The organism is Peribacillus aracenensis, assembly GCF_025175645.1.
Lineage (GTDB): Bacteria > Bacillota > Bacilli > Bacillales > DSM-1321 > Peribacillus > Peribacillus aracenensis.
The window spans coordinates 230,687-288,357 of record NZ_JANZMJ010000003.1 but is presented as its reverse complement, the minus strand read 5'-3'; the positions used below and the strand labels follow the sequence as shown (position 1 = coordinate 288,357).

53 protein-coding genes and 1 riboswitch (2 of these 54 running past the window's edge) are annotated in these 57,671 nt (G+C 36.9%); of the genes, 48 read left to right on the top strand and 5 right to left on the bottom strand.

The window, feature by feature from the left end:
* Positions 1–1,636, top strand: partial view of a BppU family phage baseplate upper protein gene (locus tag N0M92_RS05660; RefSeq protein WP_260284817.1) — the 3' portion only. It extends 431 nt beyond the left edge of the window; 1,636 of the gene's 2,067 nt are visible here — the last part of the coding sequence; the start codon falls outside the window, past its left edge; it ends in the stop codon at positions 1,634–1,636.
* Positions 1,637–2,360: 724 nt separating this feature from the next.
* On the opposite strand, the gene N0M92_RS05655 is transcribed toward N0M92_RS05660, so the two are convergent.
* Positions 2,361–2,660, bottom strand: coding sequence for a helix-turn-helix domain-containing protein (locus N0M92_RS05655; protein ID WP_260284816.1), 300 nt, complete (start codon positions 2,658–2,660; stop codon positions 2,361–2,363).
* A gap of 475 nt (positions 2,661–3,135) precedes the next feature.
* Here N0M92_RS05655 and N0M92_RS05650 point away from each other — a divergent pair, with 475 nt between their 5' ends.
* The 18 genes from N0M92_RS05650 (at position 3,136) to N0M92_RS05565 (ending at position 23,433) form a co-directional block, all read left to right on the top strand.
* Positions 3,136–3,825 (top strand): YveK family protein, encoded by a 690-nt coding sequence (locus tag N0M92_RS05650; RefSeq protein WP_260284815.1) that lies wholly within the window; start codon positions 3,136–3,138, stop codon positions 3,823–3,825.
* A 35-nt stretch (positions 3,826–3,860) separates the two neighbouring features.
* A complete protein-coding gene (locus tag N0M92_RS05645) occupies positions 3,861–4,538 on the top strand; it encodes a CpsD/CapB family tyrosine-protein kinase (RefSeq protein WP_260284814.1) in 678 nt (225 codons plus the stop codon).
* Positions 4,539–4,676: 138 nt separating this feature from the next.
* Positions 4,677–5,441 carry a tyrosine-protein phosphatase gene (locus tag N0M92_RS05640; RefSeq protein WP_260284813.1) on the top strand — a complete coding sequence of 255 codons (765 nt, stop codon included), beginning with the start codon at positions 4,677–4,679 and terminating at the stop codon, positions 5,439–5,441.
* Positions 5,442–5,737: 296 nt separating this feature from the next.
* The gene (locus tag N0M92_RS05635) at positions 5,738–7,558 is read left to right on the top strand and encodes a polysaccharide biosynthesis protein (protein ID WP_260284812.1); all 1,821 of its coding nucleotides are present in this window, start codon (positions 5,738–5,740) and stop codon (positions 7,556–7,558) included.
* Between the two features lie 19 nt (positions 7,559–7,577).
* Positions 7,578–8,471, top strand: a complete 894-nt coding sequence (galU, locus tag N0M92_RS05630; protein ID WP_260284811.1) for a UTP--glucose-1-phosphate uridylyltransferase GalU — start codon at positions 7,578–7,580, stop codon at positions 8,469–8,471.
* A gap of 207 nt (positions 8,472–8,678) precedes the next feature.
* Positions 8,679–9,794: a DegT/DnrJ/EryC1/StrS family aminotransferase gene (locus tag N0M92_RS05625; RefSeq protein WP_260284810.1), complete on the top strand. Its 1,116-nt coding sequence runs from the start codon at positions 8,679–8,681 to the stop codon at positions 9,792–9,794.
* Positions 9,794–10,441 carry a sugar transferase gene (locus tag N0M92_RS05620; protein WP_311202515.1) on the top strand — a complete coding sequence of 216 codons (648 nt, stop codon included), beginning with the start codon at positions 9,794–9,796 and terminating at the stop codon, positions 10,439–10,441. Before N0M92_RS05625 ends, N0M92_RS05620 begins: the two co-directional genes overlap by 1 nt.
* Positions 10,438–11,055, top strand: a complete 618-nt coding sequence (locus tag N0M92_RS05615; protein WP_260284809.1) for an acetyltransferase — start codon at positions 10,438–10,440, stop codon at positions 11,053–11,055. Before N0M92_RS05620 ends, N0M92_RS05615 begins: the two co-directional genes overlap by 4 nt.
* A gap of 3 nt (positions 11,056–11,058) precedes the next feature.
* Positions 11,059–12,270, top strand: a complete 1,212-nt coding sequence (locus N0M92_RS05610) for a glycosyltransferase family 4 protein (protein ID WP_260284807.1) — start codon at positions 11,059–11,061, stop codon at positions 12,268–12,270.
* A gap of 19 nt (positions 12,271–12,289) precedes the next feature.
* Positions 12,290–13,321 carry a polysaccharide biosynthesis protein gene (locus N0M92_RS05605; protein ID WP_260284806.1) on the top strand — a complete coding sequence of 344 codons (1,032 nt, stop codon included), beginning with the start codon at positions 12,290–12,292 and terminating at the stop codon, positions 13,319–13,321.
* Positions 13,322–13,418: 97 nt separating this feature from the next.
* The gene (locus N0M92_RS05600; RefSeq protein WP_260284805.1) at positions 13,419–14,528 is read left to right on the top strand and encodes a capsular polysaccharide biosynthesis protein CapF; all 1,110 of its coding nucleotides are present in this window, start codon (positions 13,419–13,421) and stop codon (positions 14,526–14,528) included.
* A 3-nt stretch (positions 14,529–14,531) separates the two neighbouring features.
* Positions 14,532–15,659: a non-hydrolyzing UDP-N-acetylglucosamine 2-epimerase gene (gene wecB, locus N0M92_RS05595; RefSeq protein ID WP_260284804.1), complete on the top strand. Its 1,128-nt coding sequence runs from the start codon at positions 14,532–14,534 to the stop codon at positions 15,657–15,659.
* Positions 15,660–15,665: 6 nt separating this feature from the next.
* Entirely contained in the window at positions 15,666–16,742 is a 1,077-nt protein-coding gene (locus N0M92_RS05590) for a glycosyltransferase (RefSeq protein ID WP_260284802.1), read from the top strand.
* An 82-nt stretch (positions 16,743–16,824) separates the two neighbouring features.
* Positions 16,825–18,051 carry a glycosyltransferase gene (locus N0M92_RS05585; RefSeq protein WP_260284801.1) on the top strand — a complete coding sequence of 409 codons (1,227 nt, stop codon included), beginning with the start codon at positions 16,825–16,827 and terminating at the stop codon, positions 18,049–18,051.
* A gap of 189 nt (positions 18,052–18,240) precedes the next feature.
* A complete protein-coding gene (locus tag N0M92_RS05580; RefSeq protein WP_260284800.1) occupies positions 18,241–19,458 on the top strand; it encodes a hypothetical protein in 1,218 nt (405 codons plus the stop codon).
* A 1-nt stretch (position 19,459) separates the two neighbouring features.
* Positions 19,460–20,623, top strand: coding sequence for a glycosyltransferase (locus tag N0M92_RS05575; RefSeq protein WP_260284799.1), 1,164 nt, complete (start codon positions 19,460–19,462; stop codon positions 20,621–20,623).
* A gap of 99 nt (positions 20,624–20,722) precedes the next feature.
* Positions 20,723–22,060, top strand: coding sequence for a flippase (locus tag N0M92_RS05570; protein WP_260284798.1), 1,338 nt, complete (start codon positions 20,723–20,725; stop codon positions 22,058–22,060).
* A gap of 53 nt (positions 22,061–22,113) precedes the next feature.
* Positions 22,114–23,433, top strand: coding sequence for a UDP-glucose dehydrogenase family protein (locus tag N0M92_RS05565; protein ID WP_260284797.1), 1,320 nt, complete (start codon positions 22,114–22,116; stop codon positions 23,431–23,433).
* Positions 23,434–24,078: 645 nt separating this feature from the next.
* On the opposite strand, the gene N0M92_RS05560 is transcribed toward N0M92_RS05565, so the two are convergent.
* A complete protein-coding gene (locus tag N0M92_RS05560) occupies positions 24,079–25,839 on the bottom strand; it encodes a right-handed parallel beta-helix repeat-containing protein (RefSeq protein ID WP_260284796.1) in 1,761 nt (586 codons plus the stop codon).
* Between the two features lie 380 nt (positions 25,840–26,219).
* On the opposite strand from N0M92_RS05560, the gene N0M92_RS05555 reads away from it, so the two are divergent.
* The 12 genes from N0M92_RS05555 to N0M92_RS05500 all read left to right on the top strand — a co-directional run bounded on the left by N0M92_RS05555 (position 26,220) and on the right by N0M92_RS05500 (position 37,756).
* The gene (locus tag N0M92_RS05555) at positions 26,220–27,368 is read left to right on the top strand and encodes a nucleotidyltransferase domain-containing protein (RefSeq protein ID WP_260284795.1); all 1,149 of its coding nucleotides are present in this window, start codon (positions 26,220–26,222) and stop codon (positions 27,366–27,368) included.
* Positions 27,369–29,107: 1,739 nt separating this feature from the next.
* Positions 29,108–31,048 (top strand): lasso peptide isopeptide bond-forming cyclase, encoded by a 1,941-nt coding sequence (locus N0M92_RS05550; RefSeq protein ID WP_260284794.1) that lies wholly within the window; start codon positions 29,108–29,110, stop codon positions 31,046–31,048.
* Positions 31,049–31,062: 14 nt separating this feature from the next.
* A complete protein-coding gene (locus N0M92_RS05545) occupies positions 31,063–31,194 on the top strand; it encodes a paeninodin family lasso peptide (protein WP_260284792.1) in 132 nt (43 codons plus the stop codon).
* A 196-nt stretch (positions 31,195–31,390) separates the two neighbouring features.
* Positions 31,391–32,332, top strand: coding sequence for an HPr kinase/phosphorylase (locus tag N0M92_RS05540; protein ID WP_260284791.1), 942 nt, complete (start codon positions 31,391–31,393; stop codon positions 32,330–32,332).
* Positions 32,316–32,612, top strand: a complete 297-nt coding sequence (locus N0M92_RS05535; protein ID WP_397443807.1) for a lasso peptide biosynthesis PqqD family chaperone — start codon at positions 32,316–32,318, stop codon at positions 32,610–32,612. Before N0M92_RS05540 ends, N0M92_RS05535 begins: the two co-directional genes overlap by 17 nt.
* Before the next feature lie 33 nt (positions 32,613–32,645).
* Entirely contained in the window at positions 32,646–33,128 is a 483-nt protein-coding gene (locus N0M92_RS05530) for a lasso peptide biosynthesis B2 protein (protein WP_260284787.1), read from the top strand.
* Between the two features lie 197 nt (positions 33,129–33,325).
* On the top strand, positions 33,326–35,125 hold the full coding sequence (locus tag N0M92_RS05525) for an ABC transporter ATP-binding protein (protein WP_260284786.1): 1,800 nt from the start codon (positions 33,326–33,328) through the stop codon (positions 35,123–35,125).
* Between the two features lie 421 nt (positions 35,126–35,546).
* A riboswitch (cyclic di-GMP riboswitch) is annotated at positions 35,547–35,628 on the top strand.
* An 18-nt stretch (positions 35,629–35,646) separates the two neighbouring features.
* Positions 35,647–35,781 (top strand): anti-repressor SinI family protein, encoded by a 135-nt coding sequence (locus N0M92_RS05520; protein ID WP_260284785.1) that lies wholly within the window; start codon positions 35,647–35,649, stop codon positions 35,779–35,781.
* A gap of 422 nt (positions 35,782–36,203) precedes the next feature.
* Positions 36,204–36,341, top strand: a complete 138-nt coding sequence (locus N0M92_RS05515) for a hypothetical protein (RefSeq protein ID WP_260284783.1) — start codon at positions 36,204–36,206, stop codon at positions 36,339–36,341.
* Positions 36,342–36,570: 229 nt separating this feature from the next.
* Positions 36,571–36,702 carry a hypothetical protein gene (locus N0M92_RS05510; RefSeq protein WP_260284782.1) on the top strand — a complete coding sequence of 44 codons (132 nt, stop codon included), beginning with the start codon at positions 36,571–36,573 and terminating at the stop codon, positions 36,700–36,702.
* The gene (locus tag N0M92_RS05505) at positions 36,699–37,187 is read left to right on the top strand and encodes a VanZ family protein (protein ID WP_260284781.1); all 489 of its coding nucleotides are present in this window, start codon (positions 36,699–36,701) and stop codon (positions 37,185–37,187) included. Before N0M92_RS05510 ends, N0M92_RS05505 begins: the two co-directional genes overlap by 4 nt.
* Positions 37,188–37,300: 113 nt before the next feature.
* Positions 37,301–37,756, top strand: a complete 456-nt coding sequence (locus N0M92_RS05500; protein WP_260284780.1) for a hypothetical protein — start codon at positions 37,301–37,303, stop codon at positions 37,754–37,756.
* 461 nt (positions 37,757–38,217) lie between these two features.
* Here the strand turns inward: N0M92_RS05500 and tagU are convergent, their stop codons facing one another.
* On the bottom strand, positions 38,218–39,147 hold the full coding sequence (gene tagU / locus N0M92_RS05495) for a polyisoprenyl-teichoic acid--peptidoglycan teichoic acid transferase TagU (protein ID WP_260284779.1): 930 nt from the start codon (positions 39,145–39,147) through the stop codon (positions 38,218–38,220).
* A 999-nt stretch (positions 39,148–40,146) separates the two neighbouring features.
* Here tagU and N0M92_RS05490 point away from each other — a divergent pair.
* Both N0M92_RS05490 and N0M92_RS05485 read left to right on the top strand, forming a co-directional pair.
* Complete coding sequence (locus N0M92_RS05490) at positions 40,147–40,350, top strand: hypothetical protein (protein ID WP_260284778.1); 204 nt, start codon at positions 40,147–40,149, stop codon at positions 40,348–40,350.
* A 120-nt stretch (positions 40,351–40,470) separates the two neighbouring features.
* Positions 40,471–40,812: a hypothetical protein gene (locus N0M92_RS05485; protein ID WP_260284777.1), complete on the top strand. Its 342-nt coding sequence runs from the start codon at positions 40,471–40,473 to the stop codon at positions 40,810–40,812.
* A gap of 526 nt (positions 40,813–41,338) precedes the next feature.
* On the opposite strand, the gene N0M92_RS05480 is transcribed toward N0M92_RS05485, so the two are convergent.
* Entirely contained in the window at positions 41,339–42,610 is a 1,272-nt protein-coding gene (locus tag N0M92_RS05480) for a replication-associated recombination protein A (protein WP_260284776.1), read from the bottom strand.
* Between the two features lie 558 nt (positions 42,611–43,168).
* On the opposite strand from N0M92_RS05480, the gene cymR reads away from it, so the two are divergent.
* The 14 genes from cymR (at position 43,169) to N0M92_RS05410 (ending at position 56,945) form a co-directional block, all read left to right on the top strand.
* A complete protein-coding gene (cymR, locus tag N0M92_RS05475; protein WP_034308657.1) occupies positions 43,169–43,588 on the top strand; it encodes a cysteine metabolism transcriptional regulator CymR in 420 nt (139 codons plus the stop codon).
* 60 nt (positions 43,589–43,648) lie between these two features.
* Positions 43,649–44,794 carry a cysteine desulfurase family protein gene (locus tag N0M92_RS05470; protein WP_260284775.1) on the top strand — a complete coding sequence of 382 codons (1,146 nt, stop codon included), beginning with the start codon at positions 43,649–43,651 and terminating at the stop codon, positions 44,792–44,794.
* A gap of 29 nt (positions 44,795–44,823) precedes the next feature.
* Positions 44,824–45,939 carry a tRNA 2-thiouridine(34) synthase MnmA gene (gene mnmA / locus N0M92_RS05465; protein WP_260284774.1) on the top strand — a complete coding sequence of 372 codons (1,116 nt, stop codon included), beginning with the start codon at positions 44,824–44,826 and terminating at the stop codon, positions 45,937–45,939.
* A gap of 122 nt (positions 45,940–46,061) precedes the next feature.
* Positions 46,062–46,727, top strand: a complete 666-nt coding sequence (locus N0M92_RS05460; RefSeq protein ID WP_260284772.1) for a tetratricopeptide repeat protein — start codon at positions 46,062–46,064, stop codon at positions 46,725–46,727.
* A 36-nt stretch (positions 46,728–46,763) separates the two neighbouring features.
* A complete protein-coding gene (gene recD2 / locus N0M92_RS05455) occupies positions 46,764–49,169 on the top strand; it encodes an SF1B family DNA helicase RecD2 (protein ID WP_260284770.1) in 2,406 nt (801 codons plus the stop codon).
* Positions 49,170–49,259: 90 nt separating this feature from the next.
* Positions 49,260–49,826: a LemA family protein gene (locus tag N0M92_RS05450; protein ID WP_141992124.1), complete on the top strand. Its 567-nt coding sequence runs from the start codon at positions 49,260–49,262 to the stop codon at positions 49,824–49,826.
* Positions 49,826–50,596 (top strand): TPM domain-containing protein, encoded by a 771-nt coding sequence (locus N0M92_RS05445; protein WP_260284769.1) that lies wholly within the window; start codon positions 49,826–49,828, stop codon positions 50,594–50,596. Before N0M92_RS05450 ends, N0M92_RS05445 begins: the two co-directional genes overlap by 1 nt.
* Before the next feature lie 373 nt (positions 50,597–50,969).
* A complete protein-coding gene (locus N0M92_RS05440; protein WP_397443806.1) occupies positions 50,970–51,428 on the top strand; it encodes a PRC-barrel domain-containing protein in 459 nt (152 codons plus the stop codon).
* The gene (locus N0M92_RS05435; protein ID WP_063233024.1) at positions 51,418–51,633 is read left to right on the top strand and encodes a hypothetical protein; all 216 of its coding nucleotides are present in this window, start codon (positions 51,418–51,420) and stop codon (positions 51,631–51,633) included. The genes N0M92_RS05440 and N0M92_RS05435 overlap by 11 nt, the downstream gene beginning before the upstream one ends.
* Before the next feature lie 228 nt (positions 51,634–51,861).
* Positions 51,862–52,938 carry an AI-2E family transporter gene (locus tag N0M92_RS05430; protein ID WP_260284768.1) on the top strand — a complete coding sequence of 359 codons (1,077 nt, stop codon included), beginning with the start codon at positions 51,862–51,864 and terminating at the stop codon, positions 52,936–52,938.
* Between the two features lie 307 nt (positions 52,939–53,245).
* Positions 53,246–55,882, top strand: coding sequence for an alanine--tRNA ligase (alaS, locus tag N0M92_RS05425; protein WP_260284767.1), 2,637 nt, complete (start codon positions 53,246–53,248; stop codon positions 55,880–55,882).
* A 66-nt stretch (positions 55,883–55,948) separates the two neighbouring features.
* Positions 55,949–56,218, top strand: coding sequence for an IreB family regulatory phosphoprotein (locus tag N0M92_RS05420; protein WP_034311358.1), 270 nt, complete (start codon positions 55,949–55,951; stop codon positions 56,216–56,218).
* Positions 56,218–56,643, top strand: a complete 426-nt coding sequence (ruvX, locus tag N0M92_RS05415) for a Holliday junction resolvase RuvX (RefSeq protein WP_034308633.1) — start codon at positions 56,218–56,220, stop codon at positions 56,641–56,643. Before N0M92_RS05420 ends, ruvX begins: the two co-directional genes overlap by 1 nt.
* Positions 56,644–56,654: 11 nt before the next feature.
* On the top strand, positions 56,655–56,945 hold the full coding sequence (locus N0M92_RS05410) for a DUF1292 domain-containing protein (protein WP_063232962.1): 291 nt from the start codon (positions 56,655–56,657) through the stop codon (positions 56,943–56,945).
* A 205-nt stretch (positions 56,946–57,150) separates the two neighbouring features.
* Here N0M92_RS05410 and N0M92_RS05405 read toward each other — a convergent pair whose 3' ends face one another.
* The gene (locus N0M92_RS05405) at positions 57,151–57,345 is read right to left on the bottom strand and encodes a hypothetical protein (RefSeq protein ID WP_260284847.1); all 195 of its coding nucleotides are present in this window, start codon (positions 57,343–57,345) and stop codon (positions 57,151–57,153) included.
* Positions 57,346–57,636: 291 nt separating this feature from the next.
* Between N0M92_RS05405 and mltG the strand changes: the two genes are divergently transcribed.
* Positions 57,637–57,671: the 5' end (the start) of an endolytic transglycosylase MltG gene (mltG, locus tag N0M92_RS05400; protein WP_260284766.1), read on the top strand. It continues 1,102 nt past the right edge of the window; the window shows 35 of its 1,137 coding nt (coding positions 1–35); it begins with the start codon at positions 57,637–57,639; its stop codon lies beyond the right edge, outside the window.

Genomic DNA, 57,671 nt, shown 5'->3' with positions numbered 1-57,671 from the left:
TGCTGATTTAAGGTATAAGGGAACAGGAATTGACGATCAAGCACAATCCGAATTGGAAGCCAAAGCTGTACAGTCAGCTTATATTGCTAATAAGAATGAGGTAAGCATAACTGATTTTGAAAGTGAAAAAGTTGGTGATGATTGGTATCCAGCATTTCAAGCAGCATTGACTTCTATAGGTAATACAGGGAGCATAAAATTTCCTGGAAAGGTAACGTACAGCGTGTATTCTCCTTTGGTTCTTCCATTAACAGGGCATAGAATAAGGATATTTTCAAACGATGGAGCTACCATTTTGGTAAAACATAACGGAGACGGCATTGTGCTAAATGCCCAAAACGAGAATTACTCGTCCCATATTATTGAGGGTCTTGGTATTCAAGGAACCAACACATCTTATCCATCAGATGGGTATATACCACCAAGTACAGGAGCAGGTATTCGCATGAATTCAGCATATTATTGCACATTGCGTGATGTTCGTGTTTCAGGGTTTCAATATGGAATTCACCTTAAACTCGCAATAAAAAATAATTTTGAAGGAAACACTTACATTCGACATAATCAATATGGAATTTATTTTGATGGGGGTGCAACAAATGTAAACAACTTTGATGGTATTGGTATACGTGAGAATAGAAAAGCTGGAGTTTATTTCAACGTTGGTCATTCTCCTTTTCCTACACATAATACATTCACTGATTGTTTAATCGAGTCAAACATTCCTTTCCCTTATATTACAGGAGGAAACGCTCCAAATGATAGTATAGGTGTTTATTTAGGCGGGGCATATTATAACATTTTTGACAATTGTTACTTTGAAAATCAACAGTATGCAGTTTATTTAACTGGTAGTTCAGACGGGAACAAATTTAGTAAATGTAGATTTTCACCAAGTGCGGATTTGACAAGACTGGACAAAGTTATGTTTGATGGTGCTGGTGTAAGTAATAACACATTTACCGAATGCTTCTCATTATCACAAGATAATACCTCTGCTAATGTTGAATCAAATAATGCTACCCAATTCTATAATCAGTTTGTTAATTGTGAAGGATTTACCTTTATACCTGCTAGTATTTTAGCTCCTATAGATGTGATTAATCTTCGTCCAAATCAAGCAGGTTGGGGAACTCCATTCGGGGCGTTAATTATTCCTTCTCATGGTTATTATAATAATCCCGGAGAGGGAGCAACTAGGGGAAGAATAACTGGAATAGGTACTGCAAACGCAACTCTAAATGCCGATGGTTATGGTGAACTTATGCTTGGTTCATTAATAACCGCAGCCACAACGATCACGAATATTACTAATTTGAAAAAAGGTCAATATTTCACTTTAAGCAACTATCAGATTAGATTTCCTGTTACTTTAAAATCTTCAACGGATGGGATTAACGGCTTGGTTTTGAAAAATTTACGAGACGCAGTTCTCATAAGACGTTCTGACACAATATTATTCTACGTGACACAATTAGGAAAAATTGTTGAGGTTGGGCGTAATTTTAATGAAGGAGTAATAAATCTTGTTTCATCTTCACCTTCGTATATAGGTCAATTGGCTATTGTAGGTGGAGTTGGCTATATTGCAGTTGGGACTTCTTCGGTATCTGATTGGAAACAAATAACAAATTGATAGACGATTGGAGAAACCTTGCTATAGCGGTCATGAAAAAAGTCATCTCTTTTATAGTTGGTAATAGTTCTTTTAATGGAATAAAATTCTACAGAAATTTGGACTTTTTTCAAGTTTTTTAATCTGAAATTCAGTATATATTCTTTGCTCATAGAAATCATTGGGCCATACTCATACATCTATTGAAACATAAAAAACTTAATTGACACACAATTAATGTGTATCCCTTATTCGGAGGATAGTTCAGATAATCCCTATCTTATTACTTATGAATATTTACTGATTAATAATTATTATCAATCACTATGTCTGGAACAGACGAATAAAAATTTGGGGAAAATCATGACTTAGTTACAAAATAAATTGCCAAATAAAAAGATTCAAATCATTTTCACCAAATCCATTCGCAAATTGTAAACGGAGAATAGTTTATGTTTTGTTTGAATTATTTTGATTATATTCAAGCTTCAGAGAATATCATCAAAACGAATAATTGGACTTATATGAATAGTAATGAAGAAATAGAGAAAAAGCTAAGTACAAGAATATGAGATGGGGATAATGATAACCTTCATCCCAACGACGAAGGTTTTTATATATGGTTGGAGGTTTTACAGGAATATTTTAAGTTGAAGAAGTAGTAAAAGGGGGAAAAAGGCTATAACCACTTTTTCCCCTTTTTGGCGTTTCTAAATGAGTTAAAATAAAGCGATTTCATCGATTCTCACTTTCTATCTTGAATAAATTCGCGCATTTCCTCTTTCGATATTCCTGATCCCATAACATCCTGCATGATTTCCATCCACTCTTCATCAATGCTATTGTCTGCTTGTTCATTCAACAGAGCATCGACCTTAATACAAAGGATTCTAGCGATCTTTTCCAAAACTAATATAGTAGGGTTTGTTTGAAGGTTTCTTTCCAGTGAGCTTATATAGGATTTGGCAACGCCGGATCTTGCGGAGAGTTCACTAATTGACATTTTCCTTTCTTCCCTAAGCGACTTAACACGGTAACCTATCATTCTGACCACACCTAACCCTTAATATGAAAATTATATACTGATTTAAACTATCACTTTCAGTTTACACATTTTCCTTTCATTTTTAATGATAACTAGGCACTAAAATACTTGACACAATTATATATATAAACGAATTTTCCTTTGTGGGTAGGCATTTAGTTAGGTTATTTTAAAGAAAATATTTTAAAGAATATAATTCTTATAAGAAAGATTGGGATTTGGTGTATAATTAAGTTTATTGAAATTTAAGTCCCGAATATTCTGGAAAATGGGTTAAATATATATGTTCAATGCTATGTTTCAAATTTTGTAATTATTTCCTTTGTATTGCCATTCTCTTTTTTGTAAAATTACTTTGCATTTGAAAAGTATTCTTTCATTGTAAGTTTCATGTAAATTTCCTTGAAAATACATATAAATAGGTAATATTATGGTATAATGCAATAGGTCATTTTTAACATATCAGGAGGATGAAATGGAAGAAACTATTAGTATTGCAGATATTTTTAAAACATTAAAGAAACGTTGGAAGCTAATCATGCTACTGACATTAATTGCCGCTTTGATTAGTGGAACGATTTCTTATTTCTTTTTAACACCCGTTTACCAATCTTCAACACAAATCTTGGTTAATCAGAAGCAATCGGAGAACCAATTGGACTCGAATCAAATACGATCTAATATCGACATGATCAATACATACAGCGTAATCATAAAAAGCCCTGCCATTTTGGAGAAAGTCATTGATGAGCTAGAACTAGATCAAAGCGTAGAACAATTAAGTGAAAAAATCACGATCAACAGCCAAGAAAATTCACAAGTCTTTTCATTAACGGTTCAAGATAGTAATCCGTCACAGGCTGTAGAAATAGCAAACACGGTTTCTGGAACTTTCCAAAAAGAAATCAAGGATATAATGAACGTCGACAATGTCAGCGTATTAGCCAAAGCTGAAATTAAGGTGAATCCTATAGCTGTAAAACCTAATCCACTATTGAATATAGCAATTGCAATCGTAGTTGGATTGATGGCTGGTATAGGCTTGGCGTTCCTATTGGAGTTTATGGACAATACGATCAAGGACGAGGATGATATTGAAAGAATCTTAGAATTACCTATACTTGGATCGATTCAAAAGATTAAACAGGTAAATAATAAAGGATAATCCGATAAGAAGCAGGATGAAAGGAAGCGGGATTTTTGAGAAGTAAAGATAAAAAACAGGTGAACTTGATTGCACAAACTAACCCTAAATCACCTATCACTGAACAATATCGATTAATAAGAACTAACATTCAATTTTCCTCAGTGGATAAAGACATACAAACCATCGTGGTAACTTCTTCGGAGCCTAATGATGGGAAATCGACAACAGCTGCCAATCTCGCTATTGTGCTGGCACAGGAGGAAAAAAAAGTTGTGCTTGTAGATGCAGACTTAAGGAAACCATCGGTTCATTATGCTTTTAGTCTTAGTAATATAGAGGGACTTACAAGTGTGCTTACGAAGAAAATGAGTATAGAAAAAGCACTCATGAAAACGAATGTGCCTAATCTGGAAATTCTGACAAGTGGACCAATACCACCTAACCCTTCGGAATTATTGAATTCCAAAGCGATAGAAACAGCGATTGAAGAATTAAAAGTAATGTATGATTATATCATTTTTGACACACCACCTGTTTTGGTAGTGCCGGATTCCCAGATTGTAGCTAATAAATGTGATGGCGTAATCATGGTAGTATCTAGCGGCAAGACAAACAAACAGAGTGCAGTAAAAGCAAAGGAGCTTTTAGTGAAAGCTAATACATCCCTGCTTGGAGTCGTATTGAATGGCGTTGAAACGGATAACAGCAATTATTATTACTATCAATCTTAATGAAATAAAACATTTTTCGACAAATTAACACCCTGTTTGATAGCAGTTTTATATGCTACTATTAAACAGGGTAATAATTCCTATTTCTAAAGATTAGGACTTTTATCCTACTTGTTTTATAAAGGAAGTGTATGAAATTTGATCGATATACATTGTCACATTCTCCCAGGAATGGATGATGGATCTGCGGACATGAAGGAAAGCTTGAATATGGCAAGAAAAGCGGTAGAAGCAGGAATCACCCATTTATTTGCCACGCCCCATCACTTAAACGAGAAATATGTAAATGTTAAAAGTAACATCATTGACCGTGCAGTGAGATTAAATGAAAGTTTACAAGAAGCAAATATTCCTCTTACCATTCATCTCGGACAAGAAGTAAGAATACACCGAGACATATTTACATCACTTGAAAAGGAAGAAATTCTAACACTGGACGATAACGGTACGTATATACTGTTAGAGCTCCCGTCGGGAAAGGTTCCTACATATACACTAGAAGTGATATATGAGCTGCTGCTTAAAGGAATAACACCAATTATCGTACATCCGGAGAGAAATAAGGAATTGATAGCGAATCATAAACTATTATTTGAATTGGTTCAGGAGGGCGCGTTAACTCAAATTACCTCTGGCAGTATCATCGGGAACTTCGGTAAAAGTATTCAATCATTTTCAAAAAAGATAATCAAACATAATCTAGCTCATTTCATTGCAACAGATGCACACAATATAGGATCTAGAGGGTTCACGTTACAGCAAGCCTATGAAACCATCACAAAGACTTACGGAATTCAGCGTACTTATTACTTTAAAGAAAATGCTGAACAGTTATTAAATGACCAAAGTCCTACTATTGAAAAACCATTGCCATTCAAAAAGAAAATTTTAGGGATTTTTTAGAAAGATAGATAATTGGTAAATGATTACATATTATAAAAATTGCCTTCATATATATTTCCTGCTTTTTATATTACTGGATGGAGATTGCAGATTGGTAAATTACCTTTAATAAGATTATTGGCCTGTTCAACGACAAATAGTCCTTAGGTAATAAGAACATTTTAAATAGTTTCAAAGCAAATACACAGCATAAATCATACTAATATTAAAAATAAATACATGTGAAATAGAATACAATTCATTAAAACTGTTTTTAATAGAGAGTAAATCAAACAATATTTAAGGGGGAAATGTGGTTGGCCTACCGAAAACGATTAACACTTCTGGCCCTATTAGATTCATTAATAGTATTATCGGCCATTTATGTAAGTTATTTATTCTTGTATCCCTATTTGGAAATATTTAAATTACCAACACTCTTAGTCACATCAGTCTCCCTATTAATCAGCCATCATTTTTTTGCTTCTATTTATAAACTGTATAAGAAGGCATGGGAGTATGCAAGTATAAGAGAGTTACTGTCCATTATTAAAGCCGTAAGCTTATCGGTTATCACAGTTATCGCCATCCAGTTAATGGTTTTTCAAGATGTTTATGTAAGAGCCATGGCATTGACCTGGATGATGCATGTCATCCTTATTGGCGGTTCGCGATTTTCTTGGAGAATGCTACGTGACCGTTTGATAAATAATCAAAAGGAAACCAGAAACACATTGGTGATCGGTGCGGGATCTGCTGGGACCATGGTTGTACGTCAACTTCTTAATAATCATGATACAGAACTTAAGCCAGTAGCATTCATTGATGATGATCCGAAAAAAGATAAGCTAGACATATTAGGAATACCCGTTGTCGGTAACTCAAAAAATATCCCTGAAATGGTGAGGAAATATAATATAGATAATATTGTCATTGCGATACCTTCATTAAGTAAAAAAGAATTGAAGGTCATATTTGATGAATGTGTGAAAACTAATGCTAAAACACAAATCATGCCGATGATTGAAGATATTATATTAGGTAAAGTAGCTGTTAATCAGTTTAAAGAAGTGGAAGTGGAAGATCTTTTAGGAAGAGAACCCGTTGAATTGGATATAACAAGTATATCGGAATATGTAACAGGCAAGACCATCCTAGTTACAGGGTCTGGTGGCTCAATTGGTTCCGAGATTTGCCGCCAAATATGCAGATTCTCACCTAGGAAACTTATCCTCCTAGGGCATGGAGAAAATAGCATTTATCAGATTGAGATGGAACTGAAAAAGCTATATGCCGATCAAATTGAGCTCATACCTATCATCGCAGATATTCAAGATCGTGATAGAATTTTTGAAGTAATGGAAACCTACCGACCTGATGTTGTATACCATGCGGCTGCACACAAACATGTTCCACTAATGGAATACAATCCACGTGAAGCTGTTAAGAATAACGTTTTTGGTACAAAGAATGTTGCAGAAGCATCAGATACCTTTGGTGTAGGTGCGTTTGTGATGATTTCGTCTGATAAAGCCGTTAACCCAACAAACGTTATGGGATCGACGAAGCGAATTGCTGAAATGATTATCCAGCAGTTAGCGAAAAATAGCACAACAAAATTTGTTGCGGTTCGTTTTGGAAATGTTTTAGGCAGCAGAGGAAGTGTCATTCCTTTATTTAAGAAACAAATTCAAGCCGGTGGACCAGTAACGGTCACACATCCAGATATGACAAGGTATTTTATGACTATACCAGAAGCATCCAGATTAGTCATTCAGGCAAGTTCTTTGGCAAGAGGTGGAGAAATTTTCGTTCTTGATATGGGTGAACCTGTTAAGATTGTTGAATTAGCGACAAACCTTATCCAGTTATCAGGTTATTCCATAGACGAAATTGGAATCGAATATTCAGGAATCCGTCCTGGTGAGAAAATGTATGAAGAATTATTAGGGGAGAAAGAGGTACATAGTGAAGCAGTGTTCCCTAAAATCTTTATCGGAAAAGCGGTACTGGAACAGGAAGAGGAAATACAGTATCTTTTAAACTCTTATGATGATTTTTCCATATCAGAACTTAAAGAATTTGTAATAAATTTAGCAAATCGAAGAAAGAACAAAGCTTTCTCAGCAGTGAAATAGCCATAAGGAGGACTAATAAGTGAAAAAAATCACAAAAGCAATCATTCCTGCAGCAGGATTGGGCACTCGTTTTTTGCCTGCCACAAAAGCTATGCCAAAGGAGATGCTGCCAATCGTTGATAAACCAACGATTCAGTACATAGTGGAGGAAGCCGTTGCATCAGGAATAAAAGACATAATAATCGTAACTGGAAAAGGCAAACGTGCGATTGAGGACCATTTTGATTACGCTCCGGAGCTCGAACAAAATCTATTGGAAAAAGGAAAAGTAGAGTTGCTCAAAAAGGTACAATACTCCTCTAAACTTGCTAATATCCATTACATTAGACAGAAGGAGCCAAAAGGATTGGGTCACGCTGTATGGTGTGCACGTAAATTTATTGGGGACGAGCCATTTGCCGTTCTTTTAGGGGATGATATTGTCCAGAGTGAAACGCCTTGCTTAAAGCAGTTGATTAATCAGTTTGAGGAAAAAAACAATTCAATTATCGGAGTTCAAACCGTACCTAATGAAGAAACCAATCGCTATGGGATAATTGACCCTGCTTTTCAAAATGGACGACTATTTCAAGTTAATAACTTTGTAGAAAAACCAGCATTAGGAACAGCGCCTTCCAATTTGGCCATAATGGGAAGATATATCCTAACTCCTGAAATCTTCAGTATGCTTGAACAGCAGGAAGCTGGTGCAGGCGGGGAAATTCAGTTAACCGATGCGATTCAACAGTTAAACCAAGTACAACAAGTTTTTGCCTATGATTTTGAAGGAAAACGATATGATGTTGGGGAGAAATTGGGGTTTGTAAAAACGACATTAAAGTTTGCCCTTCAGAATGAAGATATTAAAGATGAGTTAGTAGAGTTTTTAGAACAAATGGTTAAGGATATTTCCGCAGAAAAGATTAATGCATAGGAATATTAATGTTTTTCTGAAATATGCTTTATATAGTTTTACCAGGAAGATATAACAGGTGAAACATCAAGGGTATCTCTACACCCATCTTCCTTGGATGCTCTTTACCCTATTTAACCCTATAAGAATAGTGGCTAGATGGAAAAAGTACTTGTTGAAAAATATCTACATTTAAAGTGATATATTGTAGAAAGGAAGTTTTAGAGAATGAAGGATCGATTATTTCTATCATCACCACATATGAGTGATGAAGGTTATGAAATGGATTATATAAAGGAAGCTTTTGATACGAATTGGATTGCGCCTCTTGGGGAAAACGTGAATCAATTTGAAATAGAATTAGCAAATAAGGTAGGAAGTAAAGCTGCTGCAGCACTATCTTCAGGCACAGGCGCAATCCATTTAGCTCTTAAAGCAGCAGGAGTTAAAGAAGGGGATATTGTGTTTTGTCCTACATTAACATTCTCAGCAACTGTCAACCCGGTAATTTATCAAAATGCTATTCCTGTTTTTATAGATAGTGATTATGAGACTTGGAATATGTGTCCTAAAGCTTTGGAAGAAGCTTTTGAGAAATATCCTGAAGTGAAGGCCGTAATTATAGTGCATCTTTATGGACTTTCTGCAGATATGGATAAGATCATGGAGATTTGCAATAAGCATAAGGTAGCAGTAATAGAAGATGCTGCTGAAAGCTTAGGTACTTATTATAAAGAAAAACATACTGGAACCATTGGTGATTATGGTATTTTCTCTTTTAATGGGAATAAGATTATCACTACTTCTGGCGGTGGGATGCTAGTTTCAAATAATGAAGAGCGTATTGCTAAGACAAGATTTTGGGCGACTCAGAGTAGAGACCAAGCGAGGCACTATCAGCATAGCGAATTAGGATTTAATTACCGGATGAGCAATGTAGTTGCTGGGATTGGTAGAGGGCAGCTTAAGGTATTAGATCAAAGAGTTGAGAAGAAAAATTATATCTTTGATTTTTATAAAAGAGAACTTAGTTCACTTGACGGTGTAGAGTTCATGCCTAGTAATGAGTGGAATAAACCAAATTACTGGTTAAGTTCTATGACTTTGAATGGTATGGTTAGACCGATAGATATAATGGAAGCTCTTGAAAAAGAGAACATAGAGTCAAGACCAATTTGGAAGCCGATGCATATGCAGCCGTTTTTTGAGAAGTATGACTTTGTCGGAACGGGTGTTTCGGAAAAGCTGTTTGAGAATGGTGTTTGTTTACCCTCTGATACAAAGTTAACGGATAAGGATTTGGAAAGAGTTGTTGAAATTATTAAAGGGTTGTGGGAAAGGTAATGAAACCTTCTAAGGGTGGTATTTATAGAAGATTTGGAAAGAGAGCGATGGATTTCATACTATCTTTGCTAGCAATTATAACTTTTAGTCCGATCATCTTGGGTGTTGCTTTGCTTGTAAGAATAAAGCTTGGTAGTCCAGTGTTGTTTAAACAAAAAAGGCCAGGACTTAATGAGAATGTTTTTATGATGTATAAGTTTAGAACAATGACTGATGAGAGAGATGAAAACGGAGAGTTACTTTCTGATAATATTAGGTTGACGAAGTTTGGGAGATTCTTACGTTCTACATCGCTTGATGAACTTCCAGAACTTTTTAATATTATCAAAGGGGATATGTCCATTGTAGGACCTAGACCATTGTTGGTGCAATATCTGCCTCTTTATAATAAGCATCAAAAACGGCGTCATGAAGTAAGACCAGGATTGTCTGGTTTGGCGCAGGTTAATGGTAGAAATTCTATTAATTGGGAAAGTAAATTTAATCTTGATGTGGAATATGTGGAAAATGTAAGCTTCAGTGGAGACTGGAAGATTATTTTTCAAACTATTAAAAAGGTCTTTGTCAGGGAAGGCATAAATTCAGAAGCTGCTGCAACGATGGAGCCATTTAATGGGTCCAATAAAAAGGAAAGAATAGAATTATGAAAAATAAACTCCTTATAATCGGTGCCAGTGGGCACGGGAAAGTTGTTGCTGATATTGCGTTGAAGATGAATAAATGGTCGAACATTGCTTTTTTAGATGACAACGAAAATATTAAGTCATCAATGGGGATAAAAGTGATTGGTAAATCAACTGATGTATTTAAGCACATACAAGATTACGATATCTTTGTAGGTATTGGTAATAATTCCACACGAGAAAAGGTGTATGGGAAACTTGAAGCAAAGAGAGTAAACATCCCCACATTGATTCATCCAACTGCTGTTATCGGGGAAAAAGTTGAGTTGGCACCCGGTACAGTCGTGATGGCTGGAGTAGTGGTTAATTGCTGCACAAGAATCGGAAAGGGATGCATTATCAATACAGGGGCTTCGATAGATCATGACAATATAATTGAAGATTTTGTTCATATATCACCAGGTTCTCACTTAGCTGGTACGGTTAAAGTTGAGCATGGTTCTTGGTTAGGTATTGGCAGCATAGTAAGTAATAATGTAAACATTACTAGTGGGTGTGAATTTGGAGCTGGTGCAGTAGTTATTAATGATATAACTGAACCCGGTACTTATGTAGGGGTACCGGTGAGGAGAGTTTAGATTGTGAATGTATTATTTTTAACACTTTTAGATTTTTCAACAATTGAAGAAAGTGGTATTTACACTGATTTATTACGAGAATTTGTTAAAGATCAGCATAATGTTTTTATTATTTCTCCCACAGAAAAGAGGAAGCAAAAAACAACTAGGTTGATTGATAAGGGAAATTATAAAATACTTAAATTGCAGATTGGTAACATTCAAAAAACAAATATGATTGAAAAAGGCATATCAACTCTTACTTTGGAATCAAATTTTTTAAGGGGTATTAAAAATTATTTTTCAAATGTTAAATTTGATTTAGTAATTTATTCAACCCCGCCAATAACACTCCAAAAAGCTGTTGAATATGTAAAAATGAGAGATAATGCAAAAGCATATCTATTGTTAAAAGACATTTTCCCACAGAATGCCGTAGATCTTGGCATGATAAAGAAAACAGGGATTATAGGTTTTTTATACAGTTATTTCCGATATAAAGAAAAGAGATTATATAAAATATCGGATTATATTGGTTGCATGTCTCAAGCAAATGTTGATTTTTTATTGAAACACAATCCTGAAATACCCCCAAATATTGTTGAAATATGTCCTAATAGCATAGAGCCAATGAATAACAAAAAAGATGAGGAATTAATAGTTGAGATAAAAAAGAAATATAGCATACCTCTGGGTAAGACCACTTTTATTTATGGTGGAAATATTGGGAGACCACAGGGGATTGACTTTTTGATTGAGTGTTTGGCGGCTAACAAAGCTAATGACAAGGTTTATTTTGTTATAGTTGGATCGGGTACAGAGTATAATAAGCTTAAAACTTTTTTTGACAATGAAAAACCGAGTAATGCCCTTTTATTTTCTCAGTTACCAAAAGTGGAATATGAAGTTCTAGCTAATTCGTGCGATGTTGGATTAATTTTTCTTGATAATCGATTTACAATACCAAATTTCCCATCTAGACTTCTTTCCTATATGCAGGCTTCAATGCCTGTCCTAGCAGCTACTGATGTAAACACTGATATCGGAGAAATTGTTGAACATGGTGAATTTGGATTTTGGTGTGAAAGTAGTAATGTTGAGCAATTCAATAAAAAAGTACACCAGTTATGTGATAATGAATTAAGAATACAGATGGGATTAAACGCTAGAAGGTACTTAGAAGATAATTATACAGCCAAGCACTCTTACGAAATAATTATGAATCATATTAAATAACATGAAAAGAGGTAAAGGTATGTTTAAGAATAAAACTTTATTAATAACAGGTGGTACTGGTTCATTTGGAAATGCAGTTATGGAGAGGTTCTTGGATAGTGATATTAAAGAAATTCGAATCTTTTCACGTGACGAAAAAAAGCAAGATGATATGCGGAAGTTATATAGAAATGAAAAATTGAAGTTTTATATTGGTGACGTTAGAGATCTTGCAAGTGTTAAAAATGCAATGCACGGAGTAGATTATGTTTTTCATGCGGCTGCTCTTAAACAAGTTCCTTCTTGCGAATTCTTCCCACTAGAAGCTGTAAAAACTAATATTTTAGGGACAGATAATGTGTTAACAGCAGCTATAGATTATGAAGTCAAAAAGGTCATTTGTCTTTCGACTGATAAAGCAGCCTATCCAATTAATGCAATGGGGATTTCAAAAGCCATGATGGAAAAAGTTTTTGTTGCTAAAGCAAAAACTGTCGATCCAGAAAGAACACTTATTTGTGGAACTAGGTATGGTAATGTAATGGCATCTCGTGGATCTGTCATACCATTATTTATTGAACAAATCAAAAGTGGTAAGCCACTAACCATTACCGATCCTAATATGACTAGGTATCTCATGAGTCTTGAAGAAGCAGTCGAGCTAGTTATATTTGCCTTCCAAAATGCAGTCGCTGGTGACATTATGGTACAAAAAGCACCTGCAAGTTATATTGGAGATTTAGCACAAGCTATTAAAGAATTATTTAAGGCAGATAATGAGATTAAGGTTATCGGTACAAGACATGGAGAAAAATTATATGAAACCCTTCTTACGAGAGAAGAATATGTAGTTGCAGAGGATTTAGGTGGTTTCTTCCGGGTTTCAGCAGATAAAAGAGATTTAAATTATGATAAATATTTTGCTGAAGGAGATAAAAAGTTATCTACTGAAGAAGAATATAACTCTCACAATACGCAAATCTTAAGTATAGAACAGATTAAAGAAAAACTACTAGAATTAGAGTATGTTCAAAATGAACTCAAGTATATGAAGGTACTTTCTTCAAAATAATAATACATGAACCAATTATTTCGCCTTATTCTAATACAGGCATTAGTTTCAACTATTATATTTTCTTTTTAGGTACTTAGAAAGGTTGGTTTATATAGTGAAAATACTCGTTACAGGTGCAAATGGATTTGTTGGAAAAAATTTAATTGCAGAATTACAAAATAAAGGATATGAAGATATTCTTAAGGTTACTAGAGAAACGGAACCATCTTTATTAGATACTTATACAAAAGAATGTGATTTTGTTTTTCATTTGGCGGGAGTAAACCGTCCTGATGATGAAAAGGAATTTATGCAAGGTAATTTCCACTTCACTCTTGGATTACTAGAGCTATTAAAAAAACATAATAATAAATCACCTGTACTTATTACTTCGTCTATACAGGCAGATAAAGATAATCCATATGGCAAAAGTAAAAAAGCAGGTGAGGACGTTCTGTTTGAATATAGTCATCAAACAGGAGCAGAGGCATATGTATACAGACTCCCTAATTTATTTGGAAAGTGGAGTAAACCTAACTACAATACGGTTGTAGCAACGTTTTGTTATAATATTGCTAGAAGTTCAGAAATCCAAATTAATAATCAAGATGCCGAATTAACACTCTGTTATATTGATGATGTTCTAGAAGAGTTTATAAAAGCTTTAGAGGGAAATCCGACTAAAAAGAATCAATATTGCTTTGTGAAAACAACACATACTATTAAATTAGGGGATTTAGCTGAACGTATAAAAAGCTTTAAAGAAAGTAGATTAGAATTAAGCATTCCTAATATGGAAGACGCCTTAACGAAAAAGCTTTACAGTACATATTTAAGCTTTTTACCAGAAGACAACTTTTCTTATGATTTAAAAATGAATTGTGATCATAGAGGTTCTTTTACAGAGTTTATAAGAACTCCTGAAAGAGGACAAGTGTCAGTAAATGTATCAAAACCTGGCATTACCAAAGGAAATCACTGGCATCATACTAAAAATGAAAAGTTTTTAGTAGTAAGTGGTGAAGGACTTATTAGATTTAGAAAGATAGATTCAGATGAAATTATTGAATATAGAGTTAGCGGCGAAAAGTTACAAGTTGTAGATATACCTACTGGATATACACATTCCATTGTAAATGTAGGAGAATGTGATCTTGTAACAGTTATGTGGGTTAATGAATGTTTTGATCCAGAAAAACCTGATACTTACTTCTTGGAGGTATAATTAATGAAAAAATTAAAAGTAATGACAGTCGTTGGCACTAGGCCTGAGATTATAAGATTATCTGCTGTTATTAATAAATTAGAAGAGTCAGATGCGGTAGAGCATATACTTGTTCATACGGGTCAAAATTATGATTATGAATTAAATGAAGTGTTTTTTAATGATTTTAAACTTAAAAAACCTAATTATTTCCTTGATGCTGCAAACGGAACAGCAGTAGAAACTATCGGGAATATTTTGATTAGAATTGATCCTATTATGGAAGAAGTAAAACCAGATGCTCTTTTGGTATTAGGTGATACTAATAGCTGCTTATGTGCTATTGCAGCTAAGAGAAGACATATTCCTATTTTCCATATGGAAGCAGGCAACAGATGCTTTGATCAAAGAGTACCAGAAGAAACTAATAGAAAAATTGTCGATCATACAGCTGATATTAATTTAACCTATAGTGACATTGCAAGAGAATATTTATTAAGAGAGGGACTACCTGCCGATAGAATAATAAAAACTGGAAGTCCAATGTTTGAAGTCCTCAATTCAAGAAAAGGTGACATTGAAGAATCAGATGTATTAGAGAGGCTAAATCTTACTGAGGGAAATTATTTTGTAGTGTCAGCTCATAGGGAAGAAAATATTAATTCAGAAACTAATTTCATGAATTTAGTAGATAGTTTAAATGCCGTTGCAGAAAAATATAATATGCCTGTAATTGTAAGTACCCATCCTAGGACAAGAAATATGATCAATGCTAAAGGAATAGAGTTTAATCCTCTAGTAAAAACGATGAAACCTTTAGGGTTTAATGATTATGTGAAGCTTCAAACTAAAGCTAAAGCGGTTCTTAGTGATAGCGGAACAATTAGCGAAGAATCTTCTATTCTTGGATTTAAAGCACTCAATATTAGACAAGCTCATGAGAGACCTGAAGCAATGGAAGAAGCATCGGTAATGATGGTTGGTTTAAAAAAGGAAAGAATATTACAGGGGCTAGAGATATTGAAGACACAAGAAAAAGATACACTGAGACTTGTTGGTGATTATAGTATGCCGAATGTATCTGATAAGGTTTTAAGGATTATACTGTCCTATATGGATTATGTGAATAGGGTTGTTTGGGGGAAGGGCTAATCTACTATGAATATTATGGTTTTTGATGTTCCAGCTGAAAAAGGTGGTGCGCTCTCTGTTTTAAATGATTTTTACGATGAAGTTGTTGAGAGTGAGCATTCAAACATTAATTGGATATTTGTATTAAGTAACCCAATATTGAATGAGACGGAAAATATTAGAGTTCTAAGGTTTCCATGGATAAAGAAAAGTTGGGGGCATCGACTTTATTTTGATCAAGTCGTTGCACCTAATTTGGTGAAAAAATATAAAGTGGATAAGGTATTTTCCCTTCAAAATATTACAATTCCTCGTGTGAATTGTGAACAAATCCTATATGTACATCAACCTTTACCTTTTGTCGATTATAAATTTTCTTTCAAAGATAATAGACTTTTTTGGGTATATCAAAATATTATAGGTAAAAATATAATAAATTCAATAAACAAATCACAGAGGGTTATAGTTCAAACGGAATGGATGCGACAAGCTGTAATAGAAAAATCCAAAGTAGATAGCCGCAAGGTTGAAATTATTCCGCCTATAATTAATTTAGAAGTTAAAAAGTACTTTGGACCAAATAATAAGTCATTATCAACTTTCTTTTATCCTGCGAGTGGCGCCGAGTATAAAAACCACCAAGTAATCGTAGATGCAAGTAAAAAATTGAAAAAGTTAGGCAAGATAAATCATGAAGTAATATTCACACTTAACGGAGATGAAAATAATCACATAAAAAATTTATATAGACTAGTGCATAAAGAACAGCTACCCATTCGTTTTGAAGGAAATAAAACAAGAAATGAAGTTTTTGACTTATACACTAAATCTATATTAATTTTTCCATCTTATATAGAAACCTTTGGATTACCGATGCTTGAAGCAAGAATTCATAAAGGAATCATTCTTGCTGCAGAAACACCTTTTGCTCGAGAAATATTAAGAGGATATGAAAACGCAAAATATTTTGAAGCATCTAATTCAGAGGAACTATGCGTATTAATGCAACAATATATAAATAAAAAGGTACTCTATAAACCTCTACTTGAAGTACAACAAAATGAAATTAAGCATGAGAGAAAATTAATAACGCTTCTAACTTAATAAATGAATATCTAGAATAATTAGGTAAAAGAATTACTTCAAATGCTAAACCATTTGAAAATCTAGATCTTGAAGGTGTGCTATGAAAATTTTATACTTTGGGAGTGTTTGTGATGAAGAATGGTTTGATACAGTTTCTAGTAAAAAAAGCATGCCATCACAGGTTGCCCAATATATGTTTGAAAAAGCTCTAGTAAGTGGCTTTTCGAATATTGAAAATATCGATATGAATATCTATTATTTGTACCAAGAGCCATATTACCCAAAAGGAACATATTTAAGATTTAAGAAAAGAATAAAGAAATTAAACAACAAATATATAGTGAGCTATTTATCTAATATAAATTTGCCGTTTATTAAAGAAATTTTTTCTTTTTTTCAAGGATTAACATTGACAATGATTTGGGGATTAAAAAATCGAAATAATGATCAAAAAGTAATTTTAACTCCATTTAACTATACACCTTTATCCTTAGGTATATACCTAGCTTCAAAAGTTTTTCGAATAAAACGTGTTAATATTTTCACTGATCTATCAAGTGATATATTGAGCTTAAAAAGACAAAAGGACATGCCGAGGTTTAAAAAATTTCTATTACCTTATTATATAAAGTTAGTTGATTTTATAGAGCATAACTATGATGGCTATGTTTTATTCACTGAACCAATGAATAGCAGGGTGAACCCGTTAGGTAAACCCTATATAGTTATGGAAGGAATTTTCAATAATGATTTAGTTTTATCCAATGTAGCCAAGAGAAGGTCGATTATGTATGCTGGAACTTTGGCTTTTGAATATGGAGTAAAAAATATTATAGATGCTTTTGAAGAGATTAAAGATGATGAATTAGAACTCTGGCTTTTTGGGGATGGAGATATGAAAGAATATATAAACGAGCTGTGCAAAAGGGACAAAAGAGTTCACTTCTTTGGATTTCTACCTCGAGAACAAGTATTTGAGTATGAAAAGAAGGCAACTTTACTTGTAAATATTAGAGATCCTAAAGATAAATATACCATGTACTCTTTTCCTTCTAAGACTTTTGAATATATGGTATCGGGTACTCCATTTCTTACGACTAAATTAATGGGTATCCCTGAAGAATATTATAAATTCATGTATACAATTGATAGTATAGATATAAATACTTTGAAAAGTAAGATAGAGGAAATTCTGTCTACACCACAAAGTACATTGAATGAATTAGGTTTGGAAGCAAGGCAATTTGTTATTAAAAATAAAAATAGTAACACCCAAACCTTAAAAATTAATACATTAATGGAAAAAATATCGAGTGAAAGCATCTAAATCCTTATTTAGTGAAAGATGGGTTGTACAGAAGTGATAAATTAGAAGTTATTTAATTTATGCTAAGAATATTACAATGGATCATTTATTTTGTATAGATATTTATGTAACTCTCTGTAAAAGTCGAGCTTTTATATAAGTAAAGGTATTGTAGTATTAATGTTAATAAAACAATTGAAGGGATAATTAATGAGTAATTCAAAGCTACTAAATAAATTCTTAGTAATTTTTATATTTATAGATATATTATTACTGCCTAACTTTAAATATTTTGTTATGCCAATATCTTTGCCTTTAGTTTTGTGGGTAATTTTCACAAAAAGAGTAACCATTCAAAAGGATAGAGAGTTTTTATTATTTTTAATACTATCTATTTTGGTATTAGTGAGTGTATGCCTATCTTTTTTACAAGTACCTAATTACCTTGCAAACGGGTTGAATGTATGGTTAGAAAATATAAAAAGAGCATTTCAATTGATTACATCGTTTGCATACTATTTTCTAATTCGAGATTACTTAAATAAATATCCTGTTAAAATTAAAAATATTTTACTTTTGTTTGTTTTTTTCTATGTTATCTTAGGAATAATTTCAATGTTAAATATTGGGGTTTATTTTGGGATAAAAGAATTTTTAGGTATAAGGGATCCTTTTATGAATCCGTTTTTTGTTAATAATAATGATTATTTATTTAGATATAGTTACTTATTTATTGATCCTAATAATTCTGCATATTTATTTCAGATGGTTACTTTTTATTTACTTCTTAATGAAAAACTTAATATAACAGAGAAACTTTTAATTTTCCTAAGTATAATTTTCTCTCTTATATTAAGTATGAGTACTGGTGCCGTGCTATCATTAATAGTCTTTGTTTTTCTTTCTATAATCTTAAGAATCCGAGAATTACCTAAGATTAGAATTACGTATAAAAAATTAATAACAACAATAATAACCCCTTTTATACTGATAATAATATTTTATTTTGCGAAATTTCTTTTAGAAAATTACTTGAATCATATAGCGAATTATAGTATGGATAGAATGTTAGGAAATACAGACGGTGGTAGGTTAAATAAATATGGATATATGTTTGGGAATAGTATTCCAAATTTAATTGGGGAAGGTTATACATTAATTAGAGATAGTGTTATTTTTAGACCTCATAGTGACCAGTTAAGGTTTTTATACTCATATGGTATCGTTGCATATTTAATTGCAATCTGGTTCTTTTTTCGAGGATTGTTATTTAATGCAAAATATTTATTTTTAATACCTGCTTTTTTTGCGTTTTCTATTAATTCACTAATTGATGAACAAAAATTATTGATATCCTTATTAATATTATTAGCTTATTTAAAGACTATTCATTTAATAAAAAGGCAAAACAAGCAAGAAGGAGTGTAAAATGAATATTCCTATTATAGTAGTTGCATACAATAGAGATCTTTCTCTTAAAAGACTTTTAAATTCTCTGGCAAGGGCCGAGTATGGGAACCAAAAAGTTGATTTGATAATTAGTATTGATAAAAGTCAGAATGAAAAAGTCTCAGAAGTAGCTCGAGATTTCATTTGGAAATACGGAGAAAAAACAGTTATAGAGCATAAAGAGAATTTAGGCTTAAAAAAGCATGTTTTAAAATGTGGAGACTTTGCGATTGATAGGGACGCAATAATCATGCTTGAGGATGACTTGTATGTTTCAGAATCGTTTTATAAATTTGCTACTCAAGCTGTGAATTTTTATGAAGAAGATAATGATATTGCTGGAATTTCATTATATACATACAGAGTCACAGATTTTGCTGATCAAAGAACCTTTACTCCACTACAAGATCAAAATGATGTCTTTTTTATGAATGTCCCATCATCCTGGGGACAAATATGGACCAAAAACCAATGGAAATCTTTTAAAAAATGGTATGAGGAAAATAAATACGAATTAATAGATTATAGGAATCTGCTTCCTGAACAAGTGCTTAATTGGGGCGATTCTTCATGGAAAAAATTCTTCTATATGTATATTACTAGTGAAAAAAAATATATTGTTTATCCTAGAATTGCTTTAAGTACTAATATGGGTGAGAGTGGAACTCATAATGTTGTTAATTCAACCACTTATCAATCTTTATTAATGGGTGGCTTTACAAGAGACTATATTTTTGTAGATGTAAATGAATCGAAAACTAAGTATGATTCTTTTTTTGAAAGCGAGAATATAGTTTCTTTGTTAAACGATCAAGTTACTATAGATTATTACGGACTAAAACAAAAATTCATAAAAACAGGCTATTTACTTACTACTGCAAAACTTAATTATAAAATTGTTAGAAAATGGAGTTTGTCATTAGTGCCGTATGAATTAAATATAATTAATAATATCGAAGGAAATGATATATTTCTTTACGATCTTTCAAAAAAAACAGAGGGGAATAAAAAGGTTAAGAAAATCAGTACACAAACAATTAAGTATGAACTACCGGGAATTACGAAGAAGAAAGCTTTAAATATAACATACACAGAGTATTATGCCGCCTTTATAAGAAGAATGAACAAAATGTTAAAAAAATAAAATGTGTACTACCTAGTATTTAATTAGTATGTTCTAAAAATCTAATATGTAAACTAAATAAAGTTTAAAATAATTTATTATGAGGATTCAATCATAAATATGAAAAATGTGTATGCTTTTCTAAAGAGAAAAATATTTAGTAATGAGGTAGCATCTAAGACAATTAAAAATTCTAGTTGGTTAGTTAGTGATAAAATATTTACGATGTTAATTGGGTTATTTATTACCGCAATAATTGCCAGGTATTTTGGACCTGAAGATTTTGGACAGTTCAATTACGCTCTAGCATTTGTCTCATTATTTACAGCGCTATCTACATTAGGATTAGAGACATTAACTGTAAAAAAAATAATAGATAAAGATATTGATGAAGGCACCATTCTTTGCACGAGTCTTATTCTAAGAGTTACAGGTGGGCTAACATTAACAACTCTAGCTACAATGGTAATTATGCTTATTGAACCAAACAGCAAAAATCTTCACATGGTAGTCATAATTATGTCTTTAACCATGGTATTCAAATCTTGTGAAGTAATTGAGTATTGGTTACAAACGTATCAAAAAGCAAAAGTTTCTTCTATTATTCGAATGTCAGTATATATTATTATAGCGGCTTTAAAGATCGCGTTAGTTTTTTTCTCAGGGAATTTAATTCACTATGCTTTAATCTATTTATTAGATTCTATCCTAATCGGTTTTTCTCTAATAATAGCGTATTTTAGAATTAGAAAAAATAAATTTCCATGGCGATTTAGCTTAAAGTATACTAAAAGCATTTTATCCCAAAGTTGGTATTTAATACTATCAGGATTAATGATAACACTATATATGAGAATCGATCAGGTTATGTTAGGTTTTATGCTACCAAATAAAAGCGAAGCGGGTATTTATTCTGCAGCTGTTAGAGTAGCTGAAATGTGGTACTTTGTTCCTATGGCTATTATAACTTCGTTTAACCCTATAATTATGAGTAAGAAGAGAAATAATGAAAATAGTTTTCTTCATTCAATTCAACTTTTATTTACATTAGTAGCATGGGTATGTATAGGGTTTGGTTTATTAATTTTAATATTTTCTGAGATTATTATAAGTCTCTTATATGGACATGAATTTATTAAAGCATCAGGTATTTTAACTATCAGTGTTTGGGCTGGTACGTTTGCGTTGTTAGGTTCAGCGAGATCAACTTGGTTAATTAGTGAGGGCTTACAGAAATATACATTAGTCTTTACTTTTGCAGGTTGTATTACTAATATTACTTTAAATTATTGGTTAATACCCACTCATGGTGGTTTTGGAGCTGCTTGTGCAACTCTTATATCTCAAATCGTTGGAGTATTTATTATTCCTGTATTTTTTAATAAAACTAGAATGTCTACTATTATGATGATAAAAGCATTTAATATAAGGCGAGTATTCAATTATATTAAGCAATAATTGATTAAAGTAGCCAATTTTAATTAGAAATATGTGTGAGGGTGTGAAAGTAAATGAAAGTTTCTGTTGCTGGTACTGGTTATGTTGGTCTGGTTACTGCTGTATGTCTTGCTGAAAAGGGTAATAAAGTAACTTGTGTCGATATAGATGAACAAAAAATAAAATTATTAAATAGCGGTATATCTCCTATTTTTGAACCAGAACTTGAAGAATTAATGAGGAATAATAGGGATAGGATTAACTATGTAATTGATTATAAAGAAGCGTATAGTGATGCTGATGTAATAATTATTGCTGTAGGAACACCAGAAAAAAAAGATGGTTCTGCCAATCTTCAATATATCTATGAAGTTGCTAAAGAGGTGGCGAATACATTAATAAAAGATTGTGTTGTGGTAATTAAATCAACTGTACCTATAGGAACTAATGATAAGATTGAAAAATTAATAAAAGAAAATCTAAAATATGATGTTAATGTGGATGTAGTTTCAAATCCTGAATTTCTAGCACAAGGTACTGCTGTTAAGGATACCTTGCATGCGACAAGAATTGTTCTAGGAGTAGAGTCTGAAAATGCAGAGAAAATAATGAGGGAAGTTTATAGTGAATTTAATATTCCTTTTGTGATAGCTGATCGAAAAAGTGCAGAAATGATAAAATATGCAGCCAATGATTTTTTAGCATTAAAGATTTCATATATCAATGAAATTGCGAACTTATGTGAGATTGTCGGGGCCAATATCGAAGATGTTACTAAAGGAATGGGATTGGATCCGAGAATAGGGGAACAATTTTTAAATGCAGGTATTGGTTATGGGGGTTCTTGCTTTCCTAAAGATACAAAAGCGTTACATTGGCTAGCAAGGTATAATGATTATGAGATTAAAACAATCAAAGCAACAATAGAGGTAAATGAAAATCAAAAAATTAAATTGGTTAAGAAAGCTAGAAAGTATTTTAATAGTTTTAATGGACTTAATGTTGCAGTCCTTGGACTTACTTTTAAACCAGGAACAGATGATTTAAGAGAGGCACCATCTCTTGATAATATCCCTATACTCCTAAATGATGGGGCGAAAGTTAATGTCTGGGATCCAGTAGGGATGGAGAATTTCAAAAAAGTTTTCTCAAATAATGTTGCATATAGTGAGTCAATAGAAGAGGCTATAACTAATGCTGATTTATGTTTGATTTTTACTGAATGGCCGGAAATTAAAGATTTCGATATAGACAAATATAAAAAATTAATGAAAAGACCTTTGGTTATTGATGGAAGGAATTGTTATAGTATTAGAGACGCACAAAAATCGGGGATAATATATGATTCAATAGGTAGGAAAACAACAGAAAAAGAAATATTAATGAAAGTATAATTTTTTTTCACTGTATTAAAAAAAAGGTGATACAAAATTGCGCTAGCCCCATTTTTGGGACAATATAAAAAAATGCCTATGCTGTTAATAGGTGGTCCCGGCATCATTGTACCGGGGCCATTTTCTTTAGTCCACTTTGATAACGACATCCATTGTATTCTTCAATAACTTAATCAACTTCTTCCTCCATATCCGTTAAATTAGTACATAGTGTTTTATATTCTCCAAATCTTTAAAAGACAGGTAGGTAAAGTCTGTAAGCAGAGTATTCCCTACTCCTTCTGTATGAATTCACGATTAAGAAGGTTTGGACAATTAAGGTACTTTTGTTGCTTTAGTCAATTTCCGATACGGTTTTGGCCCTTCTGATTTTCCGTAGAGATTATATTTTGTCAACCGTCTAATTTTCTTATGATTCATTACTCCCGAGTAATCATTTTCCATAAACATGTTGATTTTGAGAGCCCTTATTTTTTCCTTTTACTGAGGAAGGTATTTTTGATTAATCAGATAGAACTTCTCAGATGCAGTTAGAATTATTTCTTATTCTACGCTTGCCTTTCTAACTCTTCCAGCTTTTTTAGGAAGTCACTTTCTGCTTCAAAGATTTTCGCTTCGGCCTTGGAAGAAGGGTGTCTTGTAGATTTAGTTTGTTATTTTTTTCCAGTGTAACTTCGACTCGTTACCAATAGCAATATAAGCTGCTCCTTTTTCCACTGCTACCTGACCCACAAAAGATGGTGATGAAGAAATACCTAACATGACTTCTTCATTGAAATTACGCCCTACTTCTACAATTTTTCCTAACTGAGTTACATAGAACAAAATAGTGTCAGAGAATTTGGAAAGAGTTGCATCTCGTCTATTTTTTAAAACAATACCATTAATTCCATCTTTCGAAGATTTTATATTTAATGCATGATTAGTTTGATAATTACTTAGCGTAAAATACTGCCCTTTACGTAAATTAGTGATATTTGTAATCGTTGTCGTTGCTGTTAAAAGCTCTCCAATCATTATTTCTCCATAACCTTGAGCATTCAACACCGCAGTATCTGTACCTATTCCAGTTATTCTTCCTCTAGTTGTTCCTTCTCTAGGATTGTTGTAGAAACCGTGTGAAGGAATTGATAATGCCCCAAAGGGCGTTCCAAAACCAGTTTGGTTAGGTCGATTATTTATAATATCTACACTAGAAACTAGACTAGAAGATATAAAATTAAAACCTTCACAATTAATAAATTGATTATAAAGCTGACCAGAGACGTTTGACTCAACGTTTGGTGTCGTATTGTCAAAAGACAATGATATACATTCACTAAACGTATTATTGTTTACACCCATTCCATCAAATATTACCTTATCTAGTCTAGTTTTATCTTCACTCGGAGAAAGTCTACATTTATTAAACTTGTTACCGTCCGCATTATCTGTTAAATAAATAGCATATTGATGATTTTCAAAGTAGCAGTTATCAAATATATTGTAATATGCTCCACCTAGATAAACACCTATACTATCATCAGGAGCATTACCTCCCACTTTATAAGGGAATGGTATATTTGATTCTATAATACAGTCGGAAAATGTATTATGCGTTGGATAGGAATCAGAACTAGTATGATTGACATAAACTCCGGCTTTTCTGTTTTCACGTATTCCTATTCCTTTGAAATTATTTACATTAGAAGCACCTCCATCTAAGTAAATTCCGTATTGATTAAATCTAATATAGGTACTTCCTTCAAAATTATTCTTAACTCCTTTTCTAATGTGAATGCCATATTTAAACCCCTGTATACGAACGTCACGTAATGTACAGTAGTATGAAGTATTCATCCGAACACCCGCTCCAATACTTGGAGGGATATAACCATCTTTTGGATATTCCTTATTTGGTCCTTGAATAACTAGACCTTCGATAATGTGAGCTGAATAGTTCTCATTATGGGAATTTAAAATGATACAATCTCGGTTATGTTTTGCGGAAATTATAGCTCCATCGTTTGAAAACAATCTTATTCTACTCCCTGTTAACGGGAGAATCAAAGGAGAATACATGTTGTATGTTGTATTTCCTGGAAATTTTATACTACCAGTGCTACCAATAGATTTTAATGCTGCTTGGAATGCAGGAAACCAATCATCCTCAACCTTTTTATTCTCGTAATCCGTAATACTTACTTCATTTTTCTTTGATAAACTTGTGATATTCTTAGAATTATCCGCCAATTGTTCATTTAACGCTTTGATTTTTTCACCAATCAACTTTCCATCCTTACTGCTTACTATGGTAGGATCAACTTTTTCTAATAACATATTTTCACCTTCCTTTTTTATTGTATAGCCAAAAAGGAAAGCAAAAATAAATATTACAAAATTCCGTAACAGGTTTCTACGATTCAACGAATACCCCTCCTAATACATTCACTTCTATACATCTTTTATTCATTATCCATTATTCATTATATATCATGAATTGAATGTATTTGCGTAGGATTTTAAAGTATACTATATAAATTAACATTATTATAAAGGGTGGGAACAATTTTTTAGACTAAACCAGTAAATTTTGATAATGTCCCTCTTGAAAAAACAAGTATATATTTTGGGAAATGGTTTCTGTTAATTATTGAGTATATATATTTAATTAATTTTTTTAAAGAGGAATGTGCATTTAAAGTAAATCGGTATGTTTAACTTTGATTCCTGCTCATATATATTTAGAAGGAATCATAGGGTAGTTTTAAAAAAAATAAGTGAAAGAAATATAGAAGGAGAAGATAATGTATAATAATTACATTCTTGATTTGTCAAGTCTACCCAAGGAATTAAGGTTATTACTGGAGATTATGAAGACGGATGAACATAATATTATAGGCTCAGTAAAAAAAGAACTATATGTAGACATCGACTGGGAAGTATTTCTACAATTAGCTAGGCATCATCGCGTTTACCCATTAGTTTATTCTAAACTGAAAAATACTCATGATAATCAAATACCTCCGCATGTTATTCAAACCTTATACAAAGAATACAAAAAAAATACATTCCAAATGCTTCACTTAAGCGGAGAAATGGAACAAGTGAGTGAAATTTTTAATAAAAATAGTATTCGTATTCTTTTTTTAAAGGGCCCAATTATTGCTCAGGAACTCTATGGAGATATTTCCCTTCGGACATCAAAGGATATAGATATATTAATCTCAATGACTGATATTAAAAAAGCTGAGAAAATTCTTTTAAATTGTGGGTATGAGAAAGAGGAAAGTCCCAATATTCTTAACGAGTGGAAATGGAGAACTCACCATATTTCATATTATCATTCACAAAAGCAAATTCAAATTGAAATTCATTGGAGACTAAATCCTTTTCCATCAAAGGAACCAAGCTTTGAAAAGTTATGGGAAAGGAAAAGGACTAGTAACCTTACAACATATCCAGTTTATCTTTTGGGAGAAGAGGATTTATTTTTATATCTTATTACTCATGGTGCCCGGCACGGTTGGTTTCGTCTTCGTTGGTTGATAGATATAGATCAAATGGTTTTAAAAGGTCTAAGGGAGAAACAAATAATCTCATCGTTGAAAAAATATAAATATCACCGTATAGTAGGACAAGCGCTTATTTTAACTTCTCAACTATTAAATACTCCCGTAAACTCAGAGCTGAAAAAATTAACAATAGACAACTATTCGGAAAAATTGGCACAAAAATCAATATTGTTCATAAGTGAAAAAAGTCAATTTGAATATCCGAAAGATTATATGGATTTATTAAAAACTAATTGGCAAAAATTCATTTCTTTGATTATGAGAATTTACCCCAGATATATAGATGCTAATACTTTAAAATTGCCTTTGCCCTTACATTTTTTATATTTCCCATTACGTCCTTTTTTATGGGTCTGGAGAAAGACGAGGAAATCTACTTGAGGGTGTAAATAAATAAAGAAAAATGTAATTTTTTTAAAAAAATTACATAATCCTCATAAAAATTAACACTTAGCATTGCAGCCATTTAGAATATTAGAATTAAACAGCTTTATTGCTGTTGACTCCTATTTGTTTTTAAGACTTTCTACAGCTAACTATATGTGTTATATACTATATGTAATAATTAATTAAAAGAAAACGATATTGTAATTTCTCTGTGGGGAAATCAACTTTATCAATTCCTTCAAGGCCTTGACCATTAAGGGAAGGAGATTAATGAACCTCATTTAATTAAATGAAGTGAGAGTAAATTTATGTAAGATAATTTAACTACAGGAATACCAAGATCCCCCTATAGTAGACAGAAAAAAGTAATACAATTAATCTTCTACTATAGGGGGATTTTTCTTATAGGTAAACTAAGAAAGACATATGATAAAACTTCAAAGGAATACCTAATGAAACCGGTTCTAACCTGAAATTCAATGGTAAAAATATAACTATTCTCCATTAAATACTTCTATGAAATTGGTGCCTATTAGATTAGTAAGCAAGATGATTTGAACTAATGCTTGATCCGGTCAATTGAGCAAGAAGAAAAACATGAGTTCTCCTTCATAGCGATCAGGAATTCTAGTATACATCCGGTCAGTATAATTTGTTGCTTAAGTTTCACGGAAAGAAAGCTAGTACGTCCAGTAAGGCAAATTGTTTTGACAACGTCTGTATGGAGAGCTGTTTCAGTCATTTTAAGACAACTGCTACTGACAGAAATAATTCAAGCTGTTTGGAATTATCCATTTTAATAACGATGAACGGTTCCAAGAAAACCGAAATAACCTGTGTCCCGATAAATATAGGACCCAGGTTGCCTAGTTGCTTTTTAATTTCGTACTACTTGACAGGGGTACATCAAAAAAAGTTGGATGTTTGTTTATTTATATAATTTAAATGGGGGGGGCATTCAAGGCGTTCCTAACTTCTCATTAAAAACCATAATGTGATGGATATACATTTCCTATGTCTATACGAAAAGGAATCTTTATGACCTTGAATCTGTTTGGACTTAGATTCTACCCAACGCTATGAAGTTGGTCTATCAGCGAATTGATCTTGACAAATTTTTCAGGAAGTGAACAATAATCAACTTAAAAACATTCAAGCGATGTATTTATTTCGGAATAAGATATGACAAAAATCGATAGTAATAATAGATATATATAGTTCAAAATTATAAAATATTGAACCCGTATTTAAATTATAAGTGAAAAAATATTTATTGACATTGGCATAAATAGATGGTAATTTTAGCATGAGTAATTCGTTATAAAGAACAGAAAATTCGCATTAAAAAACAATTAGGAAGTTTATTAATAGGTAGCCAATAGTAGACATATGAAAACAAAAAATAATAAGTAAGAAACAACGCTTAATAAGTACTGAATTTTCATATTTTAAATTTAATGAATTAACTAAACATTTGGGTTTATTTACAATAATGATATTTCTACTAAAAGAGAGAAGTTATAAGTCAAATCAAGTTGCTATTTTTACTGGTATTTAGAAAGGATGAAATTAAATGCCTCTATTACTAATGAAAGAAATATGGACACCTTTAAAATTAATTGGCGTTAAATTTTTTAAGTCAGATGATAGTAGTATTTTCATTAAAGTTTTTAATCAACATCGAAGGAAGATAATGTGATTATCTACCTTAACAAAACAATCAGGGGGAAAATATGAGTGCTATAGCCGGTATTTATCATTTTAATGAAGAGCCTATGAATCTTCAACATTGCCATAATTTGATGACGGCTTTACAAAAGTACCCTGCTGATTCTATTCAAATGTGGCATTCAGAAAAGGTTTTTCTCGGTTGTCATGCTCAATGGATCACGCCTGAATCTATTGGAGAGCAGCTCCCGTTTTATGATTTTGAAAGGCAATGTACCATTACTGCTGATGCCATTATTGATAATCGTGAAGAGTTATTCCAGAGGTTACAAGTTAGGCCTTCCAACCAAAAGGGCATGACGGATAGTGAACTGATTCTACTATCCTACTATAAGTGGGGTGAAGAGGTCCCCAAGTTCTTAATAGGAGATTTTGCTTTTATCATTTGGGACGAAAAGAAACAGAAGTTGTTTGGGGCAAGGGATTTTTCGGGAAGCAGAACGCTTTATTATCACCAAAACGATCAGAAATTTGCATTTTGCACGACTATGGAACCGCTTTTGTCATTACCTTTTGTTGAAAAAAAGTTGAACGAGCAGTGGCTTGCTGAGTATTTGGCGGTATCGGGAATGATTGATGCAGTAGATTCTTCATTAACGCCGTATACAACCATAAATCAGATACCACCATCACATAGCTTAACAATAGAGAACAATAGGCTAACTTTAAAACGATATTCCTATTTAACTCAAGTCGATAAGTTAAAACTTAAATCTACTGAAGATTACATAGAAGCATTTCAAGGTGTCTTCCAGGAAGCTGTTACATCTAGATTAAGGACACACCGAAAAGTTGGTGCCCAGTTGAGTGGTGGGTTGGATTCCGGGGCTGTTGTTGGCTTTGCGGTGAATAAATTGCAGCGGGAAAGCACTGAACTACATACATATAGTTATATTCCTCCCGAAGATTTTGGAGATTTTACTCCTAAATACTTATTGGCTGATGAGCGGCCTTTCATCAAATCGACGGTAGGACATGTTGGCGGCATTATTGATCATTATTGCGACTTTAAGGGGAAAGACTCCTATTCTGAAATGGAAGACTTTCTTGACATCATGGAGATGCCATATAAGTTTTTTGAAAATTCTTTCTGGTTGAAAGGGATGTTTGAAAAAGCGAATGAGGATGACATAGGTGTTTTACTTAATGGAGATAGGGGGAACTTTTCGATTTCCTGGGGATTCCCCTTAGAGTATTACTCGCTCCTATTAAAAAGATTAAAGTGGATTCGCCTTTATCAAGAGTTGGACCAATATAGGAAAAATGTTGGAGTATCTAGACGAAGTCAGATGCAAACTATTGTGAGGGTCGGATTTCCAGTTATTAATCGTATATTTCCGGAAGGTGCTCGATATAGGATTCCTTCCTTAATTAACCCTAGTTTTGCAGAAAGAACGGGCATTTATGACAAATTTAAAGAATTCGGCATGGATCAAACAGGCTGGTATTCGAATTCTGATATTTTTAATGAAAGAAAAAAGCACTTTGAAGATATATTTCAGTGGAATGCAGGTAATACGCTCTCAACAAAGCTCTCCTTACGATACAAGTTATGGAAGCGAGATCCAACTAATGATATCCGTGTAATTCGTTTTTGTTTGTCACTCCCGGAAAGTCAATATGTACAGAATGGGCTGGATCGTGCCCTGATTAGAAATGCTACAGTGAATGTCTTACCCGATAAAGTAAGGCTAAATCAACGGTACAGGGGTGTGCAAGGTGCTGATTGGGTACATCGAATGTTGCCAAAATGGGAAGCATTCACAGATGAGTTGCAGCAGCTTAGAACAGATAAAAAAGCATTAGAGTATCTAGATCTTCAAGCAATTAACAAAGCACTAATAAAGATTAATGAAGGGGCTAGGCCAGAATATGCAACTGATCCTGATTATAAGTTTTTAATGCGTAGTTTAATCGTATATCGATTTTTAAAAAAATTTGATTAAAGGAGGTGATTAGTATGAAAAAGGAATGGAAAAAACCTGAATTAGAAATTCTTGATGTTAATCAAACAATGCTTGGAACTGACGGCGAGTTTACAGATGCTGCATTTCCTAATGACACTCCTAAAGGCAAATTAACTTTTAGTTAAAGAAGAAGTTAATTTGTTTTAAAGCTTTTAGTGCCCTCAGCTCAGAAAGAATCATACATATTAAGTCGCAAAAAAATTGACCCCTAATTGTTGGTTAATAGGGGTCTCTCTATCTTAATATAATAGAAGTTGTTCTGCAATTTAGATCTATTGAACGAGTATGCAGATGAATTATTGATAAAGTGGTGATAATTATATGATCGGTATTAAAACAAGGACAGTTTATGAAGCGTATGGTTTAACCGTCTCAAGTGATATAGCGTTGCCTGAATTGCTTCATATTAATATAGTGGATGATAAAACGGATATTGCTATCGAAAAAGCTGATCTCCATGCATTATGGTCTGAGCATTCAGTTCCTGAAGATGATTTTGTCATTAAGAAAGACTGGATTATGTTCCATGTTTCCAAGACGGCCATTTACTTGATCCAAAGCGGTAATAGAATAGAATTTTGTCCAATTGATGCGGCACAAGAAGATGAGATTCGACTTTACATCCTCGGAACATGCATGGGTGCCATCTTGATGCAAAGAAAAATTCTCCCTATACATGGAAGTGCGGTAGCCATAGATGGAAAGGCATATGCGATCGTTGGTGATTCTGGTGCTGGAAAATCCACTCTTGCTTCCGCTTTTTTAAAAAGGGGCTATAAGCTCATGAGTGATGATGTCATACCAGTAACACTAAATGATGAAAATATACCCATTGTAACACCTTCGTATCCACAACAAAAATTATGGCTGGAAAGCTTAAATCATTTTGAAATGGATTCAAATAACTATCAGCCACTCATTGTAAGAGAAGATAAATTTGCTGTTCCGGTTAAAGATCAATTTATTACTGAACAACTCCCGCTTGCTGGTGTATTTGAGTTAATAAAGGGTGAAAATGCCGAAATAGAAATTAAGCCAATACCATCTCTTCAAAGATTTTATAAATTATATCATCATACATACCGCAATTTTTTTATCCAAAGGTCTGGATTGATGGACTGGCATTTCAACACTTCAGCCAAAATGATTAAGAAAATTGAGTTTTTCCAATTACGTAGACCAACGAATCGTTTCACGGCTCCGGACTTATCCGAAATAATTTTGCATGCATTAAAAAGGGAGGACAGTGTCCATGAATATTAATCAACTTGATACAAAAAATCTATATAGCCAAAGTCCAGGAAACATAGTAAGTGACATGGATGGGGAAAAAGTCATGTTAAGCGTTTCTAACGGTAAATATTATAATTTGGGTGAACTGGGCGGGGAAATTTGGGAGTTAATGAAGGAACCCATTACGATTCAAGAGTTAGTTACAACATTACAGTTACAATACAATGTCGACCAAACCGATTGTAATGAACATGTCACGGACTTTTTAAGTCAATTGCTGGAACAAGGTTTAGTCAGCATCCATTCCTAGTATCATGAATCTTTAGTCTAGGAGGCTAAAACAATGAATATCGTAAAGAAAGCTCAGACTTTTCTTCGATTAAATTTCAAGACAAAGCTGCTGTATATCGAAGCCTTTTTACATTTAGGCTGGGCCCGCTATCTTAAAAGCATTTCCTTTTCAAAAGTTGCCCCAACACTGGGTGAACAGATGAAAGAGTCATCATATGAATTGAATGCAGCGGATAAAGAGATTTTAGCAAATGTTTCGCGGGCTATAAAAATTATGAGCCGCTACACCGTATGGGAAAGCCAGTGTCTTGTAAAGGCAATGGCGGCTATGAAGATGTTGGAAAAACGAAAGATTGATAGCACTCTTTACTTAGGTACAGCCAAGGATGAGAATGGAGGGCTCATTGCACATGCTTGGCTGCGCAGTGGACCTTTTTATATAACCGGAGCTGAAGTGATGGATAGGTTCACTGTTGTTTCTAAGTTCTCTAAAAAGAACGAGATTAGGGATCTGAAAGAACAAGAATCTAGTTAACCTGAAAACAGTCTATTTGAACCCAATAAACCCCTCACCAGGAGTCCACGTGTCACCACCCCACCCATAATATCTTCTTTGTGAAAAATAATCTTAGAAAAGTGAATACCCGATACCTTTCCTTCCATTTTCGCGCTTTACCACCGGTAACATGGAGGAAAACTATCAATTAAGTCATGCTAATGGAGGATATGGTGATGAAGCATCTTTTACTTTTTACGAAACAAATACATGACTATTCGGGAAAAATATTATATATCAATCTTATTTGTATGATTTTAATAGGTTTTTTAGAAAGTGTAGGGATTTTCTTATTGATCCCATTGATTGGATTGACCGGTGTAATGGATATAAAAACGGATGAAGTTCCTTTCATAAGCTGGGTTAATGAGTTATTCTTGGGAATTCCGGAAACGCTAAGCCTTTTATTAATACTTGGAGTTTATGTGATATTAATGGTGGGACAAAGTGTATTTAAGCGGAATCAAACAATCTTGGGAGTGAAAATCCAACAAGGTTTTGTTAGAAAGTTAAGGGATGAGGCGTATGGAAGCCTGCTGCAAGTCAATTGGGGATTTTACTTGAAAAAGAGGAAATCCGATATTATCAACATCATGACAAATGAAACCTTCAATGTAAGTGCAGGGATAAATTTATTTTTACAGTTTATGTCCTCCCTTATATTTACTTTCATTCAAATCGGCATAGCTTTTTATTTATCTGTTCCAATGACGAGTTTTATAATAGCCTTTGGGTTCATTCTCATTTTTTCGTCCCGGAAATTTGTGAAAAAGTCTCAGTCTATTGGGAAGGAAACCTTTCAGCTAACACAAACCTATTTAGCGGGTATGACTGATCACCTTAATGGAATGAAAGATATCAAAAGTAATTCCCTAGAGGAATCTCATTTGAATTGGTTTCTGTCTTTAAGTGAGAGAATGGAAAAAAACAGAATCAAGTTAACGACTTTAAATACTACGTCCCAAATGATCTTCAAAATTGTATCTTCAGTTTTAATTGCCATTTTTGTGTTTTTTTCGATAAAGATGTTCATGGCCCAGCCAGCACAATTAATGCTGATCACGGTTATTTTTTCAAGGTTATGGCCAAGGTTTACTAGCATTCAATCGAATTTAGAGCAAATAGGATCTACGCTTCCGTCTTTTAAAGCACTGTCGGATTTACAAAATGAATGTAGAGCTGCAAGAGAGTTATATGAATCCGATTATAAAAATATCAAGCCTATTGATATTGAACAAGGGTTGGATTGCCGTAATGTTTATTTTAGTTATGATCAAAATGAAAACACTTATGCCCTTAAAAATATAAACATACACATACCATCTAACCGTATGACCGCTATAGTAGGACGATCAGGTGCCGGAAAAAGTACTTTAATTGATATATTAATGGGGTTGAATCACCCTAATCGGGGTGAAGTCAGAATAGATGATATTCCCCTTACTAATGACCGCTTATTATCGCTGCGGAGGTCCATAAGTTATATCCCGCAAGATCCGTTTCTCTTTAATGCAACAATAAGGGAAAATTTGCTGATCATTGACCCTGATGCAAGTGAGAAATCCATATGGGAGTCTTTGGAATTCGCTGCAGCTGCTGATTTTGTCAGTAAGCTTCCTCAAGGTCTGGATACACTCATCGGTGATCGAGGTGTCCGACTGTCAGGAGGGGAAAGGCAGCGTCTAGTGTTAGCCAGAGCGATTTTACGCAAACCGGCCATACTGGTAATGGATGAAGCGACAAGTGCATTGGATACCGAGAACGAAGCGAAGATTCAATCCGCTATTGAAAGATTAAAAGGAAAAATGACCATCATCGTCATAGCTCACCGATTATCGACGATTCGCAATGCCGATCAAGTACTGGTCATGGATCAGGGAGAAATCATTCAGGTCGGTGAATATAAACAGTTAGCTGGAGAAAAAAGAGGGATGTTTAGCAATTTATTAGGTATCCAAATGGAATCAAGTGTGTAAATATTTGTTCACGAACAGTCAGGTTACAGCCATAGTATGGTTTGTAATGCTGGCTTTTTTTCTTAGGGGAAATAAATTAAAACCGAATTAATATTTCGGAATACTATTTTTGTAAAATAGCAAGTTCGAGCTTATTATATCTATTATAAATGTATTTTTAATAAAAGAGTTGTAAAGAAAGCACATAATACCAATGTGTTAACATTGGAATGTCACTTTTTGATGAATGGTGTTGAAAAATGATAGAAAAAAACGAATAGTATTAAGAGCTATTAATACGTTTTTAAGTATAATTAACATTAATATAGTTTTAATTAAAGGAAAATTTTTTAGTGAATGATAGTTTATTTAGCACCATGGAAACAGGGATTCAAGAGATTTAAATTAATTTTAATCTTAGTTAATAATTAATGTGAAATATTCTTGAGAAAGGCAAACCTATTGAAAAGTAGGGACGCAAAATTACAGGTCTAAGGCTTTGCTAAGATGGCTGTGTTACCACAAATTAGGCGGATTTTGTCATGGAAGCAAACAATGAATTTGAAGAATGGGTTTCTTTAATGCTAGAGGCGAAAAATTCAGGCTTGTCCATTGAAGATGTGAAGGATTTTATCGTAGAAAATGGATCAAGAGAAAAACATTATATCATTTGGTAAGCAATATGTACCTTAGAGAAGGCTGTTATACAGTCTTCTTTTTTTGTTTTCATTACAGGAAATTACCGTAAAGGTATCTAGAATAAAGAGTATGGGGAACTTTATTCAGTGTACCGTTATGGCTGTCATTCTAAGGTTGGATAAAAATAATCATGAATTTTATTAAGTAGGCGCTTAATAAATTTGAATTTAAAATGAAACCTAGGCAGGTTTTAACATAAATAATCATAGAATTTAGTTAATGTACATAATGCGTTAGTTGTAACCTTCTACACATTTAGGGAATATAGCCTATAAAAAATACTTATTAATACTTAAATGTTATTAGTAATGAGCCGATACTACACTATAGAGATCAAGCAAAGGGACTTCGCAAAAGGCGATGTCAGATAGCTGCCATCAAACTAGAAGGAGATTATTTGATGACAAAGAACAAATTCATTACGTTCGAGGAAGTATATGAAAAGAAACAGAGAAGCAAGAAAATTTTTATTGGGACTTATATTACTATTATTTTAGTTTTGATTTCAGTAATGACTTATTTTATGGGGCAGTCATAATATGGGGATCGAAGGGGCTGAGGAATCGGTCCTTTTTTGTTTTTTTATCTACACATATTGGCTAGTGGGATTCATTCCTACTGAATATTTTAGAAAATGTTAATTTTCTGTGATTTTTCTGTATTATAGTAGATTCAGCTTGCCAGTCTCTACTATAATAAAAGAGCTATATTCCTTCTTTTGAAAAAAGATTAGGGACAACTTATGAAATGGTGGAGTGAAATTTGAAATGGATTTTTTTGATATTTTAAAAGACACTTTTGCAAAAGGTGAGTCTGGACAAGATGTTACTGTGAATGAAATGGTGGAGGAGATTAAGGAGAAATTAAGTGGGATCATTGAGGAACCTGAAAGAATATGATCCATAAATACCTCTTCCCCATTTTGCTCGTTTTATGGGCGATGGTCATCTTCTTTTTTTCCTCGCAGACATATGAGGATCAAAGCATCACCCCTTTTTTAGCGCAGTTCAATACGCCATATTGGTATGATAAGCTAAGTGGCATTTCATTTATATATGGAGGGGTTGAGGTAAGTGCCCATACAGCAGGAGTTAGTGGTTTTGTGGAGTTTTTCATTCGGAAGGGTGCCCATCTTTTTATCTTTTTTGTATTTGGATTATTGACGTATCGTGTTTGGTGCAGTTTTGTAAAGAATCCTGTTCTTTCGTTTTCAGGCGCTCTTATATGTGTCCTTTTTTATGCGAGTGCGGACGAACTTCATCAAAAACTAACCGGTGGCCGAACTCCCTTGTGGCAGGATATCATGCTGGACACGTTTGGCGGTTTGCTTGGAATCTTCTGTTTTCTTTTCTTGGATCGATGGAGAAGGCGTCATCGAACCTGAAGAACTCAGTTCTAATAATTTTAATTAAGGAGCATGTCTAACAACATGCTTCTTTTTTATGGTTTTCATTTATATATATAAATGAAAGATAACCTGTGAGGGTGATGAGGGTGATGAGACATAGTAAGATTCCAATAGGAGTTTTGACGATTATTCTCGTGGTGTTAATTGCAGGAGTGTGTATCATTTTTCTTTTTCCGAGCGGATCAAAAAGCGTGGTTGAAGATTTTTATGAGTATGAAAGTGAAGCAGAGTTCGGGAAATCCTGGGACTTGTTAAGTTCTGAAATGAAGCATCGGTTTCCGAATCGGGCAGATTATGTGCAAAATCGGTCACATGTATTTTTACAGCATATGGATGTGGAGTCCTTTCAGTATGATGTAGGCCGTTCTAAGAAAGTGAAGAACTGGAAGTTGGATAAGAGTGGAAGGCTGCATAAAACGGCCTATGAAGTTCCAGTTACACAGGTCTTCAATTCTCGCTATGGAATGTTTACTTTGGAACAAAATTGCTATGTCGTCAAAGAAAAAGGCGAATGGCGTTTGTTATGGGATTATCAGTTTGAATAGATTCCTCTCCTTTTTCAGGCTCAAGTTCGTTTTATTGAAAAGGGAGAGGTGATACTCTCATGTAATGCCGATTGGATTTACTTCTCATGAAACATATTTCATTCTTGAACGATCACTGATGGCTTTAAGAATGAACATTTTGTCCTGTGTGCTTAGCATAGCCCAGCTGCCTGCTTTGATTTTCATTTAAATACACTCCTTTTGTTTGGGTTTATTTATGATAGTTGATGAAAGTTGGTTGTGGAATTCCAGGTCCAAAGAATAATTGTGTCTAGTGATGAAAGGGGCAAGGGGAGATGGAATATTCAGCTCATATTTGATTATACCGTCTTTTAATGCCTAATAAACAACAAAAATTCCAACAAATCTCTACAATTGGTGTTCGTTTTTTGTCAGAATATTGGACGGGGAAAATGAAAAAGCTGTCAGGATGCGGGTCCGGACAGCTCTTTCATTTTTTCTTATTTAATGGATAATTGTTCTTTTAATTCGGATTGAACCTTTTCTTTTTCTTCATCCGACACAATATAATAGTAGATTCCGTCGATTTTCGTTCCGTTGCCGTTTATGGATGATTGGGTAATGCTTTTGCTTGCATCCCTGTAGTTCTTTTGGATGTCCATCATGTCATCAAACGTCAAATTAGTCTGGATATTATTACCGAGTGCATCGAAGACTTCATCGTATTTCGTCAGGGAGGAGAGGCTTGCGCCTTCCTTGATGACTGCTTCGATGATGGCACGTTGTCTGGATTGACGGCCAAAATCACCACTTGGATCATCATGTCTCATTCTTGAATAGGCAAGGGCTTCTTTCCCGTTAAGGTTCTGCGTTCCTTTTGCAAAATGAATGCCATCGGAGGTGAAGTCCAAATCGTTCTGAACGGTCACGCCGCCGACTGCGTCAACGATATCCTTGAAGCCTTCCATATTGATCTTCATATAATAGTCGATTGGGATATCAAGGAAGTTTTCAACGGTATCCATGGACATTTTCGCTCCGCCGAAGGCAAACGCATGGTTGATTTTATCCTGTGTACCATGACCGACGATCTCGGTCCGTGTATCACGCGGAATGCTTAGCATTTTGACCGATTTATTTTGTGGATTGACTGTCAAGACGATCATTGTATCTGAACGGCCTTTGTCGCCATCACGTTCATCGACACCAAGCATGAGCATAGAGAATGGCTCCTGATCTGATAGGGCAAGGTCTTTCGTTCGCTTATCTGTGGTACGATCTATTGGTGTATGCATCGTGTCAACGGTTTTTGTCAGATGATTCCATACGGAGTAGGCAAAAGCTCCCCCAGCTAATACGAACAGTAGGACAATTATCCCGACTACCTTCAGCCATGTCCGTTTCTTTTTCTTCTTTTTTTCATGTCTCATATTTTACTTCCTTCCTCATTTTGTAACCACTTCATCTATTATATTTAATTTCATAATAAAAGAATAGTATAATTTACTATTTTATAATACCTTTACCAAATTTTGGTTTGTTGTTTACTAGTGATTAGAACATAGATTCTAAAAGTTTAATGCAGTGACGGATTGAGAAATCTACACTTTTTTCGTTGCTTGTTGTGTAATTTGGCCTAGTGTTTATTTTTTTGTTTACATTCAGATATTTAGAGATTGCAAGTCTTTTTATAATCTGGATCTTACAGCCATTTATTATTTTCTCTTTGATTTGTTTAAATTATGAAGGGAAGATGCGATTGTGGATTTACAATTCCCAGTCTGCAGCGATGTTGTTTGGTCGTAAAATATTATGTCGGCGGTAAGTTTTGTCATTACCATGTTAATGATGTTTTTATGGGGAGTGTATCATGAGCTCTAAAGGATTCAGCGGCTTTTTGTGTCACTTCAGTGATGATATTTGGGCTGTACCGGCTTTTATGGTTCGTCGATGTAGCTTGTCTAAAGCCAAGTTTATGCTAGCGCACCGGTCGTATGATCGGACGAACCATTCTAAGGGTTGGGCGTTATGGTCCGGGAGGCGATTGTACGAAGCTCGCTGTCTTACATCGATTTTGTTAGGCAAATGGTTATCATGAGAACATCCTTGATGAAGTCATTCTGATTAAGGATGGCGAGATCATTCCAAAGGAAAATGTCGAGGGCCTTCTTCGCGAAAGTAGTGGGTAATCGGAGTTCGGTTGGCTTAGGGACATTAAAAGATTCCGAGGTTATTTTTTTGTTTGCAAGGAGAGAAGTTTTTCAATCTAATGAATTTGACCAGTCAAAATGGACTTTCTGAATTTTGCAAAACGGATGGAGTGTTACTTTAAAATGGGTGATTAGGAAAGTCCCTATTAGAAAGAAGGCGCATATATATGCAGTACGGATATCCCTAAAGAATAATGAATATTGGAGGCTATAGAATAAATGGAATATTCAACGGAAAGTTCAGCGTACGAAAGTGAATCAATGGAAAGTTCAGCGTACGAAAGTGAATCAACGGAGAGCTCTTCGTACGAGAGTGAATCAACGGAGAGTTCAGCGGACGAGGGTGAATCAACGGAAAGCTCTTCGTACGAGAGTGAATCAACGGAAAGTTCAGCGGACGAGGGTGAATCGACGGAAAGCTGATCAGGTTTAATAAATATTTAAATTAGAAGATTACTTTAAAGTGGGTAATAAGCCAAGTTCCTATTAGATATGCAGTACGGATATCCCTAAGGATAAAATATATTGGAGGTTTAAGAATAAATGGAATATTCAACGGAAAGTTCAGCGTACGAAAGTGAATCAACGGAAAGCTCATCATACGAGAGCGAATCAACGGAGAGCTCATCGAACGAGAGTGAATCAACGGAGAGTTCATCGAACGAGAGTGAATCAACGGAAAGCTCATCAGATGAAAGCAGTTCAACGGAAATTTTAGCAGATGAAGGGAATTCAAATGAAATCCTTTCCGAGGCCGCAGAGGAAACTGAAAATTCAACGGAGGAAGAGGAGGATAGGAGTCCTCGCCGTGTGAATGTATTTAAGAAAATGTGGCTGGAAAATATGATTAAAGCTTCGAAGGGTATTTATAAAGAAGAAGATTGACTACACAGGTACAGCAACTAAAAGTTGTTGTGCCTATATATGGGAAAGGGACATGCCGTTAGCAGCGGTAATTGACATATCGTGCGGATGAAACCTTAACAGATTGCGGACTAATTTCCGGGAAGGATTGGCGAAGCAAGGCGATTCAAAGGGAATTTAGCCTAAGAGTTCAAGGTCTCTCCGGAGCGTTTGGCTGACAGTTGTACATACTGCTTGTGGATGATTTGGACACAATGGCTTACTGTTTGGATATAGGTTGTTTTTTACGGTCTCCAAATTTATTGGTCAATTTATCTAGAATTCTCTGGAATTATTCATCTAGTCGGGTTTTTAATAGAAGGAAGTTTCGAAATGATGTTCGAATAGGAGAAATCTTGATTGTGCCGAAATGGAATGTAGCTTACACTTTTCGGCGAAAGTTGGCATCATTGATGGTGAATGTTCAAGGGGAGGAGGTTTTTGTCAAAAGGCATGTTAAAAGTTTTCATTTTTCACAAAAAAACTCCAGATCTGAATTGATCCGGAGTTATTTTTTCTTCTCGATATTTTCGTAGACCGAGGCAAGGGCTTGTTCAAATTTCCCGCTCTTTTTCGGCTTGTAATATTTTTTGCTGCGCAGTTTGTCCGGTAAGTATTGTTGCTTCACCCAGCCATTCTCGTAGTTATGGGGATAAAGGTAGTCGATTCCTCGTCCGAGATCTGTGGCTCCTTTGTAATGGGCATCCTTAAGATGGTCTGGTACATCTCCACTATGGCCGCTGCGTATGTCGGAAAGCGCTGCATCAATTGCGACAATGGCCGTGTTTGATTTAGGTGATAGGCATAACTCGATCACTGAGTTGGCAAGTGGAATCCGGGCTTCGGGAAAACCGAGTCGTTCTGCGGCTTCGACTGCAGCGAGGGCCCTGGGACCAGCCTGCGGATTGGCAAGAGCTATGTCCTCGTAAGCGATGACAACCAAGCGGCGGGCAATGCTCACAAGATCACCGGCTTCGACCAAGCGCCCCAAATAATGAAGGGCTGCATTCACATCACTGCCGCGAATTGATTTTTGGAATGCCGACAGTACATCATAATGGGCATCTCCATCCTTGTCATGTGAGAAGCTTTTTTTCTGCATGCATTCCTCGGCAATTGGCAGATCTATATGAATGGTTCCGGATTCATCGGGTTCGGTGGAAATGACGGCGAGCTCAAGAGCGTTAAGGGCACTGCGGACATCTCCGTTCGAAGCGGTCGCGAAATGGGTAAGGGCATCAAGGCCGACATCGGTTTTATACGCACCAAGCCCTCGCTCTTCATCATGAAGTGCCCGTTCCAGGGCTTTGGTTATATCATTGGTATCCAATGATTTGAGCTCGAAAATCTGGCACCGGCTTCTGATGGCCGGATTGATGGCATGATAGGGATTGCTGGTTGTTGCACCGATCAAGGTGATCATCCCGTTTTCGAGATAAGGCAATAGGAAGTCCTGCTTCGCCTTATCGAGTCGATGAACCTCATCGAGCAGCAGAATCACTTTTCCGGACATCTTAGCCTCCGCTGCCACGATTTCCATATCCTTTTTATTATTGGTCACCGCGTTCAGCGTCCGGAAAGCAAACTTCGTGCTTCCGGCAATCGCACTTGCAATCGATGTCTTGCCAATTCCCGGCGGACCATACAGGATCATGGATGAAAGCTGTTTGGCTTTCACCATCCTCGCGATAATTTTTCCTTCACCGACCAGATGCTCCTGACCGATGATCTCATCAATCGACCGAGGCCGCATCCGGAAAGCAAGCGGTTTAATATTCATTGCGCACCTCTCCTTTTTATATAAGGTATCACAACTGATGGGGGAAATGCGCTGATTATGCTGTAAAAGAAGGCGAATTCGATTATGGCAGTTCCTTTGGGGATTTAATTTGTACTGTAAGGTGATAAATCTACCTATCCTTCTATGAGGGTATTTAATAGATAAACTCTGCCTTTAGTCTGGCCGGAATGGGCTGGTTTGTAATGGCAGGTTTAAAAAGGTATAGAAAGTCATGAAGTGCCGAAATGTGAGCAACAAGGGAAATGTCCAAATAGGTACGGAAAATCCGCTTTGGAAGTGGTAATCGGAATTCTATCATTCTCTAGCGGCTTGGGGATATAAGGAATGGACTATCGGGCAATAAATTCGATAATCGTTTACGTTATATTTGTTATTTAATTCAATTTTTGAAAGCATTCCATTCTTTTCTTTCGTTTATCCTACCTCTCCAATTAGGATAATTTGACAAATGGAGGGCGGGTGAATGCATTTCCGGCGGGAATATGCTATAATTTCAAAAGAATTTAGAAACGGATAAATAATTTGAGGTGTATATGTATGAAGATATCTACTAAAGGCCGTTATGGTTTGACGATCATGATCGAGCTTGCTAAACATTATGGAGAAGGACCGAAGAGTTTGAAATCGATTGCCCAGACGCATAATCTGTCGGAGCATTATTTGGAGCAATTGATTGCACCGCTTCGTAATGCGGGGTTGGTGAAGAGTGTCCGCGGTGCGTATGGCGGGTATGTCCTGTCTAAAGATCCTCAGGAGATTACTTCGGGTGATGTCATTCGTGTATTGGAAGGGCCGATTACCCCTGTTGAAGGAATTGAGGATGAGGAGCCGGTTAAGCGCCAGCTTTGGATCAGGATTCGCGATGCCGTGAAGGATGTATTGGATAATACGACGCTTATGGATTTGGCGAGCTACAAGGATACGGGTGAAATCGATTCTTATATGTACTATATTTAATTGATTAGCAATGCGCCTATTATATAGGCGCTTGCGTTTTTTAATGGAGGCGACAAAAAAGTGGACAGAATTTATTTAGATCATGCTGCGACTTCACCGATGCATCCGAAGGTGATCGATAGGATGATGACAGTCATGAGCCATGACTTCGGTAATCCATCGAGCATTCATGCTTTCGGGCGGGAGGCGCGCCATGTTTTGGATGAGGCGCGTTCGAGTATTGCGGCTAGCATCGGTGCGGGGCGGAATGAAATCATTTTCACGAGCGGTGGAACCGAGGCTGATAATACGGCGATCATAGGTGTTGCGAATGCCTATAAAGAAAAAGGGAAGCACATCATTACGACGGAGATCGAGCATCATGCGGTTTTGCATACATGCCAATACCTTGAGAAGTCTGGCTTTGAGGTCACGTATTTACCTGTGAATGAAGCGGGGCTTATTTCAATTGCCGATTTAAGGGCGGCATTGCGGGATGACACGATTTTGGTTTCGGTCATGTTCGGCAATAATGAGGTTGGAGCGATCCAGCCGATTGCTGAAATCGGACAGCTGCTTAAGGGGCATCAAGCGATTTTCCATACGGATGCGGTTCAGGCATATGGTTTGATCTCTATCGACGTTCGCGAGTTGGGTGTGGATTTGCTGAGTGTATCCGCGCATAAAATCAACGGTCCCAAAGGAATCGGTTTTCTTTATATGCGTGAAGGCTTGAAGCTGAATCCGCAATTATATGGCGGTGAACAAGAACGCAAGCGCCGTGCTGGTACGGAGAGTGTGCCGGCAATTGCCGGTTTTTCAGAAGCTGTTTCACTTGCACAAAGCACGATGGAAAAGAAAAAGGAGCAATACAAGCGATTTAAAGACGTATTGCTTGCCGTCTTTGCTGAGGCGGATGTACAATATGAAATTAACGGATCTATGGAACAGTCGCTGCCGCATTTGCTGAATGTCAGTTTTCCGGGTACGAATGTGGAATCAATGCTCGTCAATATGGACTTGGCAGGTGTTGCTGTATCGAGCGGATCCGCTTGTACTGCTGGGTCAATCGATCCGTCGCATGTGCTTGTGGCGATGTTCGGGAAAGATTCGGAGCGGACGAAGAATTCGATTCGTTTCAGCTTCGGTCTGAACAATACGGAAGAGGAAGTAAGGCAGGCGGCTGAAACCACCGTAAAAATCGTTAATAGATTAGTGGGAAGATAATTCCCGCTTTAAATAAATGAGGTGACAGAATGAGAAAAGCACCACAGGACACCCGCGTCGTCGTGGGTATGTCAGGAGGCGTGGATTCTTCTGTGTCAGCCCTGCTATTGAAGAATCAAGGCTATGATGTGGTCGGGATTTTCATGAAGAACTGGGATGATACAGATGAAAACGGAGTTTGTACGGCAACGGAAGATTACAATGATGTAATTGCCGTTTGTAATCAAATCGGCATCCCTTATTATGCGGTCAATTTCGAAAAGCAGTATTGGGATAAAGTTTTCACTTATTTCTTGGATGAGTATAAAGCGGGCCGTACCCCGAATCCGGATGTAATGTGCAATAAGGAAATCAAGTTCAAGGCCTTCCTTGAACATGCCGTAAGCCTTGGTGCCGATTATGTGGCTACAGGTCATTACGCACAAGTTGAATACCGGGATGGCGAATACAAAATGCTTCGCGGTGTTGATAATAATAAAGATCAAACGTACTTCTTGAACCAGCTTACTCAAGAACAGTTGGAAAAAGTCATGTTCCCGCTTGGGCACATTGATAAGAAGGAAGTCCGTGAAATTGCGAAGGAAGCCGGCCTTGCCACGGCAACGAAAAAAGATTCCACCGGGATCTGTTTTATCGGTGAACGCAATTTCAAAGAGTTTTTAAGCAATTACCTCCCAGCTCAGCCCGGTGATATGGTCACGATGGACGGCAAGGTGATGGGCAAGCATGATGGTTTGATGTATTACACCATCGGTCAGCGCCACGGTCTGGGGATTGGCGGCAGCGGCGAACCTTGGTTTGTTGCGGGAAAAGACTTGAAGCGCAATGTTTTATATGTGTGTCAAGGCTTTGATAATGATGTGCTGTATTCGAATTCCCTTCGTGCAGTGAATGTCAGCTGGGTAGCGGAACATATACCTGCTGGTGAATTTACATGTACGGCAAAGTTCAGGTACCGTCAAGTGGATAGCGGGGTTAAGGTGAAGGTATTGGAAAATGGTGATGTCGAAGTCATCTTTGACGAGCCAGTCCGCGCGATCACACCTGGACAAGCAGTCGTATTCTATGATGATGAAGTGTGCCTTGGCGGCGGTACGATTGATGAAGTATTTAAAAAAGGTGAAAAACTGACTTACGTAGGGTAAAATAAGCATGTCCCCAGCTGTGTTTGCGGTTGGGGACTTCTTTTGGATTGCGGGTGTACCGCCTGAATTCGACCACTGGGTTATGCTATACTTTTTAATATAAAAATGGAGTGTGAATGGATATGGATAAGAATCAACAAGGAATTGAATTTATGCAGCAAGGGAAATACGAAGAAGCGGCGAAAGTTTTTAATGAGGCGATCGAGGAAAATCCAAATGAGCCTGTTGCCTACATAAACTTTGGGAATGTATTGACTGCCGTGGGTGAAACAGATAAAGCGGTCAAGTTTTACAAAAAGGCGATTGAGCTGGATGAAAATGCAGCAGCGGCTTACTATTCATTAGGAAATTTATATTATGAATCCGATTCTAAACTGGTCGAAGCGAAGGATATGTTTGAAAAGGCAATCCGTTTGGGACTGGATAACAGCGATGCCTACTTCATGCTTGGATTGACCTTGATGGCGTTAGATCAACCGAAATTGGCAATGCCTTATTTACAGAGAACGGTGGAGCTGAGCCCTGAGGACGTTGATGCGAGATTCCAATATGCGCTTTGTCTTGCCAATGCGGAATTGTATGATGAATTGATCAATCAACTGAATTTAGTTGTGGAACAGGATCCGGGCCATGCGGATGCTTATTATAATTTAGGGGTTGCGTTTGCAGGGTACCGTGAGGATGCGCAAGCGGCGATGGGTTATTTTGATAAGGCTTTGGAAGCACAGCCAGACCATATGCTTGCTGCGCACGGAAAGAAACTGATGGAAGAAATGAATGCTGAGTAAATAAACGGCATATGCATGGAAAGGTGGGGAGAAGCGTTGAGCCAGCAAGATTCGTTGGATTTGTTTTCAGAAGAGAAAATGTTCATGAAAGGAAGTCATTTAGTGACGATCTTTCATAATGAAGAAAACATGTACTCGGTTGTAAGAATTCGCGTGCATGAAACGAATCTGAATTATGAAGAGAAAGAAGCGGTCGTAACAGGTTATTTTCCAAGGATGCATGAGGATGAGATCTATATTTTTTATGGGGCCATGAAGGAACATCCGCGTTTTGGCCTTCAATACCATGTAGAGCATTTTCGCAAGGATCTGCCTCAATCCAAGGAAGGAATCGTCAGCTATTTATCCGGTGACCTTTTCAAGGGCATCGGGAAAAAAACAGCTGAAAGCATTGTTGAGACTCTGGGTGAAAAGGCAATTTCAAAAATTCTGGCTCAGCCTTCGCTACTTGATGACATCCCGAAGCTATCCGGGGAAAAGGCAAAGGGGCTCTATGATACATTGGTCGAGCATCAAGGGCTGGAGCAGGTGATGATTGCCCTGAATCAATATGGCTTCGGTCCGCAGCTGTCGATGAAGATATATCAAATGTATAAGCAGGATACGATCTCGATGGTTCAGGGAAATCCGTATAAGCTTGTTGAGGATATTGAAGGGATTGGCTTTGGAAGGGCGGATGAGCTTGGGCATCAGCTGGGCATTTCCGGCAGCCATCCCGATCGAATCAAGGCTGCGTGTTTGTATACGCTTGAATCACAATGCCTCCAGGACGGAAATATCTACATAGAAGCCGAGCAGCTATTGGAGGCTGTCAAACGTCTTCTGGAGGAAAATAAACGGGATCGTATTGAGTTCACGAACATTTCCTCGGAAATAATCGAATTGACGCAAGAGGGGAAAATAGTTGTCGAGGATCAACGGATTTATCCGCCTTCGCTATTCTATTCGGAGAAGGGAATCGTGATGAATATCAAGAGGCTGCTTGCTCAAACCGAGTATGAGGACCAGTTCCCGGAATCGGAGTTCTTGCTGGCACTTGGGGAGCTGGAAGAACGGCTGGATGTATCTTATGCACCGGCCCAAAAGGAAGCGATCCAAACAGCCCTGCAATCACCCATGTTAATCTTGACGGGCGGACCTGGTACCGGTAAGACGACAGTCATCAAAGGAATCGTTGAGCTATATGCAGAGCTGCATGGTGTATCCATGGATATTAACGATTATAAAAAAGAAGGAAGCGATCCATTTCCATTCGTACTTGCGGCCCCTACTGGCCGTGCAGCGAAACGAATGGCCGAATCGACTGGGCTCCCGGCGGTTACGATTCACCGTTTGCTGGGGTGGAACGGGAGCGAAGGCTTTTCCCATGATGAGGATAATCAGCTGGATGGCCGTATCGTGATCATCGATGAGGTTTCCATGGTGGATACGTGGCTGGCCCATCAATTGTTTAAAGCTCTGCCGGAAAATGTCCAAGTGATATTGGTTGGTGATGAAGATCAGCTGCCATCTGTTGGACCTGGGCAGGTTTTAAAGGATTTGCTTGCATCGAATTGTGTACCGACTGTCAGTCTGGAACATATTTATCGTCAAGCTGATGGCTCATCGATCATTGAATTGGCCCATGAAATCAAAAAAGGAAGGCTTCCGGATGATGTCACGAAACAGCAAGAAGATCGATCGTTCATTCGCTGCCAAACTGGTCAAATCCCCCAAGTAATCGAGAAGGTGGTTGCCAATGCGAGGACGAAAGGCTTCACGGCCAAGGATATACAGGTGCTGGCTCCCATGTATAGAGGGCCTGCAGGGATTGATGCCCTGAATAAAATGCTTCAGGAAGTGTTCAATAGCAATGCGAATGAGAAGCGGCGGGAAATAAAATTCGGAGATGTGATATACAGAACGGGAGATAAGGTGCTTCAACTGGTGAACCAGCCGGAGGAGGGAGTCTTTAATGGCGATATGGGTGAAATCGTGTCCATCTTGTTCGCTAAAGAAAATACCGATCATGTCGATAAAATAATCATATCATTCGAAGGCATCGAAGTGACTTACACGAAACAGGACTTGAACCAGATTACACATGCCTATTGCTGCTCCATCCATAAGTCGCAGGGAAGCGAATTTCCCATTGTCATTTTACCTGTAGTGAAAAGTTATTATCGGATGCTCCGCCGTAATTTATTATATACGGCGATTACCCGCAGTAAAAATTTCTTGATCCTTTGTGGTGAAGAAGATGCATTCCGTTTAGGGATCGAGCGTAATGATGAGATGCGCCGGAAAACGACTTTGCGTGAAAAGCTGCAAGAGATTTTGAGTAAAGAAGAAATGCCGGCGGAAAAGGAAGAGGTACATCAACAATCAAGTTATCTTGATATTCTCATGCATGCTGATCCGATGATCGGGATGGAGAATGTCACGCCATATGATTTTATGTAGCTGGTTCTATTTGATGAATTTTGTTTAAAATTCATAGTTTTGGTGGAACTATAGAATATAACTTTTTTGTGAAAGAGTAGGGGGGATTGGATGAAAAAAGGTTGGATAATAGGAATAGTCGTTGTCGTTTTACTGGTCATTTTTGGTGCATCTTCGTACAATGGCCTTGTAAGTGCCAGTGAAGACGTCGATAATAAATGGTCACAGGTGGATAATCAATTAAAACGGAGAGCGGATTTGATTCCGAATCTTGTGGAAACGGTGAAGGGTTATGCTTCGCATGAAACGGAAGCCATTAAAGCGGTGAGCGATGCACGCTCGAAGCTGGCTGGTGCCAATTCGACTGAAGATGCGATTGCAGCCGACCAACAATTAAGCGGGGCCTTGAGCCGGCTTTTGGTGGTTGTCGAGAACTATCCGGATTTAAAGGCCAATGAGAACTTCAAGGGTCTCATGGATAGTTTGGAAGGAACGGAAAATCGGCTGACTGTAGCCCGAAAAGACTATAATGATGAAGTGACCAACTATAATAAAATGATTAAACGCTTTCCGAAGAATGTGATGGCAGGGGCGTTCGGGTTCGATGCCAAACCATATTTTGAAGTGACCGATCAAGAAAAAGAAACGCCAAAGGTTGATTTCGGGAGCGATAAATAATGAAAAAACTCGCTGTGTTTGCGCTATTCTTCATACTCACGTTCAGTTTAGCAAACGTGGCCGCAGCACAACCTAACATTCCTGAACCAATTGGGGATATTTATGTTCAGGACTTTGCCGGAGTCCTGAGTGAACAGGAAAAATCCGAACTCATCGAGCTAGGGAAACGATTGGATGATGCCACAAAAGCACAAATTTCCGTTTTGACGGTTGATTCGATGGAAGGATCCGAGATCGAGGAGTACTCGGTCGAGGCATTGAGATCATTCAAGCTTGGGGATGCCGAGCTGAACAATGGAGTCCTCATTGTGCTGGCCATGGAAGAACAGAAAATCCGTATTGAAGTGGGATACGGTTTGGAGGGGGCCATTACCGATATAAAATCTGGACAGATTTTGGACGATGTGGCTATCCCTGCGCTGAAAGAGGGTAAATATGATGTGGCCCTGACGGAAACCTATAAGGCCGTATACAACGATGTCACGAAAGAATACAACCTAGGTGACGAGTTTTATCAAGATCTTTCCGTTCAGCCCGAGTCAGAAAACTTTCAGCCATCAGGTTTACAGATTTTCCTGATTATCATCGTTGTCATCATCGTATTCATCCTCGATGCCAAGTTCTTTAAAGGATTTTTCCTTCAAACGCTAATCAATATCCTTTTGATATTCATCAGTCGCGGAGGCGGCGGCCGTGGAGGCGGAAGCGGCGGTCCGCGGGGCGGCGGCGGAGGAAGTTCCGGTGGCGGAGGTTCCAGCAGAGGATGGTAAAGCAGTGGGTCTGACCGGGAAACCGGTCTTTTTTTTATGCTCTTTTCGTAAAGATTGTTGTTTTTAAAACGAAACGATTTAAGGTTGATTGGAGCGGAAGTGCGAGACTCCGGCGGGAGCAGCGGGACAGGTGAGACCCCACAGGCGTTCACGCCGAGGAGGCTCACCGCCGCCCCGCGGAAAGCGAGCAATGGAGGGGAGGAAATCAACCACACCGCATTACTTGGTGAATAGCAACAAAGTATGCGAAAACAGCTTTTTTTATGTCTGTTCCCTGTATTTATGGAAGTTGGACCAACAATGGAAAACCTTTCAGCACATCTATTTTCAGCAGGATAGAGATAATAAAAATGTTCGGAAAGGCGGGATGACCTTGCGGACGTTTTCTTTATTGAAAGGAATGCCGGTTTTTACGATCAAAGGAGAAAGAATCGGCACGGTCCACGATTTATCAATTTCTGAAATGGGACAAGTAACAGGGTTGGTCGTTCATCAACAAGCATTGTTCAAAAGAGCTTTTCATTTGGAACTTGACGGTATTTCTTCATTCGGCCCTGATGGGATCGTGATCAGGCAACAAGATCCTACCTTAAGTAAAGTGCCTGCGGATTCCATTTGCCTATCGAAGGACGAGTTATTGGGACGCATGCTTTTTTCAGAAATGGGTGAAGAACTTGGTTTACTGCAGGATGTATATTTCAAGGAGAAAATGGGCACGATTATAGCGTATGAAACAACGGATGGTTTTTTCTCTGAGTCGACAGTGATAGAATCAAAACAGCCGCCTGCACTAGGGAAGGATACCATCATTGTTTCAGTTTATGAACAGTGAGGTGTCCATTTTGGAAATTAAATGTCCGAATTGCCGCAGTAAAGATGTCGGGAAGATTGGTGTAAATCAATATTATTGTTGGAATTGCTTTATTGAAATGACCCTATCCGAAGGGCTCATTAATACGCATCAGGTCGAGGAAGATGGAAGTTTAAGCTCATTGGACGATTTGTTTGAGGAAAATGACCGCCGCTTCAGTATGTAATTAACGGAAGAGGTGTTTGCAATGGCTAGACGTTCACGCAATACTCTAATGAATATGGGTTCGGACTTGATGAACTCGAAGATGATCAAACGGAACATGAAGAAAATACGCAAAAGATTAAAATCATTATTATAGCAGGAATGGGTGTCCTGAATTAATGAGGGCACTCTTTTTTATGTATGAAAACCTTCCGCCTTTCGAAGAATAAATGAGCGGGAGGTGTTTATTGTGAGTATTCGTTTAAAATGGTTTTATCGCCTGGGTTTTTTATTGCTCTTATTTTTTGTTATCTATATTTTTATGAAACTCAAACCCATGTGGGGACCTGCCGTTACTGTATGCGTGACGGTACTGCTGCCTTTTTTGATTGGTGCGTTCATCAGTTACTTGCTTCACCCTGTAGTGGAATATTTAAATGAGAAAGGGATGCGTCGCTGGCTTTCGATTACGATCATCTATTTGTTGTTTTTCGGAGGGATCGGCTTTGCTGTTTATAAAGGTATTCCAATGATCGTCAGCCAGGTTCGCGAGCTGTCGGAAAGCGTGCCGGAACTGGTTGAACAGTACCGGGGCAGGATTGATAAGCTCAATCATCAAACGGCGGCCTGGCCGTTCGGAATTCATGAAAGATTCGAAGAAGGTGTCACCCTTTTCGAAGGTTGGCTGAAGGGTCTACCTGAAAAGGCGATGGAGTATGCAATGAAGATGATTGATTTCATCGTCCTGATTGCGTTGATTCCATTCATTGCTTTTTATATCCTGAAGGATTTCACTGTGTTAAAAAAAATGGCTTGGTATATGACCCCGAAAAAATGGCGCAAGCAGGGACGGGCTTTCGTTCGTGATGTGGATGCCTCGCTTGGCGGCTATATCCGCGGACAAATCATCGTTTGTGTCGTGATCGGTTTGATTTCCTCGCTGCTCTTTTGGATAGTCGGAATGAAATATCCGCTTCTATTGGGGGCGATAATCGGAATAACGAATGTCATCCCGTATTTCGGGCCGATTATCGGGGCCATTCCCGCAGTGGTCATCGCCGCGACAATGTCAGTTAAAATGGTGTTGATCATCGCGGTCATCGTGCTCGTACTTCAATTTCTTGAGGGAAATATCCTGTCACCGTTAATAGTCGGTAAAAGCCTCCATATGCATCCGCTGTTCATCATGCTTGCATTATTGGCGGGGGGCGAAATAGGCGGTATCGTGGGCATGGTCGTTTCGATTCCCCTCTTGGCTGTGTTGAAAGTTTTTGTACTTCATGCCCGCGTTCACTTTAGAAAGAAGCCCCCCCTTATTGACAAATAAAAGTCTTGTGAATATAATCCTTTACATAAGATAATTCGTTGAAGGATGAAGTATGCTGAAGTCCATCTATAAGAGAGGGGTCCCCCAGGCTGAAAGGGACTGCCAGGTGAAGAGCAGCAGAAAGCTAGTCCTGAGAGCAGCTAATACCTGCCGTCATGCCGCGTTAAGGCTTTTATGAAGGTGATGGGCCTAGGTGAAATCCTGCGTCCATAATCAGGGTGGTACCGCGAGTCAACTCTCGTCCCTGTTTTTGGGATGGGGGTTTTTTGTGTGCTCAAAATTACATAATTTTAAGAGGAGGATATATATGAAGTATTTAACTGGTGCTCAAATCCGCCAAATGTATTTAGATTTTTTTAGTGAAAAAGGCCATAACATCGAACCAAGTGCGTCATTGGTTCCTCATGAAGATCCATCATTGCTTTGGATCAATTCCGGGGTGGCAACGTTAAAGAAATATTTTGATGGACGGGTGATTCCTGAAAATCCAAGGATCACAAATGCCCAAAAGGCCATCCGTACGAACGATATTGAAAACGTGGGGAAAACGGCACGTCATCATACGTTTTTCGAAATGCTCGGAAACTTCTCCATTGGTGAATACTTCAAAGAAGAAGCCATTACATGGGCTTGGGAGTTTTTGACGGATGAAAAATGGATTGGCTTCGACAAAGAGAAATTGGCTGTTACGATCCATCCTGAAGATGATGAAGCTTTCGAACTCTGGAATAAGAAAATCGGTGTTCCTGCTGAAAGGATCATTCGCTTGGAAGAAAACTTCTGGGATATCGGTGAGGGTCCAAGCGGCCCGAATACAGAGATTTTCTATGACCGGGGACCGGCATATGGCGATGATCCGAATGATCCGGAACTATATCCAGGCGGGGAAAATGAACGTCATCTGGAAGTCTGGAACCTTGTGTTTTCTCAATTCAACCATAATCCTGATGGTTCTTACACACCTCTTCCAAAGAAGAATATCGATACAGGAATGGGCCTAGAACGTATGGCTTCCGTCGTTCAAGATGTGGCGACGAACTATGATACAGATTTATTCATGCCGATCATCCGTGCAGTCGAAGAGATTTCCGATGTGAAGTATGGTGCCGATACAGAAAAAGATGTGGCCTTCAAGGTCATTGCCGACCATATTCGTACGGTAGCCTTTGCAGTAGGCGACGGGGCTCTTCCATCCAACGAAGGCCGCGGTTATGTATTGCGCCGTTTACTCCGCAGAGCGGTTCGATATGCTAAGCAAATCAACATCAATCGACCATTCATGTTCGAGCTTGTGACGGTCGTAGGCGAAATCATGAAAGACTTCTACCCTGAAGTCCTCAAGAATAAAGAGTTCATTGCAAAAGTAATCAAAAATGAAGAGGAACGCTTCCATGAAACCTTGAATGATGGACTGTCCATCCTTTCTGAAGTCATTAAAAAGGAAAAGGAAAAAGGCGGTACGACCATTCCGGGCAGTGATGCTTTCCGTTTATATGACACATATGGTTTCCCGATTGAGTTAACGGAAGAATATGCAGAAGAAGAAGGCATGACGGTCGATCAAGCCGGATTTGAAAAAGAGATGGATGCACAGCGTGAACGTGCCCGTTCAGCGCGTCAAGATGTGGATTCGATGCAAATCCAAGGCGGGGTATTGGGCGATATAAAAGTTGAAAGTGAATTTGTCGGCTATGATCAAGTAGCTATCGAAGCCAAAGTTGCTGCCATCGTAAAAAATGGCGAGCTTGTAACGGAGGCAGAAGAAGGAGAAGAAGTTCAAGTGATACTGAACAAGACTCCTTTCTACGCGGAAAGCGGCGGACAAATAGCCGATATAGGAACGATGGCCAGTGAATCCGTGAAGGTTGATGTCCATGATGTCCAAAAAGCTCCTAATGGCCAAAACCTGCACCGTGTAACGGTTACTGCCGGCACTTTAACAGCAGATTCCAATATCGTTGCTGCGGTAAATCAAGAAAACCGCATCCATATCACGAAAAACCATACAGCGACGCACCTTCTGCATCAGGCGTTGAAAGATGTGCTTGGTACACATGTCAACCAAGCTGGTTCACTCGTACAGGCTGAGCGTCTTCGCTTCGACTTCTCTCATTTTGGCCAGATAACGGCGGAAGAGATTGAACAAATCGAAACGATTGTAAATGAAAAGATTTGGCAAAGCTTACAAGTGAATACGGACTATAAAAACATCGATGAAGCAAAAGCTATGGGCGCCATGGCCTTGTTCGGCGAAAAATACGGCAAGGTTGTCCGTGTCGTTCAAATAGGTGATTACAGCCTAGAACTTTGCGGCGGTGTCCATGTTCCGAATACAGCGGTAATCGGCTTGTTCAAAATCGTTTCCGAAAGCGGCATCGGAGCTGGGACTCGCCGTATAGAAGCGGTAACGGGTGCAGGGGCATACCAATTGATGACTGAGCAAATCGGTGTCTTGAAGGACGCAGCTGCTAAATTGAAAACAAACTTGAAAGACGTACCTACAAGAATTGAAACGGTACTGGCAGAAGTGAAGGATCTTCATCGTGAGAATGAAAGCCTTACTGCAAAATTAAGCAATATCGAAGCAAGCAGCCTTGTTTCTAACGTAAAAGAAGTAAATGGGGTTCAAGTATTGGTGGCGAAGGTTCAAGCTACCGACATGAATAATCTGCGTGCCATGGCGGATGATTTGAAACAAAAGCTCGATTCTGTCATCATCGTATTAGGTTCGGCCCAAGGTGATAAAGTCAATTTGATTGCCGGGGTGACCAAGGATTACATCGATCGCGGTTTCCATGCTGGTAAATTGGTCAAAGAAGTTGCTTCCCGCTGCGGCGGCGGCGGCGGCGGCCGTCCAGATATGGCCCAAGCCGGCGGAAAAGACCCTGAAAAATTGGATGCAGCACTTAATTTTGTTGAAGAATGGGTCTTATCGATTTCATAATCAATGGAAAGTGTTGTACAATGTAGGTAATAGTGGATTCTGGACGCTGAGGAGAGGTGCATGTTAATGAGTTCCTTTGATAAAACGATGAAATTTAATTTTCCCGAAGAACCATTCGAAAGAGATGTACAAGAAGTACTGTCTCAAGTATATGTTGCACTTCAGGAAAAAGGTTATAACCCTATAAACCAGATTGTCGGTTATCTATTATCTGGTGACCCGGCCTACATCCCGCGCCATATGGATGCTCGGAACATTATTCGTAAGCTTGAACGCGATGAAATCATCGAAGAATTGGTTAAATCGTATCTTAAGAACCATCGAGAGGAATACTAATGCGCACAATGGGACTTGATTTAGGTTCAAAAACCATAGGCGTTGCCCTGAGCGACGCGATGGGTTGGACTGCACAAGGATTGGAAACGATCAAAATTAACGAAGCTGGAAATGACTTCGGCTTTAAACGCCTCAATGAAATTATAAAAGAGCATGATGTTTCTAAAATTGTCCTCGGTTTACCTAAAAACATGAATGGGACTGTTGGACCGCGAGGCGAAATCAGCCAAGATTTCGCTAAACGATTAGAAAACAAATTCAAGCTGCCGGTGTTTCTCTGGGATGAACGGTTGACAACTATGGCGGCTGAACGTGTCCTTCTTGAGGCGGACGTGAGCCGAAGCAAACGCAAGAAAGTCATTGATAAAATGGCTGCTGTCATGATTCTGCAAGGATTCTTGGACAGACAAACAAATTCAATATGAGGTGAATACTAATGGAACACGGCGAAAACAACATTACAGTAGTAGATGAAAACGGAAACGAGCAGCTTTGCGAAATCCTTTTCACATTCGATTCAGATAAATTCAACAAATCTTATGTACTTTACTATCCGATGTCTGCAGAAGATGACGAGGAAGAAATTGAAATCCACGCTTCATCATTCGTACCAAGCGAAGATAATAAAGATGGTGAACTTACACCGATCGAAACAGAAGAAGAATGGGATCTTGTTGAAGAGATGTTAAATACATTCCTTGACCAAGAAGAAGCAGAAGAAGAATAAGATTAGAAAAAAAACCGGCCCTAAAGGTCGGTTTTTTTTTTGACAAAAGGACAAGGTGATTGGAACGTGTGTGCGAGAATCCTGCGGGAAAGCGAGTGCCTGAAGTGAAAATCATCGTTTGTACAAACCTTTAAAATCCGTATTCAAATTCGATTTTCAGTCGGAACCCGCCTCCATAAATGTTCATGTATGTTCCGGTAACCCCTTATCTTTTCTTTGCGAATAAAAGTATAAATGTAGCGAGCGGACCCAAAAATAATGATAGCAAGAACCAATTCAATGCCGTTCTATTTTTTCCTTGAGCAAGTCCGGCGTTTATGAGTGCCAATGTCCCCCAACCTACAAAATAAGAGTTATCCAATTCCTTCACACCTTCCTTCATCTTAAATGATAGTACCATTCATGAATATTCCTGTCATTTCCTGAAATGCCTAACACATTCAGGGAAAAAATTAGAGCGCACCTTTTAAGCTGAAGAAATTAGATATCACTATATTCCTGTTAAATAACATCTGAATATTGACAAAACAAGTGCATTTTTGCCATAAATAGAGTATTAATGAATGTAGTTTTGCAAAAAACATGTAATTATTTGTTGATTTTAGTATAATGTTCGAAGCGAAGATTAATTAGAGAAAGCATCATCAAGATACCATTCTGTAGTTGGTGTGAGTTTGCAGGGGGAATGAAAATGGATGAAAAAGATAAAAAATTATCTAAAAAGGA

Bases quoted from the DNA above. Each gene is read 5' to 3' on its own strand.
- N0M92_RS05605 (WP_260284806.1), top strand. From the start codon at position 12,290: ATGTTTAAGAATAAAACTTTATTAATAACAGGTGGTACTGGTTCATTT.
- mnmA (WP_260284774.1), top strand. From the start codon at position 44,824: ATGAGAAAAGCACCACAGGACACCCGCGTCGTCGTGGGTATGTCAGGA.
- N0M92_RS05450 (WP_141992124.1), top strand. From the start codon at position 49,260: ATGAAAAAAGGTTGGATAATAGGAATAGTCGTTGTCGTTTTACTGGTC.
- N0M92_RS05510 (WP_260284782.1), top strand. From the start codon at position 36,571: ATGGATTTTTTTGATATTTTAAAAGACACTTTTGCAAAAGGTGAGTCT.
- N0M92_RS05525 (WP_260284786.1), top strand. From the start codon at position 33,326: ATGAAGCATCTTTTACTTTTTACGAAACAAATACATGACTATTCGGGA.
- N0M92_RS05460 (WP_260284772.1), top strand. From the start codon at position 46,062: ATGGATAAGAATCAACAAGGAATTGAATTTATGCAGCAAGGGAAATAC.
- N0M92_RS05575 (WP_260284799.1), top strand. From the start codon at position 19,460: ATGAATATTCCTATTATAGTAGTTGCATACAATAGAGATCTTTCTCTT.
- N0M92_RS05515 (WP_260284783.1), top strand. From the start codon at position 36,204: ATGACAAAGAACAAATTCATTACGTTCGAGGAAGTATATGAAAAGAAA.
- N0M92_RS05405 (WP_260284847.1), bottom strand. From the start codon at position 57,345: ATGGTACTATCATTTAAGATGAAGGAAGGTGTGAAGGAATTGGATAAC.
- N0M92_RS05650 (WP_260284815.1), top strand. From the start codon at position 3,136: ATGGAAGAAACTATTAGTATTGCAGATATTTTTAAAACATTAAAGAAA.
- N0M92_RS05585 (WP_260284801.1), top strand. From the start codon at position 16,825: ATGAAAATTTTATACTTTGGGAGTGTTTGTGATGAAGAATGGTTTGAT.
- N0M92_RS05445 (WP_260284769.1), top strand. From the start codon at position 49,826: ATGAAAAAACTCGCTGTGTTTGCGCTATTCTTCATACTCACGTTCAGT.
- N0M92_RS05520 (WP_260284785.1), top strand. From the start codon at position 35,647: ATGGAAGCAAACAATGAATTTGAAGAATGGGTTTCTTTAATGCTAGAG.
- N0M92_RS05625 (WP_260284810.1), top strand. From the start codon at position 8,679: ATGAAGGATCGATTATTTCTATCATCACCACATATGAGTGATGAAGGT.
- N0M92_RS05500 (WP_260284780.1), top strand. From the start codon at position 37,301: ATGAGACATAGTAAGATTCCAATAGGAGTTTTGACGATTATTCTCGTG.
- N0M92_RS05485 (WP_260284777.1), top strand. From the start codon at position 40,471: ATGGAATATTCAACGGAAAGTTCAGCGTACGAAAGTGAATCAACGGAA.
- N0M92_RS05410 (WP_063232962.1), top strand. From the start codon at position 56,655: ATGGAACACGGCGAAAACAACATTACAGTAGTAGATGAAAACGGAAAC.
- N0M92_RS05480 (WP_260284776.1), bottom strand. From the start codon at position 42,610: ATGAATATTAAACCGCTTGCTTTCCGGATGCGGCCTCGGTCGATTGAT.
- N0M92_RS05565 (WP_260284797.1), top strand. From the start codon at position 22,114: ATGAAAGTTTCTGTTGCTGGTACTGGTTATGTTGGTCTGGTTACTGCT.
- N0M92_RS05505 (WP_260284781.1), top strand. From the start codon at position 36,699: ATGATCCATAAATACCTCTTCCCCATTTTGCTCGTTTTATGGGCGATG.
- N0M92_RS05490 (WP_260284778.1), top strand. From the start codon at position 40,147: ATGGAATATTCAACGGAAAGTTCAGCGTACGAAAGTGAATCAATGGAA.
- cymR (WP_034308657.1), top strand. From the start codon at position 43,169: ATGAAGATATCTACTAAAGGCCGTTATGGTTTGACGATCATGATCGAG.
- N0M92_RS05590 (WP_260284802.1), top strand. From the start codon at position 15,666: ATGAATATTATGGTTTTTGATGTTCCAGCTGAAAAAGGTGGTGCGCTC.
- N0M92_RS05615 (WP_260284809.1), top strand. From the start codon at position 10,438: ATGAAAAATAAACTCCTTATAATCGGTGCCAGTGGGCACGGGAAAGTT.
- N0M92_RS05580 (WP_260284800.1), top strand. From the start codon at position 18,241: ATGAGTAATTCAAAGCTACTAAATAAATTCTTAGTAATTTTTATATTT.
- N0M92_RS05555 (WP_260284795.1), top strand. From the start codon at position 26,220: ATGTATAATAATTACATTCTTGATTTGTCAAGTCTACCCAAGGAATTA.
- N0M92_RS05620 (WP_311202515.1), top strand. From the start codon at position 9,794: ATGAAACCTTCTAAGGGTGGTATTTATAGAAGATTTGGAAAGAGAGCG.
- alaS (WP_260284767.1), top strand. From the start codon at position 53,246: ATGAAGTATTTAACTGGTGCTCAAATCCGCCAAATGTATTTAGATTTT.
- wecB (WP_260284804.1), top strand. From the start codon at position 14,532: ATGAAAAAATTAAAAGTAATGACAGTCGTTGGCACTAGGCCTGAGATT.
- N0M92_RS05420 (WP_034311358.1), top strand. From the start codon at position 55,949: ATGAGTTCCTTTGATAAAACGATGAAATTTAATTTTCCCGAAGAACCA.
- N0M92_RS05530 (WP_260284787.1), top strand. From the start codon at position 32,646: ATGAATATCGTAAAGAAAGCTCAGACTTTTCTTCGATTAAATTTCAAG.
- N0M92_RS05655 (WP_260284816.1), bottom strand. From the start codon at position 2,660: ATGATAGGTTACCGTGTTAAGTCGCTTAGGGAAGAAAGGAAAATGTCA.
- ruvX (WP_034308633.1), top strand. From the start codon at position 56,218: ATGCGCACAATGGGACTTGATTTAGGTTCAAAAACCATAGGCGTTGCC.
- N0M92_RS05550 (WP_260284794.1), top strand. From the start codon at position 29,108: ATGAGTGCTATAGCCGGTATTTATCATTTTAATGAAGAGCCTATGAAT.
- N0M92_RS05545 (WP_260284792.1), top strand. From the start codon at position 31,063: ATGAAAAAGGAATGGAAAAAACCTGAATTAGAAATTCTTGATGTTAAT.
- N0M92_RS05540 (WP_260284791.1), top strand. From the start codon at position 31,391: ATGATCGGTATTAAAACAAGGACAGTTTATGAAGCGTATGGTTTAACC.
- tagU (WP_260284779.1), bottom strand. From the start codon at position 39,147: ATGAGACATGAAAAAAAGAAGAAAAAGAAACGGACATGGCTGAAGGTA.
- N0M92_RS05435 (WP_063233024.1), top strand. From the start codon at position 51,418: ATGAACAGTGAGGTGTCCATTTTGGAAATTAAATGTCCGAATTGCCGC.
- N0M92_RS05570 (WP_260284798.1), top strand. From the start codon at position 20,723: ATGAAAAATGTGTATGCTTTTCTAAAGAGAAAAATATTTAGTAATGAG.